General features: G+C 72.9%; 51 protein-coding genes, 2 pseudogenes and 1 riboswitch (1 of these 54 only partly in view). Of the genes and pseudogenes, 28 read left to right on the top strand and 25 right to left on the bottom strand.

Features of this window, described 5'->3' with window-relative positions:
* Nucleotides 1-156: pseudogene (locus tag H9623_RS14875) on the top strand (HAD family hydrolase) (its annotated part extends 315 nt beyond the left edge of the window); the annotation flags it as partial.
* 111 nt (nt 157-267) lie between these two features.
* The gene (locus tag H9623_RS14870) at nt 268-1,062 is read left to right on the top strand and encodes a MerR family transcriptional regulator (protein ID WP_193720811.1); all 795 of its coding nucleotides are present in this window, start codon (nt 268-270) and stop codon (nt 1,060-1,062) included.
* A gap of 58 nt (nt 1,063-1,120) precedes the next feature.
* On the opposite strand, the gene H9623_RS14865 is transcribed toward H9623_RS14870, so the two are convergent.
* From H9623_RS14865 to H9623_RS14840, 6 genes are all read right to left on the bottom strand, one after another.
* On the bottom strand, nt 1,121-2,065 hold the full coding sequence (locus H9623_RS14865) for an Abi family protein (protein ID WP_227748722.1): 945 nt from the start codon (nt 2,063-2,065) through the stop codon (nt 1,121-1,123).
* Nucleotides 2,066-2,293: 228 nt separating this feature from the next.
* Nucleotides 2,294-3,199 (bottom strand): heme ABC transporter ATP-binding protein, encoded by a 906-nt coding sequence (locus tag H9623_RS14860; protein ID WP_227748721.1) that lies wholly within the window; start codon nt 3,197-3,199, stop codon nt 2,294-2,296.
* Nucleotides 3,196-4,206: a FecCD family ABC transporter permease gene (locus H9623_RS14855; RefSeq protein WP_193720829.1), complete on the bottom strand. Its 1,011-nt coding sequence runs from the start codon at nt 4,204-4,206 to the stop codon at nt 3,196-3,198. Before H9623_RS14855 ends, H9623_RS14860 begins: the two co-directional genes overlap by 4 nt.
* A gap of 221 nt (nt 4,207-4,427) precedes the next feature.
* Nucleotides 4,428-5,681, bottom strand: a complete 1,254-nt coding sequence (locus H9623_RS14850) for a heme/hemin ABC transporter substrate-binding protein (RefSeq protein ID WP_193720809.1) — start codon at nt 5,679-5,681, stop codon at nt 4,428-4,430.
* Nucleotides 5,682-5,943: 262 nt separating this feature from the next.
* Nucleotides 5,944-6,618 (bottom strand): biliverdin-producing heme oxygenase, encoded by a 675-nt coding sequence (locus H9623_RS14845; RefSeq protein WP_321575468.1) that lies wholly within the window; start codon nt 6,616-6,618, stop codon nt 5,944-5,946.
* Nucleotides 6,619-6,779: 161 nt separating this feature from the next.
* Complete coding sequence (locus H9623_RS14840; protein WP_193720808.1) at nt 6,780-8,099, bottom strand: MFS transporter; 1,320 nt, start codon at nt 8,097-8,099, stop codon at nt 6,780-6,782.
* A gap of 246 nt (nt 8,100-8,345) precedes the next feature.
* Between H9623_RS14840 and H9623_RS14835 the strand changes: the two genes are divergently transcribed.
* Nucleotides 8,346-9,416: a protein kinase family protein gene (locus tag H9623_RS14835; RefSeq protein WP_193720807.1), complete on the top strand. Its 1,071-nt coding sequence runs from the start codon at nt 8,346-8,348 to the stop codon at nt 9,414-9,416.
* 42 nt (nt 9,417-9,458) lie between these two features.
* Here the strand turns inward: H9623_RS14835 and H9623_RS20065 are convergent, their stop codons facing one another.
* A complete protein-coding gene (locus H9623_RS20065; protein WP_193720806.1) occupies nt 9,459-10,268 on the bottom strand; it encodes a CPBP family intramembrane glutamic endopeptidase in 810 nt (269 codons plus the stop codon).
* A gap of 40 nt (nt 10,269-10,308) precedes the next feature.
* A complete protein-coding gene (locus tag H9623_RS14825) occupies nt 10,309-10,914 on the bottom strand; it encodes a TetR/AcrR family transcriptional regulator (protein WP_193720805.1) in 606 nt (201 codons plus the stop codon).
* 140 nt (nt 10,915-11,054) lie between these two features.
* Between H9623_RS14825 and H9623_RS14820 the strand changes: the two genes are divergently transcribed.
* The 8 genes from H9623_RS14820 to H9623_RS14785 all read left to right on the top strand — a co-directional run bounded on the left by H9623_RS14820 (nt 11,055) and on the right by H9623_RS14785 (nt 20,134).
* Entirely contained in the window at nt 11,055-12,449 is a 1,395-nt protein-coding gene (locus tag H9623_RS14820) for a GAF domain-containing protein (RefSeq protein ID WP_321575467.1), read from the top strand.
* A gap of 167 nt (nt 12,450-12,616) precedes the next feature.
* Nucleotides 12,617-14,140, top strand: a complete 1,524-nt coding sequence (gene adh / locus H9623_RS14815) for an aldehyde dehydrogenase (protein ID WP_193720804.1) — start codon at nt 12,617-12,619, stop codon at nt 14,138-14,140.
* Between the two features lie 151 nt (nt 14,141-14,291).
* Nucleotides 14,292-14,774, top strand: a complete 483-nt coding sequence (locus tag H9623_RS14810; RefSeq protein ID WP_321575472.1) for a DUF779 domain-containing protein — start codon at nt 14,292-14,294, stop codon at nt 14,772-14,774.
* Nucleotides 14,775-14,934: 160 nt separating this feature from the next.
* Nucleotides 14,935-16,371 (top strand): sugar porter family MFS transporter, encoded by a 1,437-nt coding sequence (locus H9623_RS14805; protein WP_193720802.1) that lies wholly within the window; start codon nt 14,935-14,937, stop codon nt 16,369-16,371.
* Between the two features lie 80 nt (nt 16,372-16,451).
* Nucleotides 16,452-16,754, top strand: a complete 303-nt coding sequence (locus tag H9623_RS14800) for an antibiotic biosynthesis monooxygenase (protein ID WP_193720801.1) — start codon at nt 16,452-16,454, stop codon at nt 16,752-16,754.
* 58 nt (nt 16,755-16,812) lie between these two features.
* Complete coding sequence (locus H9623_RS14795) at nt 16,813-17,373, top strand: DinB family protein (RefSeq protein WP_193720800.1); 561 nt, start codon at nt 16,813-16,815, stop codon at nt 17,371-17,373.
* Between the two features lie 71 nt (nt 17,374-17,444).
* Nucleotides 17,445-18,443 carry a hypothetical protein gene (locus H9623_RS14790; protein WP_193720799.1) on the top strand — a complete coding sequence of 333 codons (999 nt, stop codon included), beginning with the start codon at nt 17,445-17,447 and terminating at the stop codon, nt 18,441-18,443.
* 572 nt (nt 18,444-19,015) lie between these two features.
* Entirely contained in the window at nt 19,016-20,134 is a 1,119-nt protein-coding gene (locus H9623_RS14785; protein ID WP_193720798.1) for a pirin family protein, read from the top strand.
* Nucleotides 20,135-20,181: 47 nt separating this feature from the next.
* On the opposite strand, the gene H9623_RS14780 is transcribed toward H9623_RS14785, so the two are convergent.
* The 5 genes from H9623_RS14780 to H9623_RS14760 form a co-directional block, all read right to left on the bottom strand.
* Nucleotides 20,182-21,366 (bottom strand): ATP-binding protein, encoded by a 1,185-nt coding sequence (locus H9623_RS14780; RefSeq protein WP_193720797.1) that lies wholly within the window; start codon nt 21,364-21,366, stop codon nt 20,182-20,184.
* Between the two features lie 126 nt (nt 21,367-21,492).
* Nucleotides 21,493-22,254, bottom strand: coding sequence for a respiratory nitrate reductase subunit gamma (narI, locus tag H9623_RS14775; RefSeq protein ID WP_193720796.1), 762 nt, complete (start codon nt 22,252-22,254; stop codon nt 21,493-21,495).
* Nucleotides 22,251-23,000 carry a nitrate reductase molybdenum cofactor assembly chaperone gene (gene narJ, locus H9623_RS14770; protein ID WP_193720795.1) on the bottom strand — a complete coding sequence of 250 codons (750 nt, stop codon included), beginning with the start codon at nt 22,998-23,000 and terminating at the stop codon, nt 22,251-22,253. The genes narI and narJ overlap by 4 nt, the downstream gene beginning before the upstream one ends.
* Nucleotides 23,000-24,700 (bottom strand): nitrate reductase subunit beta, encoded by a 1,701-nt coding sequence (narH, locus tag H9623_RS14765; RefSeq protein ID WP_193720794.1) that lies wholly within the window; start codon nt 24,698-24,700, stop codon nt 23,000-23,002. The genes narJ and narH overlap by 1 nt, the downstream gene beginning before the upstream one ends.
* Nucleotides 24,700-28,629, bottom strand: coding sequence for a nitrate reductase subunit alpha (locus H9623_RS14760; protein ID WP_193720793.1), 3,930 nt, complete (start codon nt 28,627-28,629; stop codon nt 24,700-24,702). Before H9623_RS14760 ends, narH begins: the two co-directional genes overlap by 1 nt.
* A gap of 130 nt (nt 28,630-28,759) precedes the next feature.
* On the opposite strand from H9623_RS14760, the gene H9623_RS14755 reads away from it, so the two are divergent.
* On the top strand, nt 28,760-29,290 hold the full coding sequence (locus H9623_RS14755) for a MogA/MoaB family molybdenum cofactor biosynthesis protein (protein ID WP_193720792.1): 531 nt from the start codon (nt 28,760-28,762) through the stop codon (nt 29,288-29,290).
* A gap of 31 nt (nt 29,291-29,321) precedes the next feature.
* Here the strand turns inward: H9623_RS14755 and H9623_RS14750 are convergent, their stop codons facing one another.
* From H9623_RS14750 to H9623_RS14730, 5 genes are read right to left on the bottom strand one after another with little or no spacing between them, the layout of a single operon-like run.
* Nucleotides 29,322-29,558: a MoaD/ThiS family protein gene (locus H9623_RS14750; RefSeq protein WP_193720791.1), complete on the bottom strand. Its 237-nt coding sequence runs from the start codon at nt 29,556-29,558 to the stop codon at nt 29,322-29,324.
* A gap of 1 nt (nt 29,559) precedes the next feature.
* The gene (locus H9623_RS14745) at nt 29,560-29,895 is read right to left on the bottom strand and encodes a DUF6457 domain-containing protein (protein WP_193720790.1); all 336 of its coding nucleotides are present in this window, start codon (nt 29,893-29,895) and stop codon (nt 29,560-29,562) included.
* Nucleotides 29,892-30,554 (bottom strand): molybdenum cofactor guanylyltransferase, encoded by a 663-nt coding sequence (gene mobA / locus H9623_RS14740; protein ID WP_321575466.1) that lies wholly within the window; start codon nt 30,552-30,554, stop codon nt 29,892-29,894. Before mobA ends, H9623_RS14745 begins: the two co-directional genes overlap by 4 nt.
* Entirely contained in the window at nt 30,551-31,024 is a 474-nt protein-coding gene (gene moaC, locus H9623_RS14735) for a cyclic pyranopterin monophosphate synthase MoaC (protein ID WP_193720789.1), read from the bottom strand. Before moaC ends, mobA begins: the two co-directional genes overlap by 4 nt.
* The gene (locus H9623_RS14730; protein ID WP_193720788.1) at nt 31,021-32,451 is read right to left on the bottom strand and encodes a molybdopterin molybdotransferase MoeA; all 1,431 of its coding nucleotides are present in this window, start codon (nt 32,449-32,451) and stop codon (nt 31,021-31,023) included. The genes moaC and H9623_RS14730 overlap by 4 nt, the downstream gene beginning before the upstream one ends.
* 273 nt (nt 32,452-32,724) lie before the next feature.
* Here H9623_RS14730 and H9623_RS14725 point away from each other — a divergent pair, with 273 nt between their 5' ends.
* From H9623_RS14725 to H9623_RS14710, 4 genes are all read left to right on the top strand, one after another.
* Entirely contained in the window at nt 32,725-33,282 is a 558-nt protein-coding gene (locus H9623_RS14725; RefSeq protein WP_193720787.1) for an NADPH-dependent FMN reductase, read from the top strand.
* Nucleotides 33,283-33,404: 122 nt separating this feature from the next.
* Nucleotides 33,405-35,300 carry an ATP-binding cassette domain-containing protein gene (locus tag H9623_RS14720; protein ID WP_227748719.1) on the top strand — a complete coding sequence of 632 codons (1,896 nt, stop codon included), beginning with the start codon at nt 33,405-33,407 and terminating at the stop codon, nt 35,298-35,300.
* Nucleotides 35,297-37,081, top strand: coding sequence for an ABC transporter ATP-binding protein (locus H9623_RS14715; RefSeq protein WP_193720785.1), 1,785 nt, complete (start codon nt 35,297-35,299; stop codon nt 37,079-37,081). Before H9623_RS14720 ends, H9623_RS14715 begins: the two co-directional genes overlap by 4 nt.
* Nucleotides 37,082-37,094: 13 nt before the next feature.
* On the top strand, nt 37,095-38,159 hold the full coding sequence (locus H9623_RS14710; protein ID WP_193720784.1) for a LacI family DNA-binding transcriptional regulator: 1,065 nt from the start codon (nt 37,095-37,097) through the stop codon (nt 38,157-38,159).
* Between the two features lie 82 nt (nt 38,160-38,241).
* Here H9623_RS14710 and H9623_RS14705 read toward each other — a convergent pair whose 3' ends face one another.
* Both H9623_RS14705 and H9623_RS14700 read right to left on the bottom strand, forming a co-directional pair.
* Nucleotides 38,242-39,003 (bottom strand): methyltransferase domain-containing protein, encoded by a 762-nt coding sequence (locus H9623_RS14705; protein ID WP_193720783.1) that lies wholly within the window; start codon nt 39,001-39,003, stop codon nt 38,242-38,244.
* A 72-nt stretch (nt 39,004-39,075) separates the two neighbouring features.
* Nucleotides 39,076-40,299, bottom strand: coding sequence for an MFS transporter (locus H9623_RS14700; protein WP_321575465.1), 1,224 nt, complete (start codon nt 40,297-40,299; stop codon nt 39,076-39,078).
* Between the two features lie 238 nt (nt 40,300-40,537).
* Between H9623_RS14700 and H9623_RS14695 the strand changes: the two genes are divergently transcribed.
* Nucleotides 40,538-41,242: a DUF1361 domain-containing protein gene (locus tag H9623_RS14695; protein ID WP_193720782.1), complete on the top strand. Its 705-nt coding sequence runs from the start codon at nt 40,538-40,540 to the stop codon at nt 41,240-41,242.
* Between the two features lie 52 nt (nt 41,243-41,294).
* Here the strand turns inward: H9623_RS14695 and H9623_RS14690 are convergent, their stop codons facing one another.
* Together H9623_RS14690 and H9623_RS14685 are read right to left on the bottom strand one after the other, a co-directional pair.
* Nucleotides 41,295-41,597: a hypothetical protein gene (locus tag H9623_RS14690; protein WP_193720781.1), complete on the bottom strand. Its 303-nt coding sequence runs from the start codon at nt 41,595-41,597 to the stop codon at nt 41,295-41,297.
* 139 nt (nt 41,598-41,736) lie between these two features.
* Nucleotides 41,737-43,068, bottom strand: coding sequence for a LacI family DNA-binding transcriptional regulator (locus tag H9623_RS14685; protein WP_193720780.1), 1,332 nt, complete (start codon nt 43,066-43,068; stop codon nt 41,737-41,739).
* Between H9623_RS14685 and H9623_RS14680 the strand changes: the two genes are divergently transcribed.
* From H9623_RS14680 to H9623_RS14665, 4 genes are all read left to right on the top strand, one after another.
* Nucleotides 43,067-43,810, top strand: coding sequence for a glutamine amidotransferase (locus H9623_RS14680; RefSeq protein WP_193720779.1), 744 nt, complete (start codon nt 43,067-43,069; stop codon nt 43,808-43,810). The two genes, H9623_RS14685 and H9623_RS14680, sit on opposite strands and share 2 nt — an antisense overlap.
* Nucleotides 43,810-44,775, top strand: a complete 966-nt coding sequence (locus tag H9623_RS14675; RefSeq protein ID WP_193720778.1) for a ribokinase — start codon at nt 43,810-43,812, stop codon at nt 44,773-44,775. Before H9623_RS14680 ends, H9623_RS14675 begins: the two co-directional genes overlap by 1 nt.
* Before the next feature lie 152 nt (nt 44,776-44,927).
* Nucleotides 44,928-46,010, top strand: a complete 1,083-nt coding sequence (locus H9623_RS14670; RefSeq protein WP_193720777.1) for a DMT family transporter — start codon at nt 44,928-44,930, stop codon at nt 46,008-46,010.
* Entirely contained in the window at nt 46,007-47,056 is a 1,050-nt protein-coding gene (locus H9623_RS14665) for a phosphotriesterase family protein (RefSeq protein ID WP_193720776.1), read from the top strand. The genes H9623_RS14670 and H9623_RS14665 overlap by 4 nt, the downstream gene beginning before the upstream one ends.
* Before the next feature lie 89 nt (nt 47,057-47,145).
* Here H9623_RS14665 and H9623_RS14660 read toward each other — a convergent pair whose 3' ends face one another.
* Nucleotides 47,146-47,415, bottom strand: a complete 270-nt coding sequence (locus H9623_RS14660) for a DUF4235 domain-containing protein (protein ID WP_193720775.1) — start codon at nt 47,413-47,415, stop codon at nt 47,146-47,148.
* Between the two features lie 169 nt (nt 47,416-47,584).
* Nucleotides 47,585-47,711: riboswitch (TPP riboswitch) on the top strand.
* Between the two features lie 57 nt (nt 47,712-47,768).
* Here H9623_RS14660 and H9623_RS14655 point away from each other — a divergent pair.
* From H9623_RS14655 to H9623_RS14640, 4 genes are all read left to right on the top strand, one after another.
* Nucleotides 47,769-48,863 (top strand): thiamine ABC transporter substrate-binding protein, encoded by a 1,095-nt coding sequence (locus H9623_RS14655; protein ID WP_193720774.1) that lies wholly within the window; start codon nt 47,769-47,771, stop codon nt 48,861-48,863.
* Between the two features lie 11 nt (nt 48,864-48,874).
* Nucleotides 48,875-50,566: an ABC transporter permease gene (locus tag H9623_RS14650; RefSeq protein WP_321575471.1), complete on the top strand. Its 1,692-nt coding sequence runs from the start codon at nt 48,875-48,877 to the stop codon at nt 50,564-50,566.
* Nucleotides 50,566-51,759 carry an ABC transporter ATP-binding protein gene (locus H9623_RS14645; RefSeq protein WP_193720773.1) on the top strand — a complete coding sequence of 398 codons (1,194 nt, stop codon included), beginning with the start codon at nt 50,566-50,568 and terminating at the stop codon, nt 51,757-51,759. Before H9623_RS14650 ends, H9623_RS14645 begins: the two co-directional genes overlap by 1 nt.
* A gap of 104 nt (nt 51,760-51,863) precedes the next feature.
* Nucleotides 51,864-52,190 (top strand): DUF4235 domain-containing protein, encoded by a 327-nt coding sequence (locus tag H9623_RS14640; protein WP_193720772.1) that lies wholly within the window; start codon nt 51,864-51,866, stop codon nt 52,188-52,190.
* A gap of 77 nt (nt 52,191-52,267) precedes the next feature.
* Here H9623_RS14640 and H9623_RS20060 read toward each other — a convergent pair whose 3' ends face one another.
* Together H9623_RS20060 and H9623_RS20055 are read right to left on the bottom strand one after the other, a co-directional pair.
* A complete protein-coding gene (locus H9623_RS20060) occupies nt 52,268-52,795 on the bottom strand; it encodes an MmyB family transcriptional regulator (protein WP_321575464.1) in 528 nt (175 codons plus the stop codon).
* Nucleotides 52,796-52,916: 121 nt separating this feature from the next.
* Nucleotides 52,917-53,102: pseudogene (locus H9623_RS20055) on the bottom strand (helix-turn-helix domain-containing protein); the annotation flags it as partial.
* Nucleotides 53,103-53,224: 122 nt separating this feature from the next.
* Here H9623_RS20055 and H9623_RS14630 point away from each other — a divergent pair.
* The 3 genes from H9623_RS14630 (at nt 53,225) to H9623_RS14620 (ending at nt 55,628) form a co-directional block, all read left to right on the top strand.
* Complete coding sequence (locus H9623_RS14630; RefSeq protein ID WP_193720771.1) at nt 53,225-53,905, top strand: SDR family NAD(P)-dependent oxidoreductase; 681 nt, start codon at nt 53,225-53,227, stop codon at nt 53,903-53,905.
* A 207-nt stretch (nt 53,906-54,112) separates the two neighbouring features.
* Nucleotides 54,113-54,733: a dihydrofolate reductase family protein gene (locus H9623_RS14625; RefSeq protein WP_193720770.1), complete on the top strand. Its 621-nt coding sequence runs from the start codon at nt 54,113-54,115 to the stop codon at nt 54,731-54,733.
* Nucleotides 54,734-54,923: 190 nt separating this feature from the next.
* A complete protein-coding gene (locus H9623_RS14620) occupies nt 54,924-55,628 on the top strand; it encodes a DUF3558 family protein (protein ID WP_193720769.1) in 705 nt (234 codons plus the stop codon).
* Nucleotides 55,629-55,693 lie beyond the last annotated feature (65 nt).

Below are 55,693 nucleotides of genomic sequence, written 5' to 3'. Positions count from 1 at the left end.
GACCGGGAGCACGACGTGCTGGGGGCCGCCGCGCACGGCATCGGCTGCATCGGCGTCGCCTGGGGCTACGCGGTGCAGGGCGAGCTCGAGGCGGCGGGCGCCCTCCGGGTCGTGGCGACCACGGACGAGCTCGCGCGGGTGCTGCGCGGCGAGTGACGGCGTCGGGCCGGGGGAACCAGGGGTTGACCTTGACGTAACGTCAACTTCTAGGGTCGATCGTGCTGCCTCACCCGAGGCGACCAGGACCCCTGGGAAGGAGGAGAACGCATGACCGCACGCACCGAGCCCGCGACCGACTGGTCGATCCAGGAGATCGCCCGCCTCGCCGGGACCACGAGCCGCACGCTGCGTCACTACGACGACGTCGGGCTGCTCGCGCCCAGCAGGGTCGGGCACAACGGCTACCGGTACTACGACGGGCCCGCGCTCGTCCGGCTCCAGCGGATCCTCCTGCTGCGGGAGCTCGGCGTGGGCCTCCCGGCCATCGCCGAGATCCTCGGCCGGGAGGACGCCACGAGTGCCGCCGCGCAGGCGACGGCCCTGCGGACCCACCTGGACGCCCTGCGGGCCGAGCAGCAGCGGCTGGCGCGACAGATCGCGTCGGTCGAGCGCACGATCACGACCATGGAAGGAGATGGGCGACTCATGGCGGACGACATGTTCGACGGGTTCGACCACACGAAGCACGAGGCAGAGGTCACCGAGCGGTGGGGTGCCGACTCCTACCGGACGGGCGACACCTGGTGGCGCGGGCTGTCCCCGCAGGACAAGGCTGCGCACCAGGAGCAGACCCGGCGGCTCGCCGCGGACTGGGCGGCCGCCGCACAGGCCGGGCTCGCGCCCGACGGCGACGAGGCGCAGGCGCTCGCGCGGCGCCACGTCGAGTGGCTGAGCGGGATCCCGGGCACACCGGGGCACGGCTCGGCACCGGTCAAGGAGTACGTCGTCGGGCTCGGGGAGATGTACGTGGCCGACGAGCGGTTCGCCGCGAGCTACGGCGGCGTCGAGGGGGCGACGTTCGTGCGGGACGCGCTCGCGGTGTACGCGGACCGGCACCTGTAGCACACGGGTCCCCGGCCGCCCGGCCAGATCGGCTCCTGCTACTCCGCGTGGCTGCTGACTAGGACCGGCTGTCAAGGGAGATTGAGGAGCGCGCAGCCAACCGCTCGGACCAGAACGGGTCTGACCGCCAGTCAGGCGGTATGCCCATCCCCGCAAGGGGGACGTCGGGATGCTGGTCGAGGAGCGAGCTCAACCGGCGGGCCCACGATGATCGTGGCGACACCACGCACAGGACGCTCTGGAGAGACACGAGCACGGGGTAGAGACGCCTCAGACGGACAGAGGACGAGAGCGTGTCCGCATCGGCGAGCCAGTGCACGGACGGGGACGTCGGTATGGCGGGGTAGACGCCGAGCCCGACGTTCCACAAACGCCCGTGGTGCGCGCAGACGTTGCGCACCCGGACGTAGGTGCGCAACCAGGACAGCAGCAGGGGACCAGGGAGCCCCAGCGGTCGAGCCACTCGTGTCACGTCGGCCGCCCTGGCCAGGTTGGTGACGAGGTTCGATAGCTGACCCAAGGTCAGTGTCTCGACCATCAGCCATGACGGCGGGAGCTCTGGTTCTCCGTAGGTCGTTAAGTAGTGCTCGAGGGCAGACGCGTGTGCAAGGTCCCCCTCCGAGTGCTCCGGCGAGGACGCAAGCTGACCCTCGCAGGTTCGACGGAGCATGGTGAGAAACTGCCGGTGCTTGAAGTGATCGCGAAAGTGCGCGACGTCGACGTACCAGAACGGGTCGTCGTGCTGCACGGACATGTGGTCTGTAAGACTCGATCGCACGGATACCTCGATCCGTTCGATGGCGTCCATGAGCAAGAGGCGGAGCTTGCGGTCGAAGACGTAGAGATCGAGCACCTGGTCGAATGTTGTGCCGTCTCTCAGGCCCTCGGCGGTTCGGGCTGCCCGGAAGGGGATCAGGTAGGGCGATATTCGGTAGTAGCCCACGTGGCGGAGATAGCGAACTGTCCGGTCTGGATCCCGGACGACGAGGCCCCGCTCGATCATGCGGTCGACCAGGGCGTCGTGCGTCAGCGCAGGCTTGGAGTATGTGAGGACTCCCCGCGGGCGCTGCGGGCGTGCTGGCATCCTGGTCTGCCCCCTGAAATAGAAAAAATCCCCCGGTTTGCGCATCGTCGAGAGGCGTGGGGGATGTAGTGCTAGAAGGCTAGCGTTCGGACGTTGTGGAGGCAAGCCTGAAGGCAGGCGGTGGGGATACTTCTCGACGGCAGTCCTCTACCGCGACGCCAGGGAACGCGCCGGCAGGATGATCGGTGACCCGCCGCCCGGGTGCTCGACGACCTCGACCGGGTAGTCGTACACCTCGCTCAGCAGCTCGGCCGTCAGGACCTCACGGGGCGGACCGTCGGCCACGACGCGCCCGCCCGACAGCAGGGTCACCTGGTCCGCGTACGCCGACGCGAGCCCCAGGTCGTGCACGACGACGACCACGGCACCTCCGGCCTCCGCGTGCCGTCGCGCGATCTGCAGCACGAGCTCCTGGTGCTTGAGGTCGAGCGCGGCGGTCGGCTCGTCGAGCATCAGCAGACCTGTCCGCTGCGCCAGGACGCGCGCGAGCGCGACGCGCGCCTTCTCACCCCCGGACAGCGACGGGAAGTGCCGGCCCGCGAGGTGCGACACGTCGGTCGCGGCGAGGGACTCGGCCACGACCTGGTCGTCGGCCTCCTCGAGGGGCGTGCCGCGCCACGGAGCGCGGCCCATCTGCACGACGTCGAGCGACGTGAACGGGAAGCTGAGGTGGATCTGCTGCATGAGCACGGCCCGGCGCATCGCGAGCTCGGTCGGGCTCCAGGACCGCAGGGGGGCGTCGTCGACCAGGACCGACCCGCCGTCGAGCGGCAGGTCGCCCGTGAGCGCCCCGAGCAGCGACGACTTGCCCGCACCGTTGGGTCCGAGCAGCGCACGGACCTCACCTGCCCGGACCGTGACCGACACGTCGCGCAGCACGGGCGTCCCGTCGAGCGAGAGCACCGCACCGCGCGCCTCGGTCACGACGGTCCCCGGGGTGGGGACGGCGGGCAGCCGCGACGAGCGTCGCCGCCCCGTGACCGCGGTCCGCAGCGACGACCAGAAGCTGCTGCCCTCGTGCCGCGACTCGGGGTCCACCATGTCGCGGGTCATGCCCAGCCTCCCTGGCGAGAGCGCGTGCGGCGCAGCAGGTAGAAGAAGAAGGGGCCGCCCACGAGCGAGGTGATCATGCCGAGCGGCAGCTCGACGTTGGCGACGAGCGAGCGGGAGACCAGGTCTGCGAGGAGCAGCACCACGGCGCCGCCGAGCGTCGAGGCGGGGATGAGCCAGCGGTGGCTCGGCCCGCAGACCATGCGGACCAGGTGCGGCACCACGAGCCCGACGAACGCGATGATCCCCGTGAACGCGACGCCCGCGGAGACGAGCAGCGCGACGAGCACGATCACGATCTGGCGCAGCCGCTCGACGTCGACGCCCAGGTGGTGCGCGGCGCGCTCGCCCAGGGACAGCAGGTCCATCTGGCGGCGCAGCAGCATCGCGCCGGTCACGCCGACGATCGCGATGGGCGCGACGACCGCGACCGACCCCCACGTGGCGCCGCCGAGCGAGCCGAGCTGCCAGAACACGATCTGCTCGCGCGCGGCAGGGTCGGCGACGAACGTGAAGAACGCGAGCAGCCCGCCCGCGAACGCGTTGACCGCGATGCCCGTGAGGACGAGCGTCACGACCTCGGTGCGCCCGCCGGACCGCGAGAGCGCGTAGACGACGAACGTCGTGATCAGTCCGCCCAGGAAGGCCGCGGCGGCGACCCAGGTCCCCGAGACGAGCGAGCCCGCGGTGACGATGACCGCGCACGCCCCGACGGCCGCGCCCGCCGAGACGCCGATCACGCCGGGCTCGGCGAGCGGGTTGCCGAACACGCCCTGCATGAGCGCGCCCGAGCACGCGAGCGCGGCCCCGACGACGATCGCGAGGACGACGCGCGGGAAGCGCACGACCCACAGCGTGTTCTCGCCCTGCGGGTGCGAGGGCATGGGGCCGATGTCGAGGCCCATGTGGTGCATGAGCGAGCCGAGGACCTCGGCGGGCGACACGGGCACCTGCCCCGTCATCCCGGACAGCACGGTGAGCACGAGCAGCGCGACGCCGAGCCCGACCATGAGCCAGGTCGCGGCGCGGCGTCGGCCGCGCCCCACGGCGGGCAGCGCGTCGGGCGTCCGCGTGCGGCGGCCCTGGCCACCAGCAGGCCCGACGGCGCCGCTCACCGCGGTGCCCGGCCCGCCACGGTCGGTGGTCGTCCCGTCCGCGGTGCGCTGCTCGGAGGTGAGGGAGCCGGAGGTGGTGCGCGACGTCGTCGGGCCTGCGGGGCGGGAGGCAGGTGTCACGGGGCTGCGGTCCCGGCGGCGGCCGACGTGCCGGCAGCCCCGACCGTGCTCAGGTCCGGTGCGGGGACGCCGTAGAACGCCTCGACGAGCGACGCGATGGTCTCGCCCGTGCGGGGGCCGAACGTCAGGAGGCGGCTGCCGTCCATGTCGATCACGCGCCGGCTCTGGCCCGCGGGCGTCTGGGCGAGGCCAGGGATCGCGAGCATGGCGTCGAGCCCACCGCTCGACTCGAGGCCGTCGGTCATGACGAGGTAGGCGGCCGGGGCCGCGGAGATGATGGCCTCGCTCGTGACGGGTGCGTACTGCTGCGTGAGGCCGATCGTGGTCCCTGCGTCCTGGCCGCCGATCTCGCGGATCAGGTCGTCGGCCCCGGAGCCCGGCCCGAACAGCATCTTGATGTTGGAGCCGCGCAGGTAGAGGAACGCGACGAGGGGGTCTCCCGTGTTCGCGGGGACTCCCGCGAGCGCGGCGCAGACCTGCTGGTCGGTGCGCTCGACGAGCGCGGCGCCGGCCTCGGGGACGCCGAGCGTGGTCGCGACCGCGGTGATGCGGTCGTCGATCCCGTCGAGCGTGCGGGCCTCGTCGAAGTAGACGACGGGGATGCCCGAGGACTCGAGCTGCGAGCGGGCGGTGTCCGTGAGGAGCGTCGCGTCGGTCAGGATGACGCTCGGGTCCAGGCCGAGGATGGTCTCGATGCTGAGGGCGTGGCCCGCGCCGGTCACGACGGGGACGTCGGCGGCCTCGGGGAAGCCGGTGGGCAGGTCGCGGCCCACGACGTTCGCGCCCAGGCCCAGGCTGTAGACGATCTCGCCGAGCGTGCCGTACAGGTCCACCGCGATGATGCGCGAGGCATCGGTGACGGTGACCTCGCGGCCGTCGAACGACTGCACGGTCACGGGCAGCGTCGGGGTGGGGGCCGTGGCGATCGGGTCGATCACGTCGTCGGTGAACGTCGCGGTCGTCGGGCCGGTCGGGAACGTCGCGGGGTCCACGGTGGGACGCTCGCCCGTCTCGAGGGCCGTGCACGCGTCGAGCGTCGCGGTGGTGTCGGCCTCGGGGGCGGCCGGTGCGGCCTGGTCCGTGGTGGGTGCCGGTGTCTGGCTCGGCGGCTCGTACGGGAGCGGGGCGCAGCCGGTCACCAGCAGGACCGCGGCGAGCCCTGCGACGCCGACGGCGGACGAGCGTCGCAGGCGACGCGTCCGCGGACCGCGGCGCTGCTCGGTGGACGGTACGCGGGCAGGGTGCGACATCACAGGGGCTCCAGCAGGGGTCGGCCGCCCGCACGAGGGGCGGCTCCGGGTAAGTTGAGGCTAACCTACGTCCGCCCCCAGGAGGTGCACGGGTCCCAGGATCTTCTGTGATCTTGGAGACGTCGGGGGGGCTCGGGCCGACCCGTCGCCGGTGCCGAGCAGGCGGTCGCGGTGCGCACCGGGCCGTCGACGAACCTCGACCGCCCGCTCGACGAGCCGCAACCACCTGTTCGGCGCCGAGCCCGGCGCTCTCAGCGAGCCGTCAGCAGTGGACCGCGCCGAGCTCCGCGAACAGCGCGCTGTTGAGGCGGAACGCGCGCTTGGCCTCCGCGACGGTCTCGGCGAGCTGCTCGTCGGTGAGGTCCAGCGAGTCGAGGCGCTCGCGGTAGACGTCCTTGAAGGGCTTGGCCTTGGGGATCTCGTCGAACGTGTAGAACGCCAGGCCGTCGGGGCCGAGCCCGTAGTGGCGCTCCATCATGCGCTTGATGATCTGACCGCCCGACAGGTCGCCCAGGTAGCGCGTGTAGGCGTGCGCCGCGTAGGCGGGGAGCGACGTGCCGACCTCGAGCAGACGGGCCACGTAGGCCTCGGTCGCGGGCAGGATGCGGATCTCGGTGGCCCACTCGGGTCCGACGAGGAACGCGAGGTCCTTCTCGATCGAGGGCGTGCGGGTCAGCTCGTCGAACACGAGGGTCGCACCCTGTGCGTCGTCGCGGATCTGGGCGCTGGCCTGCTCGAGCGCACCGTAGATCGCGTACTGCTGCGCGGCGAGGTCGGTGTAGGCGGCGACGTCGAGCTCGCCTCCCATGAGCTTCTCGACGAAGCCCGTGGTCTCGGCCTGCTCGTGCTCGGGGCGAGTGCCCTCGCGCAGGCGGAGCGACAGCGACGCGGGTGCGGCGCCGGTGGGGAGGGTCTCAGCGGTCATTTCAGCGGTCACGAGGGGCTCCTGCGGTTCGTCGTGTCACGTGCACGACGTCGGCACGTGCGCCAGGAGGGTCGGCGCAGGATCCGCGGTGTGTCGTGACACATCGTCATGACGTCGCGTCAGGAACGATACAACAGTGAGGTGAGGTTTACCTATGCTCTGTGGGCGAGATCTCACGGACTGGGAAGCGCGTGCTCCGCGACGTCCTCGGGGTCGGGCAGCCCGTGCAGGAACCGGTAGCCCACCAGGGAGACCACGACGGTGAGCCCGCCCGCGACGATCAGGGGGGTCGTGAGGTCGATCCGGGCGAGCAGCCCGCCCAGCAGCGAGCCCAGCGGCATGGTTCCCCAGAGCAGCGTGCGCCACGTCCCGTGGACCCGGCCCAGCAGGTGGCCCGGGATGGCGGCCTGCCGCAGCGACATGACCAGGACGTTCCACACCGACGTCGAGCCGAACGACACCGCGAAGCACACGACCGCGACCGGGATCGTCGGGAAGAACCCCATGACGACGAGCGCGACCGGCCCGACGAAGTTGGCCGCGGCCATGACGGGACCGGCCCCGAACCGGTGCTTGAGCGGGCTCACGACCGCCGCTCCGAGGATCCCGCCGACCGCCCCCGAGAGCATGAACACCCCGAACCACTTCTCGGGGACCTCGAGCCGTTCGAGCACGAACAGCACGTCGGTCGCGATCGCCGCCGAGAAGAACAGGGCGATGAGGATGCTGAGGAACCACAGCGGGCGCAGCATGGGGTGGCTCATGATGAAGCGGTAGCCGTCGGTGAGCTGGCGGCGCAGCGTCGTGCGGACGGGCGGGAGCGCGGGGTGCGCCTGGTGCGCCTGGTGCGCGCGGTGGGCGCCGGCCGCCGCTGCGGGCAGGAAGAACGCGAGGACCCCTGCGACGGCGTAGGACAGCGCGCCGATCCCGAGCGGGATGACGACGGCCACGGCGAACAGCGCCGACGTCAGGGGGACCGCGAGGAAGTTCTGCACGACGAGCTCGCCCGCCTCGATGCGCGAGTTGGCGCGGGGCAGGTCGGCGCGGCGCACGATCGCGGGGACGACGGCCCGGATCGCGCCGTCGTACAGCGTCTCGAGCGCTCCGTACGCGAAGATCACGACGTACAGCCACCAGATGGTCAGGGTGCCGGTCGCGAAGAGGGTGATCAGCGCGACCGCGAGGAGCGTCCGGGTGCCGTTCGCGATCGTCATCGCGTGGCGCCGGTCGATCCGGTCGAGCAGCACGCCCGACGGGATCGCGAAGAACAGCCAGGGGAGCATCGCGACGGCGGCGATGCCCGCGACGAGGAGGGGGTCGTCGGTCAGGCGGGCTGCGAGGAGCGGTGCGGCGACGCGCGCGATCCCGTCGGCCAGGCTCGAGCTGATGTTGGCCGTGAAGACGTTGGCGAAGGACCGTCCGAGCCCGCGCCGGGCGGGTTCCTCGGGGTGCCCGGGCCGGGCTGGGGGACGTGGCGGTTCTGCGGGGGGCACCGGAGCACTCTAGGCGCGCGTCCCGCGAAACGGGTGCCCGGGGCACGGGCGTCGGGGGACGGCGACGACGACACCTGGCCCGCTCGGAGCGGTGGGCCGACCCGCGGGAGCCGCGCTCCGTCGTCGGGCCGGGAAGGCCACGGGCACCACGTGAGAGGCTGTCGGCGGCTCCCGCCGCGATGTCCGCCGACACGGCGTGCACGAGAAGCAGGTGCCCGGCTGGAGGCGGCGTTGAAGAGCCCTGACATGTCCCGTGCCTCTCGCCTGGCCGTCCACGGGGCCGTCTCCACGTCGCTCTCGCTGTGCAGCGACCGCAGGCTGCGGGAGCTGGTGGACGCGGGCACCCCGATCGGATCCGGCATCGGCGGGACGACGGTCCTGCTGGACGTCGACGGGGCCCCGGTCTTCGTCAAGCAGGTGCGTCTCACCGACCTCGAGCGGCAGCCGGAGAACCTCCGCTCCACGGCGAACCTGTTCGATCTGCCGAGCTTCTGCCACTTCGGTGTCGGCAGCATCGGCGGCCCGGGGTTCGGTGCATGGCGCGAGCTGGCCGTGCACGTGATGACGACGAGCTGGGTGATCACGGGGGACTACGAGGGGTTCCCCGTGATGCACCACTGGCGGGTGCTGCCGGACGCCGGTCGGCCGCTGCCCGAGGAGCTGGCGGACGTGGACCGGGCCGTCGCCTACTGGGGAGGCGGGCCGGAGGTGCGGCGCCGGATCGAGGCTCTCGCGCAGTCCTCGGCGAGCCTCGTGCTGTTCCTCGAGTACGTCCCGCAGACCCTGCACGCCTGGCTGGGTGACCAGGTCGGGGCGGGGGGAGAGGCCGCCGAGAAGGCCTGCGCCCTGGTCGACGACGAGCTGGAACGCGGTATCTCGTTCATGAGCTCCCAGGGGCTGCTGCACCTCGATGCTCATTTCGAGAACATCCTGACCGACGGTGAGCGGCTCTTCTTCGCCGACTACGGCCTCGCGATCTCCTCCCGGTTCGAGCTCACGCAGGGCGAGACCGACTTCTTCCGCGAGCACCGCGACTACGACCGCTGGTACAGCGCCACCTACCTCGTGAACTGGCTGGCCGTCGCCCTGTACGGCTACGGGCCGGAGGAACGCAGCGCGTTCGTGCGCTCGGTCGCCGAGGGAGCGCCCCCTGGTGCGGCTCCCGCGGGGGTCGCCGCCGCCCTGACCCGACACGCGCCGGTCGCAGCGGTGGTCGGGGACTTCCACCTGCGGTTCCGCCGGGAGAGCCGGGAGACGCCCTATCCCCTGGAGGCGATCCGCAGGGTCGGGCAGCGGACGGTCCCGCCGGGAGCATGACGGGACGTCGGGGTGGCGCGAGGCCCGCGCCGGGCGTGCGCCCTAGGCCGCGACGTCCTGCGTCCTGCGCGCCACGAGCGCGCTCTTGCCGCGCTTGCGCTGCGCTGCCGCGAACATCGCCATGAACACGGCCGTGGTCACGAGCGCGGCGATCGCGTTCGCGACGGTGCCGTCGGGCGTCGAGTGCCGGTCGCCGAGGGCGAGCAGCAGGGCGAGGTTCACGAGCCAGTGCACGAGCGTCGCGAGCGCGACGCGCTGCCACACGGTCCCGCGGCCGAAGTGGCCCACGAGCACCGAGAGCGCGACGGTCGCGAGCAGGAAGGCCACGACCACGACGGGGCCCGCGGTGAAGATCTGCACGTGCCACACGCCCCACACGAGGCCCGTCACGATGCTCGCGGCCAGGAGCGAGAACCGGTTCTCGAGCAACGGCTGGAGCATGCCGCGCCACCCGATCTCCTCGCCGGCCGCACCCACGAGGTACGTGAGCGTGAGCACGACGAACGGCACGCCCGCGACGCCGTGCGCGCCCTCGAGCGGTTCGCCCTGCACCAGCAGGACGGTGACGAGCACGCCCGCGTACAGCAGGCAGGCCGCGAGCGCCAGGACCAGGTGCGCGACGACCTGACGGCGGGGGACGGCGTCGGGCAGGAGGGGCGCGAGGCGCCCACGGAAGATCGCGAGCGTGATCCCGGCCCCGACCGCGGGGCCGAGCTGGACGAGCGCGAGCACCGCCGGGTCGATCCCCGAGGCGGGCTGGAGCTGGAGCAGCGCGCCCGATGCGACGAACGTCAGCAGGACGAACGTGAGGGTCGGGGCGAGGAAGGTGCGGGCCGGGGCGGTCGAGGTCACGCCGCAGGTTCGCAGCGCGCCGCGCGGGGTGTCAAACGGCTCAGCCCGCCACGAGCTCCTGCGTGCCGACGGCGCGCAGGACGAACGCCTCGGTCGCCTCGATCGCGCGCTCGCGTGCGGCGGGGTCCTCGGGGATGTGACGTCCCGAGAGGCACGCGTTGACGAGCTGGACCGTGGTGCCGAGGTCCTGGTCGGGGAACTCGCCGCACGCGATGCCTGCGGTGAGGATGCGGCGCAGGGTGTCCTCGACGATCACGGCGTGCTCGCGCAGGCGCTGCTGGGTGCCGCGCGAGAGCACGGTGCGCAGGTCCGGTCCGGGCGCGAGGTGGAAGACGCGCTTGAGCTGCGCCTGCTGGCGGATGTAGGTGCGCAGCTGCTCGACCGGGTCGTCGACCCCTTCGAGCGCGCGCTCCAGGGTGCCGACGTACTGCTCGGTCTCGTGGGTGATGAACCCGAGGAGCAGGGACTCCTTGTCGGGGAAGTGGTTGTACACCGCGGTGCGTCCCACGCCGGCCGCCGCGGCGATGTCCGCGAGGGAGATCGCGTCGAAGCCGCGGTCCATCATGAGGTTCGAGAGCGCCGCGAAGAGCTTCTGACGGGTCTGTGCGCGGTGCTCGTGGAGCGAACCGCCGATGATCTTCGGCATGCTGACATCATAGGCACTTCGTGTCAGATTGCTAATCCGCACGATTCCGGGCCTCCCGGACCCCAGGACGGCGCACGGCTCCCGACCTACACTGGCCCCAGGACCGGCAGGACTCGACGAGGGCGTCGAAGGGAGCGATCGTGACCGACCATCCCCAGCGCCCCGACGCCCACCCGTCCGACCCTCCGCCGGACAGCCCGCGCCCCACCGGGCCCGGCAGCAGGCCCGGCACCGTCGGCGTGCGCGCCGCGCACAGCGCGTTCCTGAGCACGGGAGCGCTCCCGTTGGGGGTTCGACCGCTCGTCGCGGCGTCGTGGCGCCGCAGCGCGCGCAGCGGGGTGGACCCCGACGTGGCCCACCCCGAGGTGTCGATGTCCGACCAGGACCTCACGTCCTACCGCGCACACCACCCGCTCGCCCGCGCCATGCCGATCGTGCGCGACCTCCTGGTCGAGGGGCTCGCAGGGGAGAGCGCGGTCGTCGCGATGACCGACGACGCCGGTCGCCTCCTGTGGGTCGAGGGCAGCGCGCGCGTGCGCGACGACGTGGCGCGCATCGGGTTCGTCGAGGGCGCGGTCTGGCGCGAGGAGCGCGTGGGGACCAACGCGCCCGGCACGGCCCTCGCGACCGGGAGCGCCGTCCAGGTCCTCGGCGCCGAGCACTTCACGCGTCCCGCCCAGTCCCTCAACTGCGCGGCCGCGCCCGTCCGCGACCTGCGCACGGGCCGCATCCTCGGCGTCCTCGACGTCACGGGCGGTCAGGTCGCGGCCTCGGGCGTCGTGCTCTCGCTCGTCCGGGCCTCGGTCGCGGCGGTCGAGCGCGAGCTCGCCGAGCACGGCACCGAGCACCGTCCGGGCGCCGACGCTGCCACGGGTGGCCACGGGTTCGCGCCGCGGCTCGACGTCCTGGGGGCGGCCAGCGGCGTGCTGCGCGCGGCGCCGGGAGCGGCCGCGGGCTGGCCCGGCCCGGGGACCTACGCGACCGTGCCCGACGGCGGGACGCACGCTGCGCCGTCGGGCCGACTGAGCCTTCGCCACAGCGAGATCCTGCTGCTGCTCGCCGCGGCCCCGCGCGGGCTCGCCGCCGACGAGCTGGCCGTGCTGCTGCACCCCCACGAGCTCTCCGACGTGACCGTGCGGGCCGAGGTGTCGCGGCTGCGGCGGGCGGTCGGACCGTTGCTGGGCGGGTCGCGACCCTACCGGCTGGGGGCGCCGCTGCGCACCGACCTCGACACCGTGCGGCACCTGCTCGGTGCCGGTGACGTGCACGCCGCGCTCACGGCGTACGCGGGGCCGGTCCTGCCGCGGTCGGTCGCGCCGGGGGTCGAGCGGCTGCGCGACGAGCTGTCGGCCGAGGTGCGCGGCGCGGTCCTCGCGTCGGGCGACCCCGGCGCGGTGGCGCGGTGGCTCGCGAGCGACGAGGGGGCCGAGGACCACGCGGCCTGGCACCGGCTCGCGGCGCTCGCCGCCCCCGGGAGCCCCACGGCCGCGCGGGCCCGGGCGCGGATCGCGCTGCTGGACCGCTCGCTGCGCTGAACGTTCTGACAGCGTGACTGCAACGCTCCTGCAACCCTGCCCCACGTAGCCTCCGGTGCACCCGGGCGCAACGGTGCGCCACGGGTCGTGGACCACGCGGGACGGCGGGCAGACGGGCGGCGGCGGTCCACGACAGGCAACAGAGCACTGCGAGGAGGCAGACGCACATGACCGTCTACGCTGCCCCGGGCACCCCCGGAGCGATCGCCGAGTACAAGTCCCGTTACGACCACTGGATCGGCGGCGAGTACGTCGCCCCGGCGAGCGGCCGGTACTTCGAGAACCCGAGCCCCGTCACGGGCCGCACCTTCACCGAGGTCGCGCGCGGCACGGCCGAGGACATCGACCGCGCCCTGGACGCCGCGCACGGCGCCGCCCGCACCTGGGGCCGGACCACGGCGACCGAGCGCGCCGTGATCCTCAACAAGATCGCCGACCGCATGGAGGCCAACCTCGAGAAGATCGCGGTCGCCGAGACGTGGGAGAACGGCAAGCCCGTGCGCGAGACGCTCGCCGCGGACATCCCGCTCGCGATCGACCACTTCCGCTACTTCGCGGGCGCGATCCGCGCGCAGGAGGGCTCGATCTCCGAGATCGACGAGGACACCATCGCGTACCACTTCCACGAGCCGCTGGGCGTGGTCGGGCAGATCATCCCGTGGAACTTCCCCATCCTCATGGCCGTGTGGAAGCTGGCGCCCGCGCTCGCGGCGGGCAACTGCGTGGTCCTCAAGCCCGCCGAGCAGACGCCCGCGTCGATCCTGTTCCTGATCGACATCATCGGGGACCTGCTGCCCCCGGGCGTCCTCAACGTGGTCAACGGGTTCGGGGTCGAGGCGGGCAAGCCGCTCGCGTCGAGCCCGCGCATCCGCAAGATCGCGTTCACGGGCGAGACCACGACGGGCCGGCTCATCATGCAGTACGCGAGCCAGAACATCATCCCGGTCACGCTCGAGCTGGGCGGCAAGTCGCCCAACCTGTTCTTCGAGGACGTGGCGCGCGAGAAGGACGACTTCTACGACAAGGCCCTCGAGGGGTTCACGATGTTCGCCCTCAACCAGGGCGAGGTGTGCACGTGCCCGTCGCGCGCGCTCATCCAGTCGTCGATCTACGACTCGTTCCTGGGCGACGCGATCGAGCGGACCAGGGCCGTCAAGCAGGGCAACCCCCTGGACACCGAGACCATGATCGGCGCGCAGGCGTCCAACGACCAGCTCGAGAAGATCCTCAGCTACATCGACATCGGCAAGGCCGAGGGGGCCAAGGTCCTCACGGGCGGCACGCGCGCCGAGATGAGCGGCGACCTCGCGGGCGGCTACTACGTGACGCCCACGATCTTCGAGGGCAAGAACTCGATGCGGATCTTCCAGGAGGAGATCTTCGGCCCCGTCGTCGCGGTCACGGACTTCGCCGACTTCGACGACGCGATCACGGTCGCGAACGACACCCTGTACGGCCTGGGCGCGGGCGTGTGGTCGCGCGAGGCCAACATCGCCTACCGGGCGGGCCGCGAGATCCAGGCGGGTCGCGTCTGGACGAACTGCTACCACGCGTACCCCGCGGCGGCGGCGTTCGGCGGGTACAAGGGCTCGGGCGTGGGCCGCGAGAACCACAAGATGATGCTCGACCACTACCAGCAGACCAAGAACCTCCTGGTCAGCTACTCGGCCACGAGGCTCGGCTTCTTCTAGGCCGTCGTGCCACGGCGGGCGGGGCCGGCGGGCCCCGCCCGCGCTCGTCCGTCCGTCCGTCCATCACGAGGGGAGAAGGATCATGCCCGACGACGTCACACCCGCCCCGCAGGTCACCGCGCCCGGGGTGGTGGGTTCCTCGCCCGGGGAGGTGCCGGCCGAGAGGGTCGCGCTGACCCCGGCCGCCGCCGAGCTGCTCGCCCGGCTGCGGGTCCAGTACGGCGAGCTCATGTTCCACCAGTCCGGGGGGTGCTGCGACGGCTCGTCGCCCATGTGCTACCCGCAGGGCGAGCTCATCACGTCGGAGGCCGACGTCCACCTGGGCGACCTGGTGGTGGCCGACCCGTTCTCCGAGCTCGCCGAGGCCGAGCTCGCGGACGTCGCGCTCACGGGCCCCTCGGGTCCGCTGGGTGTCGCGGGGGACGACCCGCCCGCCGGGGCGGCGCCCGGTGCGGACCTCGACGGGGCGACGTTCACGGTGCCGTTCTGGATGAGCCGCGGCCAGTTCGAGTACTGGAGCCACACGCACCTGACGGTCGACGTCGTGCCGGGACGTGGCTCGGGGTTCAGCGTCGAGGCACCGGAGGGCGTGCGGTTCATCATCCGGTCGCGGCTGTTCTCGGACGAGGAGTAGGCCGTGCTCGCGAGCCAGGTGCTGTGAGCCCGGCCGTCGGCCGACGCGCCAGGACCGGTGCGGCCTCGGGTGCGCACCGGCCCTGACACGCGCGGGCCGGGGCGCGGATCACCCCCCACCCGTCGTCCGCCGGGCACGCGCGCGTGGCAGTGTCGTACGCATGAGTCCTGAACCTGGTCCCGAGGAGCGCCCCCGCGTCCCCGGCCGTGTCCTCCTCGCGTGCCTCGCGGCGGCCCTCGGCGGGCTGCTGTTCGGGTTCGACACCTCGGTCGTGAACTCGGCGGTCGGCGCGCTCAGCGAGCACTTCGAGCTGGGCGCGAGCCTGCGGGGCGTGGTGGCGTCGCTGTCCCTCCTGGGGTGCGCGGTGGGGGCCTGGTTCGCGGGGTCGGTCTCGGAGCGCCTGGGGCGGGTGCGCGTCATGCTGCTCTCGGCGTCGTTGTTCGGGGTGTGCGCGGTGGCTGCCGCGTTCGCGCCGTCGGTCGTGGTGCTGCTGCCCGTGCGGTTCCTCGCGGGCGTCGGGATCGGCGCCGCGTCGGTCATGGCACCCGCGTACATCGCCGAGATCGCGCCGCCGCGCTCGCGCGGGCGACTGGGCGGGCTGCAGCAGCTCTTCATCACGATCGGGATCTTCGTGGCCCTCGCCGTGGGCCTCGCGATGTCCCGCGCGGCCGGAGGGGCGGCGAACGACCTGTGGGCGGGCATCCCCGCGTGGCGCTGGATATTCCTGGCCGAGCTGGTTCCCGCGGCCCTCTACGGCCTCGCGACGCTGCGACTGCCCGAGTCCCCGCGCTACCTCGTGGCCCAGGGGCGGGAGGTCGAGGCGCAGCGCGTCCTGCAGGGGTTCTCGGGGCTCGGGGACCACGAGGTCGACCAGGAGGTCGACCGCATCCGCACGTCGGTCGGGACGCACACGAGGAGCTCGCTCCGGGACCTGCGGGGCAGCGCCCTGGGGCTGCGGCCCATCGTGTGGATCGGCCTGGGCGTCGCGGCGCTCATCCAGCTCAGCGGCATCAACGCGGTGTTCGTCTACTCGACGTCGCTGTGGGAGTCGGTGGGGTTCACCGAGTCCGAGGCACTGACCATGTCCCTGGTGACGGCCGCGGTCAACATCGCGGTCACGGTCGTCGCGATCGGGCTCGCGGACCGGTTCGGGCGCCGTCCCATGCTCGCGGCAGGCTCGGTGGGCATGGCGGTGTCCCTCGCGGTGACGGCGTTCGCGTTCGGCCACGCGACGACGTCGGCCTCGGGCGAGCTGGTCTTCCCGCTGGCCTGGGCCATGACCGCCCTCGTCGCGGTCAACCTCATGGTGGTGTCGTTCGGCCTCACGTGGGGGCCGCTCGGGTGGGTGCTGCTCGGTGAGATGTTCCCGCCGGTGATGCGGGCGACGGCGCTCGCGGTCGCCACGGCCGTCCAGTGGTTCGTGAACTACGCGGTGACGCGGTCCTTCCCGGTGGTCAGCGAGGCCTGGGGGCTGCCTGCGACGTACGGGACGTTCGCCGCGATCTCGGCCTTCGCGGTGTTCTTCGTGCTCCGGTTCCTCCCGGAGACCAAGGGGCGTTCGCTCGACCAGATGGGCGACGGCGCCAGGGCGACCTGAGACATCACCCTGTCGTCCTCTTCCCAGGGGTCGGCACCGACTCGTAGCGTGGAGGCTGAACTGAGCCCTGGGGAGGACCGATGTTCACGCAGGTCGTCGTGCACCGTCCACGCCCCGAGCACCGCGGGGCGACGCTCGCGTACCTCCAGCAGGCCGTCCTGACGGCACGCTCGGTCGAGGGGATCATCCAGGCCGTCGCGTGGACGGAGGGTGACGGCGAGCGGCTCGTCCTCACCACGATCTGGGAGTCGGCCGAGGCGTTCACCACGGGCGAGGACGCGCTGTTCGACCTGTTCCAGGGCGTGCCGTTCGAGGAGTGGATGCTCGAGCCCCTCGACGTCCTCCTCCTCGACGAGATCCCGCAGCCCGGCCCGGAGGAGTGAGGTCCACGAACCGGTCGGGGGCTTTCGCGGTGCGCCGCGGGGTCCTAGCATCCGGTGCATGACGACACCCCCGCAGGTCCCGGCCGGTTCGTCCGGCATCACGCCCGACACCAAGGACTGGACCTGGGTCCTGGACCGTCCCTGCCCCGAGTGCGGCTTCGTGTCGGGCACGGTCGACCCGGACCAGGTGGGGCCGGCCGTGCGCGCGACGATCCCGCGCTGGCAGGAGGTCCTCGCGCGTCCGGACGTCGCGGTGCGTCCTGACGAGCACACGTGGTCCCCGCTCGAGTACGCGGCGCACGTGCGCGACGTGTTCGGCATCTTCGACGTGCGGCTGGCGTCGATGGTCGAGGGCGACGACCCGCTGTTCGCGAACTGGGACCAGGACGCGGCGGCGCTCGCGGGCGACTACGAGCACCAGGACCCGCAGGTCCTCGCACGGGAGGTCGCGATCGCGGGCGACCGGGTCGCGGGCCGGTTCGACGCCGTCGGGCCCGACGACTGGGAGCGACCCGGGCGCCGGTCCAACGGTTCGGTCTTCACGGTGCGCACGCTCGGCCGGTACTTCCTGCACGACGTCGTCCACCACCTGCACGACGTCGGCGCCCCCACCTCCTGACGCCCGCAGCCGACCCACGCCCGTAACCTCCCGGCATCCTGGGCGGTCCTCGCGGCGTCTAGCGTCACGTCATGACGCTTCCTGCGACGGGGTGGGTCCCCGACATGTACAGCAGCGACCACCTGCTCGCGCTGCCGCGCTCACGGGGCGTGGTGCGGCCGGGGATCGAGGCGCTCGCGCGGGCCTGGTTCCCGGAGGCGGGCTGGGTGAGCGAGCCGACGAGCGGTCCGGCCGAGCGCCCCATGGCGGGGGCCCGGTTCCGCGGCGTCGTGCCCGACGACGTCCGTCGCCCCGGGGTGCTCCGGCTCACGGAGGGCGTCGAGGTCGTCGGGCCGTTCGGGGTCCAGCCGCCCGGTGCGGCAGGCCTGGGCCTGGCGTCCGCGGTCGCCGAGGTGTGGGCGGTCCGGGTCGGGCACCGGTCGCGGGGGCCCGCCACGGGGCCTCTCGAGGACCGGGACGGGCTCGGTCGGGTCTTCGCGGCGGGCCTGCCCGACGACCTGGAGCTCCGGGCGGTGCGGTGGGCGGTCGCCGCCGCGCGCAAGGTCGGTGGCAGCGTGGTGGCCGACGGGGTCAGCGTGCTGACGCCCGACCCGGCGCAGGGGGTGGACCTGACGTTGTACAGCGCGCACGCGCTCGTGCCGGAGGCGGCCCTGGGGGTGCTGCGGACCTTCGTCCCGGGTGCGCAGGTGACCGAGGTCGAGGAGCGTGCGGACCACCTGGTCGACTTCGTGCTGGTCGGCCAGACGCCGTACGACGGCGCGGTCCAGGTCGTGGTGCAGAAGGTGCGCGAGGTGCCCGCGGCGCTCGCCGCGCTCGACTGGCGCGAGTACGGTCCGTTCGCCTACCGGCTCCGGTGGCTCCCGACCGATCCGTACGAGCTGGAGGTCGAGGAGCCGTCGGGGCTGCACCTCATGGCCCGGACCCGTGCGCGGGCTCTGCTGGCGCGGCTCGCGGCCGTGCTCCAGGGGCGGGTCCAGGGGGTCCTGGTGGACGACGGGAGCTTCGAGGTGTCGGCTGCGGAGGTCGAGGAACGCATCGCAGCGGAGAGCTCGGCGAGGTTCTGGGTGTGAACGACCCACAGAGTTATCCACAGATTCTGTGCACAAGCCTGTGGGTAAGCGCGGCAGTGCGGCGTTCCCGTTGTGGATGAACCTGTGGTGAACGCGCCCCGAGAAAAAGGGTCCGTCGACCTCTTGCCGGGGTGGCCCGTGCAGGACTAGAAACGTCACTATCGGCTTCGACGGGAACGGCGGCAGCAGCCCCCAACGACGCCCTCCCGCACGGGAGGACGGACCGGCAAGGACGCTGGAACCACACCTTGAGAGCCCCAGGCCGACCGGAGAACGGTGAGACGTCCCGCGGGTGGCAACACCCCGGGCTGCGGGTGACGACGCAGGTCTCGACCGGAACCGGAGAGCCGATCGTGAGAGGCGCCTTCCAGGAGAACAGGGCGAGCACCAGCTCGTCGTGGGGGAGGCGCCGAGCCGCGACGTCGACGCGGCGCCCGGTCGGACCGTTCCCGGTCCGGCCACCCAGGGCACACGGTCATCAGCGAGGCTCCCGGCCCCCGCCGGGAGCCTCGCCGAGTCTGCGGACCCCTCGGTGGCGGGCCTCCGGCCGCGGGCGAGCCTAGGCTCGTCCCATGAGCAACCTCGAGACCCGGCCCCGCGAAGAGGTGTGCGCCGCAGGGAGCCACGCGACGCCGTCGGGCGTGGACGGCGTCCCCGGTGACCGCACCCCCGTCGAGATCCTCGACCACCGCCAGGTCCCGCTCGGCGGGACCCGCGCCATGGACGTGCGCCGCACGCTCCCGCAGCGCGCCCGCTCGCTCGTGGGGGCCTGGTGCTTCCTGGACCACTACGGGCCCGACGACGTCTCGACCTCCGACGGCATGCAGGTGCCCCCGCACCCGCACACGGGCCTGCAGACGGTGAGCTGGCTGTTCGAGGGCGAGATCCTGCACCGCGACTCGGTCGGGTCGCTGCAGACGGTGCGGCCGGGCGAGCTGAACCTCATGACGGCCGGACGGGGCATCTCGCACTCGGAGGAGTCGCCCGCGGGCGTGCGGCCGCCCCTGCTGCACGGCGTGCAGCTCTGGGTCGCGCTGCCGGGGGACCGGCTCGGCGACGAGCCGTTCTTCGAGCACCACGGTGACCTGCCGGTGTGGGCCGGGCCGGGAGGCGAGCGGGTCCAGGTGCTCGTGGGGTCGCTGAGCGTGGGGGGCGCCGCGCTGCGGTCCGCAGCCACCGCGTTCACGCCCCTGGTCGGGGCGCAGGTGGACCTGCCTGCGGGCGCGTCGGTCGAGCTCGCGGTGGACCCGGGGTTCGAGCACGCACTGCTGGTCGACACGGGTGCCGCGTCGTTCGAGGGGGTGCCCGTGCCGGTCGCGTCGCTCGGGTACGTCGAGCCCGGGCGCTCGGTGCTGACGGTGTCGGCGGGGGCCTCGCCCGTGCGGGCCGTGCTGATCGGCGGCGAGCCGTTCGCCGAGGAGATCGTCATGTGGTGGAACTTCGTGGGGCGCTCGCACGACGACGTCGCGGCCGCCCGCGCGGACTGGATGGCGCAGGTCGAGGTCAGTGCGGCTGCCCAGGAGGACGAGGCGGCCGCTGCCCCGGTCCCCGTGCCCGGGGACGGCGGCACGCGCTACGCCCCGGGAGCGTCGGGCTGTCGGTTCGGGGAGGTCGTGGGGTACGACGGCGGCCCGCTGCCCGCACCGGTGCTGCCGGACGTGCGGCTCAAGCCGCGCAGACGGCCGGCCTAGCCATGGCGCCGAGGCGTGGCAGACGGCTCGAACGGGTGCCGGGGAAGTCAGACCTCGTCCGCGTGGCGCCGGATGAAGTCAGCCATGAGGGGGACGGTGAAGTCGAGGATGCCTCGGTCAGGTGAGTAGATCAGCCCCTTCTTGATGAGCTCGTCACGGAAGACGCTCAGGTCGGCGGGCTTCTTCTTGCCCATCCGGGATACCAGGTCGGGCAGTGCGCTGGGGCCCGGGTCTTCGGCCATGGCGGCCATGAGCTGCTTCTGCTTCGGCGTGGCACGCTCCCACCGTGAGGCGAAGAGGCTTCGGTCGAGCTCGCCGGTGCCCAAGGTGATCGCGACCTCGGCATCGATCAGCTGGATGGGGGATTCGGCCGCGCACTGCCAGACCTGATCTCCGTAGACCTGGAGGAAGTAGGGGTAGCCGCGAGCCGATTCGAGCAGCCGCGTGAGCGCCTCCGGTAGGAATGCGACATTGGCTGCCGCTGCAGGTCCGGACAGAGCCTCTTGTGCCTCTGCCGGGCTCAAGCGGTCGATGTTGCGGTAGTCGAACTGCCTCTCAGCATACGAGCGCGCCTCGGCCAGGACTGCGGGTACGACCGGAAGGCCCGCCCCGAAGACGTAGAACGGCCAGTCGTTCTGAGCAGCCCGGTGCTGGGCTGCCAGGAGGGCAGTGAGCGTCGCGGAGTCGAGGTCCTGAATCTCATCGACAAAGAGGGCCATCCCGATGTTCGCCTCGCGGAGGGCCGGGACGACGTCAGCCACCAGGTCCTCAAGATCCATCTCGATGTTCCCGGAGTCAGCACGTCCGAAAGCCCTGATGGTGAGGTCACCGCTGACCGGCCCGACGCCTGCCTTGATGGAGAAGGACTCGATCGTGCTCAGGGCTTCCTTGACCTTGTCGGTGGCCCTGGCGCGCCATGTGCGGACGCTACGAGCGCCTGCGGTGAGCTCGCGCGCGAGTCGGGCGCGCGACTGCTCTGCTCCCTGACGATCCTGCTTGGCCTCGATCATCGCGGTGAGCCAACCATGGCCTTCGGCCCGGCGTCGCATCTCGTTGAGCAGCACTGTCTTTCCGACGCCCCGAAGCCCATAGAGCATCAGACTGCGGCCTGTGAGACCGTTCTGCGTGCGACGCATCAGAAGGTCTGCGGCATCGAGCTCGGAAGTCCTCCCCACCAAGGCAGGCGGAGTACGACCCGCACCTGGAGTGTAGGGATTGCTGGAAGCGTCCATGTCTCAGAGTGTCTCACGGTCTATAAGGAGTTTCCTTAGATGGCCTGATAGTTCCTGAGAATGAGTCGGGGCTCGTCACGTCCGGCCCAGGTGTCCTCGGTCACGCAGGGCCGACGCCGCAGCCCCCTACCGCTTCGACCCCGGCCTCTCCGACGGGTCCCACCCCGGCCGCGGCTCGCGGGACGCGACGGACGCGTCGCGTGACCGGTACACGATGTAGGGCCGGAAGATGTACGGCACGGGCGCCGAGAACGCGTGCACGAGCCGCGTGAAGGGCCACAGGATGAACAGCAGGTTGGCCGCGACGATGTGCAGCTGGAACGCGGCGGGCACGCCTTCCATGAGTGCCGGCTGCGGCTGGAAGTACCAGAGGGAACGGAACCAGGGCGAGATGGTCTCGCGGTAGTTGTAGCCGTGGTTCTCGGCGAGGAGCTGGGTGTCGACCGTGGCCCACGCCCCCAGCAGGATCGACGCGGCGAGGAACACGTACATGACCTTGTCCATGCGCGTCGTCGCGAGGAACACGGGACCGGTCTTGCGCCGCCGGTAGATGAGGATGAGCAGCCCGGCGACGAGCGCGACGGCAGCGAGCGAGCCCATGTACGTCGCGACGAAGTGGTACGCGTTCTCGTCGATGCCCACGGCCTGCGTCCAGGTCTCGGGGATCACGAGCCCCAGGACGTGCCCCAGGATGACGAACAGCAGCCCGAAGTGGAACAGGGGCGACCCGAACCGGAGCAGGTTCTTCTCGTAGAGCTCGCTCGACCGGGTGGTCCAGCCGAACTTGTCGTAGCGGTACCGCCACACGGACCCGACGACGAACACGGCGAACGTCACGTAGGGGAAGACGACCCACAGCAGGATGTCTCCCGTGCTCGCTCCGGTCATCGGCGCACCTCCTCAGGCGGCGCCCCGGCGGGCGCGAACGGTTCGAGCGGGCCCATCGCGGTGAGCCCGACCATCTCGGTCGGCGGACCGGACGTCACGAGCTCGAGGTAGCGGCGCTCGGTCTCGGCGTCGAGCGGGGGCAGGGTCAGGCACACGGCCTCGACGACGAGCGCGTACGGGCTCGGCAGCGCGGCGAGCGCCGAGCGCAGGACCTCGATGCCCTGGCGGTGCGAGCCGAGCAAGCCTGCGGCGATCCGTTCCTCGTCGCGCGTGGTCGCGCGCGCGGAGAACTCGAGGGCCATGGGCAGGTAGTCGGGCAGCTCCTCGCCGTCGACCTCCCAGCCGGCGGCCCGGTAGGCCTGCACGAACCGCACGAGCGCCATGCCGCGCTTCCGGGTGTCGCCGGCGGCGTAGTACGACAGGTACATCGAGCACTTGCGCTTGAGGTCGAACGTCGCGACGTAGCGCGCCTCGAGCGCGGCGGGCTCACCGGCCTCGAGGTCGTCGAGGAACGCCTCGAGCCGCGTCTGCACGGCGTCGGGAAGCTGCCCGACGACGCCGCGCACCTCGCGCGCCGCGGCGAGCGTCGCGGCGTCGGGGTAGTCGAGCAGGAGCGAGGCGGCCATGTGCGTGGTGCGTCGTTGCGCGGGCGTGGCCCGGACCGGGGCGAGGGGCTCCAGGCGGGGCGAGCGCGCCGTCGGGCGGGGCAGGAACGTCGTCGTCGAGGACGTGCGGAACAGGCCCATCAGCCCACCGCCGGGGCGTCGTCGTCGGAGGGACCTCCGGCGGGGTCGTCCGGTGAGCCCGGCGGGAACAGGCCCGCGGGCCGCCCGTTGCCGTCCCAGTTGAGGAGGTTGACGCGCCCGGACGTCGACGGCCCGTTGGGCGAGTCGGCCGTCTGGCGGGCCTGGAGCACGTGGAAGTTCTCGACAGCGACCGGGGTGGGCGTCCCGCTCGACGAGCCGAACGGCCCCGCGCCGCCCATGCCGCCCATGCCGGGGCCGCCGTCGAAGTCGAGCGAGCAGCTGATCTCCTCGAGCTCGCGCGCGATCTCCTGGTGCGCGGTCGGGATGACGTAGCGGTCCTCGTACTTGGCGATCGCGAGCAGCCGGTACATCTCCTGGATCTCGGTGCCCGTCATGCCGACCGCGCGCGCGACGGCCTCGTTGGGCTCGTCGCCCAGGTTGATGTCCCGCATGTAGGTGCGCATCGCGGCCAGGCGGCGCAGGGTGCGCTCGACCGGGACGGTGTCCCCGGCGGTGAACAGCCCCGCGAGGTACTCGAGCGGGATGCGGAGCTTGGAGATCGCCGCGAACAGGGTCCGCGGGTCCTCGCCGTCGTTGCCCGACGAGCCGACCACGTCGACCACGGGGGACAGCGGCGGGATGTACCAGACCATGGGCATGGTGCGGTACTCGGGGTGCAGGGGCAGGGCCACACGGTACTTCTGGATGAGCGCCCAGATGGGCGACGCCTGTGCGGCCGTGATCCAGTCCTCGGGGATGCCCTCGGCGCGGGCGCCCTCGATGACCGCGGGGTCGTGCGGGTCGAGGAACACCGAGCGCTGCGACTCGAGGAGCTCGTGCTCGTCCTCCACGGCGGCCGCCTCGGTCACGCGGTCGGCGTCGTACAGGACCAGGCCCAGGTAGCGCAGGCGGCCCACGCACGTCTCGGAGCAGACCGTGGGCAGGCCGACCTCGAGCCGCGGGTAGCACAGCGTGCACTTCTCGGCCTTGCCGGTCTTGTGGTTGAAGTAGACCTTCTTGTACGGGCAGCCCGTGACGCACATGCGCCAGCCGCGGCACTGGTCCTGGTCCACCAGGACGATCCCGTCCTCGGCCCGCTTGTACATGGCCCCCGACGGGCACGACGCGACGCACGCCGGGTTGAGGCAGTGCTCGCAGATGCGCGGCAGGTAGAACATGAACGTCTGCTCGAACTCCGAGGCCACGTGCTCGCTCATGTGCTGCAGGATCGGGTCGTCCTGCATGGTCTCCTTGGACCCGCCCAGGTCGTCGTCCCAGTTGGCCGACCACTCGATCTTCATGTCCTCGCCCGTGAGCAAGGACTTGGGCTTGGCGACCGGGGTGTGCGGGCCCTGCGGGGCCGAGAGCAGCATGTCGTACTCGTACGTCCACGGCTCGTAGTACTCGTGGATCGAGGGGAGCTTGGGGTTGGAGAAGATCGTCGCGAGCTTCTTGGCCCGCCCGCCCGCGCGCAGCTTGAGCTTGCCCCGCTTGGTGCGGACCCAGCCGCCCTGCCACTTCTCCTGGTCCTGGTAGGTGCGCGGGTACCCGAGCCCGGGCCGTGTCTCGACGTTGTTGAACCACACGTACTCGACGCCCGTACGGTTCGTCCACGCCTGCTTGCACGTCACCGAGCACGTGTGGCACCCGATGCACTTGTCGAGGTTCATGACCATCGACATCTGAGCCATCACGCGCATCAGTACGTCACCTCCTGCGAACGACGACGGATCGTGGTGACCTCGTCGCGCTGGTTGCCCGTGGGGCCCAGGTAGTTGAACGCGAAGGCGAGCTGCGCGTAGCCCCCGACGAGGTGGCTCGGTTTGAGCAGCACCCGGGTCAACGAGTTGTGGATGCCGCCGCGCAGCCCGGACGTCTCGGCGAGCGGGACGTCGATCGTGCGGTCGGTCGCGTGGTGCATGTAGACCGTGCCCTCGGGCATGCGGTGCGAGACCACGGCCCGGGCCACGACGACGCCGTTGCGGTTGTACGCCTCGATCCACTCGTTGTCGCGCACCCCGATCTTGTCGGCGTCGCGCGGGGACATCCACACGTTCGGGCCGCCGCGCGACAGCGACAGCATGAACAGGTTGTCCTGGTACTCGGAGTGGATGGACCACTTGGAGTGCGGGGTCAGGTAGCGCACCGCGACCTCGGCCTGGCCCTGCGAGCCGGGGTAGCCGCTCGGGGAGCGGTCGCCCAGCGGCGGCGAGTCGGGGAAGAGCCGGTGCATGTCGAGCGGCGGCCGGAAGACCGGCATCTGCTCGCCGAGCTCGGCCATCCAGTCGTGGTCCAGGAAGAAGTGCTGGCGCCCCGTCAGGGTGTGCCACGGCTTGAGCCGCTCGACGTTGATCGCGAAGGCCGTGTAGCGGCGGCCCCCGTGCTCCGAGCCGGACCACTCGGGAGAGGTGATGACCGTCGTCGGGCGGGACTGGACGTCGGGGAAGGTGACGCGCTTGCCCTGCTCGTCGCGCGCGAGGTCCGCGAGCTCGACCCCCGTGCGCTTCTCGACGTGCTCGAAGCCCTGGACCGCGAGGCGGCCGTTCGTGGTGCCGGACAGCGCGAGGATCATCTCGCACGCGTGCGTGTCCTTGTCGAGCCGCGGGCGGCCCGCCGCGGGGCCGGACGGCACGAGCCCGTTCTTCTGCCCCAGGACCCGCACCTCCTCGCCCGGCGAGAACTGCACGCCCTTGGTGACCATGCCGAGCTTCTCGGTGAGGGGGCCGAGCGAGGCCATGCGGTCGGCGAACGCCGGGTAGTCGCGCTCGACCACGACCAGCTTGGGCATGGTCACGCCCGGGACCAGGGGCCGCGACGCGGACCCGGCTCCCGAGTCGACGATCGTGCCGTGCGGCACCGACATCGCGTCGGGGGTGTCGTGCAGCAGGGGCGCGGCCACGAGGTCCTTGCGCACGCCCAGGTGCTCGACCGAGTACTCGCTGATCCTGCGCGCGATCGTGTGGAAGATGTCGAAGTCCGTGCGGGTCTGCCAGGGCGGGCTGATCGCGGGGTTGAACGAGTGCACGAACGGGTGCATGTCCGTCGAGGACAGGTCGTGCTTCTCGTACCAGGTGGCCGCGGGCAGCACGACGTCCGAGAACAGCGTGGTGCTCGTCATGCGGAAGTCGAGCGTCGTGAGCAGGTCGAGCTTGCCGCGCGGGGCCTCCTCGGGCCACTCGATCGAGCGCGGCCTGCGCGCGGGGGCCGACTCGTCCGCGAGCACCGCGGCGTCCGTCCCCAGCAGGTGCTTGAGGAAGTACTCGTTCCCCTTGCCGGAGGACCCCAGGATGTTGGCCCGCCACACCGTGACGCAGCGCGGGAAGTTCTCGGGGGCGTCGGGGGCCTCGACCGCGAACCGCAGGGCGCCGCTGCGCAGCTCGTCGACCACGTAGTCCGCGGGGGCGACCCCGGCCGCCTCGGCCTGGTCCACGAGGTCGAGCGGGTTGCGGTCGAACGTCGGGTAGCTGGGCATCCAGCCGCGCTGCGCGGACTCGACCAGGCAGTCGGCCGTGGTCCGACCCGCGAACATGCCCGAGCCCAACGGGGTCGCGAGCGCGTCGGCCGGGAGCCCGTCGTAGCGCCACTGGTCCGTGGCGACGTACCAGAACGCCGTGCCGATCATCTGCCGCGGGGGCCGCGACCAGTCCAGGCCGCCCGCGTACTGGGCCCATCCCGTGATCGGGCGGCACTTCTCCTGCCCGACGTAGTGCGCCCACCCGCCGCCGTTGACGCCCTGGCAGCCCGTCATGGTCGTCAGCGCCAGCATGGCCCGGTAGATCGTGTCGGCGTGGAACCAGTGGTTGGCCCCCGCGCCCATGATGATCATCGAGCGTCCGCCGGACTTCTCGGCGTTGTCCGCGAACTCGCGCCCGATCCGCGCCGCCGCAGCTGCGGGGACGCCCGTGAACTGCTCCTGCCACGCGGGGGTCCCGGGGGAGTCGGCGTCGTCGTAGCCCGTGGGCCAGTCGCCGGGCAGGTCCAGGTCCTCACGGTTGACGCCGTAGCGTGCGAGCAGCAGGTCGAACACCGTCGTGACCAGGTGCCCGCCGACACGCCGGACGGGCACGCCGCGCGTGACCGAGCCCGCGCCACCGGTGTGCCGGCCCGTCTCGCCCTGCTCGGGGTCGGGCGAGAGGTCGAAGCGCGGCAGGTCCACGCGCGCGGTCTCGACCCCGGCGCCCCGGCCCGACGGCGCAGCCCCCGTCAACGGGTCGGGCCCCGCGCCCGCCGGCCCGTCCGCGGTCGACAGCAGCGGCACCACGCCCTCCAGGTCGAGGTTCCACTTCCCCTCGTCGGCCTCGCCGAACCGGTGGCCCAGGGTGCCGTTCGGGATCACGGGGGAGCCGTCGGCGTCGAGCAGGACGGGCTTGAAGGCCGCGTTCGCGGCGCCCGCGGCCCCCGGCAGGACGTCGTCGGCGAGGTCCGCCGCGGTGAGGAACTTGCCCGGGACGTAGGTGACGTCCTCCGTGAGGTGCGCCCCGGCGTCGGTCCCCGGCAGAGCCGACGCCGGGCTCGGCGTGAGCGTCACGAGGAACGGCGAGTCCGTGTACTTCCTCAGGTAGTCCACGAAGGGCGCGGTGCGACGTTCCACGTGAAACTCCCGGAGGATCACGTGCCCCATCGCGAGCGCGAGCGCCCCGTCCGTGCCGGGGTGCACCGCGAGCCACTCGTCGGCGAACTTGGTGTTGTCCGCGTAGTCGGGCGAGACCACGATCACCTTCTGGCCGCGGTAGCGCGCCTCGGCCATGAAGTGCGCGTCGGGCGTGCGGGTCACGGGGATGTTCGAGCCCCACATGATGCAGTACGAGGAGTTCCACCAGTCCGCGGACTCGGGCACGTCGGTCTGGTCGCCGAACACCTGCGGGGACGCGACCGGGAGGTCCGCGTACCAGTCGTAGAACGACAGCATCGCGCCGCCCAGCATCGAGATGAACCGGGCCCCGACCCCGTGCGAGACCATCGACATGGCCGGGATGGGCGAGAATCCCGCGATGCGGTCCGGGCCGTACGTCTTGATCGTGTGCACGTGGGCCGCCGCGACGATCTCCGCGGCCTCCTCCCACGACGCCCGCACCAGGCCGCCCTTGCCCCGCGCCTGCTTGTACGCGCGCGCCGTCTCCGGGTCGCCCGTGACCTCGGCCCACGCCAGCACCGGGTCGCCCGTGCGGGCCTTCGCGTCGCGGTACGCCCGCAGCAGCACTCCCCGCACGTACGGGTAGCGGACCCGCGTCGGGGAGTACGTGTACCAGCTGAACGCCGCCCCGCGCGGACAGCCTCGCGGCTCGTACTCGGGGGAGTCCGGGCCGACCGACGGGTAGTCCGTCTGCTGCGTCTCCCACGTGATGATGCCGTCCTTGACGTACACCTTCCACGAGCACGACCCCGTGCAGTTCACGCCGTGCGTCGAGCGCACCACCTTGTCGTGCGACCACCGGTCCCGGTAGAAGACGTCCCCGTCGCGGCCCCCCTGCAGGAAGAGCTGGCGCAGGTCCGGCGAGACCTCCCCGCGTCGCAGGTGCTTGCCGAGCCGCAGGAGGGCGTCCTCACCCCCGCCGCCGGGGGACTCAGGGTGTGGGGCGCCCTCGGCGCGGGCGTCGGTGCCCGGGCCTGGGACGGTGGACTGCGACATGTGACCTCCTGGGGCGAGCAGGACCGTGCGTGATCGTTCGTCTGTCTCGCAGTATGCCCACGTCCCGGGAGGTTCTGCCTGGCGAGGAGGCCACGTCGCCCGGTGCGCCGCGATTGTCTACGGTGCTCCCATGACCTCGTTCGACGGCCCCCACGCGGGCTTCCCCCTCGCCCAGCTCCCGGTCACGGTCGTCACGGTCTCCGACCGCGGCTCGCGCGGCGAGTCGACCGACCGGTCGGGCCCGCTCCTGGTCTCCTTCCTGGAGACCGCCGGGTTCGAGCGCATCACGGCGCGTCTGGTGCCCGACGGCGTCGACTCCGTCCGCGACGCCCTCACCTCCGCGCTGGGGGACGGGGCACGGCTCGTCCTCACGACGGGCGGCACGGGCATCGGCCCGCGCGACCTCACGCCCGAGGGCACTGCCGAGGTCGTGGACCAGGAGCTGCCGGGCGTCGCGGAGGCGATCCGGCGACGGGGCGCGACCGTGGTGCCGAGCGCAGTGCTCTCCCGGGGCGTCGTGGGGACGGCCCCGGCAGCACGGGGGCAGCGGGCGTTCGTGGTCAACCTGCCGGGTTCGCCCGGTGGGGTGCGGGACGGCTGGGCCGTGCTCGAGCCGCTGCTGCCGCACGTGTTCTCGCAGCTCGCGGGCGGGGACCACTGAGCCCTCGCGGGGCCCCGGAGAGCGGGGGCCGTCAGCCGCCCGCGAAGGGGGGCAGCACGTCGACCTGCTGGTCGTCCGCGAGCGCTACCCCGTGGTCCGCGGTCCGCACGCCGCCCACGAGCACCGAGCAGCGCGGCAGCACGTCGGCGAGCGCGGGGTGGCGTGCGGTCATGGCCGCGAAGAGCTCCCCGACCGAGGCCCCCGGGAGGGACTCGGCCTCGAGGCCGGCGGCCTCGGCGGCACCGGCGAAGTAGCGGACCTGCGGCACGTCACGCCCTCTCGGGGGTCGCGAGCCCCGTCGCGCCGGTCGCGTCCGGGCCCGGGGCATCCTCGCTGGCGACCTCGTCGAGCGTCGGCTCGACGTCCCACGCGAGCGCGAGCTCGGTGGCCCGCTCCATGGCGTCGAGGCCCGGGTGGTCGGCGCCCTCTCCGGCGGACAGCCCGGCGACGTAGCCTGCGATGAACGTGGTCAGGGGTGCGGCGGGCCGTTCGACGCGGTGCGCCGCGTCCCGCGCGAGGTCGAGGATCGCTCCGATGTCGACCGCCTCACGGTCCAGGTCGAACTCGTCGACGAGGGCGTCCACCCAGCGCTCGAGGTTGCTCATGCCGTGCCTCCCGATGATCCGTGCGGGTCCAGGGACCCGGTGCCGAGCCGTGCGCGACCGTGCGCGTACTGCTCCGCATCCTGCCACGTGTCCACGTCGGTGCTCAGGCCGTCCACGTCCGCGACGCGGGTGAGTCGCAACCCTGAGACGAGGCGGCGCACGGGGGCGCCGTGCAGGCCGCCGTCCGCGGGGTCGGCGGAGAGCCGGTCGAGCGCCGCGTCGAGGGCGTCGCGGCGGTACAGCCCGACGAGCCACTGGTCCCGTCCGTCGTGCGCGAGGTGCACGCCGTCGGCCTCGCCCGTCGGGCCGACCGCGGTGCCGGAGGCGGCGGCGACGAGCAGCGGCACGGCCTCCGCGGCCCGGGGGACGTCGCAGGCGAGGAGCAGGACCCAGGGGGCTGCGCCGTCGGGCAGGGCGGCGAGGCCCGCCGCGGTCCCCGCGACCGGACCGCCGAACGGCGGGTCCTCGCGCGTGAGGACGTACGCCTCGGACGCGAGGTCGTCGGGCCCGACGACGACCGTCGCCCGGGCGTCGCGCGTCGCGGTGAGCACGTGGTCGAGCAGGCGTGCGCCCGCGACCACGAGCTGCGGCTTGGACGTCCCGAGCCGCTGCGCGCGCCCGCCGGCGAGCACGACCGCGTCGAACACGAGCCCGCTCACACCGGGCGCACCCACTCGCCCGACTTGCCGCCCGTCTTGGACTGCAGGCGGACGTCGCTCAGCTCGACCGACTTGTCGAGCCCCTTGACCATGTCCACGACCGCGAGGCCGGCGACCGCGACCGCCGTGAGCGCCTCCATCTCGACCCCCGTGCGGTCCGCGGTGCGCACGGTCGCGCTGATCTCGACGCCGTGGTCCTGGACATCGAGGTCCACGGACGCGCCGTGCACCCCGATGATGTGCGCGAGCGGCAGCAGCTCGGCCGTCTTCTTGGCCCCCTGGATGCCCGCGATGCGCGCGACCGCGAGCACGTCGCCCTTGGGGACCTCCCCGGACCGCAGGGCCGCGACGACGAGCGGGCCGCAGCGGACCACGCCCGTCGCGGTCGCGGAACGGACGGTCGGCTGCTTGAGGGTGACGTCGACCATGCGGGCGTGGCCGCGCTCGTCGAGGTGGGTGAACTCGCTCATGCGATCACCATGACACGCACCGTGTCGCCCGTCCCAACCGCCTCGACCTCGGGCGGGACGACCGCGATCGCGTCCGCCCGGGTCAGCGCGGACACGTGGTGCGCGCCGGGACCGACGGGGGCGACGCCGTCGGCCCCCACGAAGCGCACCGGGAGGAACTGCTGGCGTCCCGCGGGGGAGCGCCAGCCCTCGGCCGCGACACGCTCCACGAGGGGCTCGACCGCATGGGGGTGGCCCGCGAGGCGCCGGACCGCCGGGCGCACGAACGCCCGGAAGGACACGTACGCGCTCACGGGGTTGCCCGGCACGCCCAGCATCGGGGTACCGCGCCAGCGCGCGGCGGCCTGCGGCTTGCCGGGCTGCATGCCGACCGCGACCAGCCGGACGTCGGACGGGCCGTCGCCCCCCGGGCCCTGCGGGCAGGTCAGGACCTCCTTGACGACGTCGAACGCGCCCGCGCTGACCCCGCCCGAGGTGACGATCAGGTCCACGTGGGGGGCGGTGTCGTCGAGCACCGCACGCAGCGCGCCGGCCGTGTCCGGGACCGCGCCCACCCGCACCGGGGTGCCGCCCGCGTCCCGCACGCACGCCGCGAGCAGGAGCGAGTTGGAGTCGGGGATCTGGCCCGGGCCGGGCGCGGTCCCGACCGGGACCAGCTCGCTGCCCGTCGACAGCACCGCGACGCGCGGGACCCGGTGCACCGGGAGGGTCGCGTGCCCCGCGGAGGCCGCGGCCGAGACGAGGCGTGCGGTCGTCGGGGCGCCCGCCGCGGCGACGAGGTCGCCCACCGCGACGTCCTCGGCGCGGCGCCGGATGTTGGGGCGCGACGGCTCGTACACCTCGATCCGCGCATCGAGGGGGGCGCCGGGCACGAAGCGCCGCGTCGAGGTCCGCTCCACGGGCACGACGACGTCGCACCCGCCCGGCACGGGGGCGCCCGTCATGATGCGGACGGCCTCGCCGGGGGCGACGCCCGGTCCGTTCGACGGTGCGATCGACGGTGCGATCGACGGTGCGGCAGGTGCGGCCGCGCCGGGCGACGAGCCGGCCAGGTGCTCGGCGAGCGGCGCCGCCGCGATGTCGCCGACGACGCGCAGCGTGACGGGGGACGCGGCGCTCGCGGTCGCGAGGTCTGCGCCGTGGGACGCGTAGCCGTCCATGGCCGAGGCGTCGAAGCGCGGGACGTCCAGGAGGGACCGGACGTCGTCAGCGAGGATGCGGCGCGCGGGGGCGGCGGTCGCGAGCGCGGCGAGGTCGACGTGCTCGACGCGGAGCGGCGAGACCAGGTCGAGGACGTGGTGGCGGTACTCCTCGACCGTCCACCGGTCCGACGAGGGGCCGCCGGGCGGTGCGGCACGGTCGTCAGTACGTGGCCGGGCCGGTTCCGGGTGCACTTCTGACACCTGGTCCGTGGGGTGGGGGTCCATGGGGACACCGTAGGCCGCGGTCCGGGCCGATGGCCGGGTGGCCGGGCCGGACGGACGCGGACCGTCCGAGGTGCGGGCGGAGGACGGCCCGCGACCGCACGCTCGGACGGGTTCGCCTCGGGCCGGGGCCGCTGGCGTCCCTTGACGGTGTCCGAGTGCTCTGACATCATCCACTAGAACGATCTACTAGAACGTTCTAGTAGCGTCTCCCGACCTGTTCCAGTGGCGCCGTCGCGACCTCCGCGCGGCCCGTACCGTGCCGAAGGGGCCACCATGCATCCCACGTCCGACCGTCTCCGCCTCGAGGTGATCGTCGCCAGCGTCCGGCCGGACCGGTTCGGCGGCGTCGTCGCCGACTGGGCAAGAGCCCGCCTCGACGAGCACGCCGGGTTCGACGTGTCCGTCCTGGATCTCACCGACCTCGACCTCCCGCCAGGACTCGACGGCACCGGCGACACCGAGCGTCTGCGGGAGCGGGTCGCTGCGGCCGACGCCTTCGTGCTCGTGACCCCGGAGTACAACCACGGGTACCCCGGCTACCTCAAGATCGCGATCGACACGCTCCTCGAGGAGTGGCACGTCAAGCCCCTGGGCTTCGTCTCGTACGGCGGGAGCGGCGGCGGCGCTCGCTCGGTCGAGCAGCTCCGCCCCGTCTTCAGCGAGCTCCAGGTCGTGGCGATCCGCGAGCAGGTGGTCCTGGCGCGGGTCTGGGACCTCTTCGACGGGCCGGTCCTGAGGGATCCCGACGGACCCCAGAGCGCGCTCAAGTCCATGCTCGACCAGCTGCTCTGGTGGGGGAAGACCCTCCGAGCCGCCAGGGTCGGCGACTGATGCCCACGACGACGAGGGAGCCCAGCGCGCCGCCCGCCCCGGCCCCGCGCGCCCCGGCCCCGCGCCCAGCGACATGGGGGGCCCTGGCGCGGCGAGCGGGGCCCTGGCTGCGAGGATGGGCGTTGCTGCGGCACGCAGGTGCGGGGCTCGTGGCGGGGACGTCCGTGCTCTGCCTGGCCCTGTCGTTGCTGCCCCTGGCCACGATCGTCCTCCTGGGGCGGGTCCTGTACCTCGTCCCGCACTCGTTCGGGCGGGAGGCCGTCGCCGGTGCGTGGGAGCAGCTGCTGCTCGTGCTGACCCTGGCGATCGGTGCGCTCGTGGCCCAGCAGGTCGTCGCGCCCCTCCAGGCCGGCCTGCTCGAGACGATCGGACGCCGGGTGGACCGGCACTGCGTCGGCCGGGTCCTGCGGGCCACCACGTCGCACGCCCCGCTCTCGCTGCTGGAGGACCCGGACGTCCTGGGGATCCTCGCCGACGCACGGGCCGCGTTCGACCGGCAGTCGCGCAGTCCCGGCGAGGCCGCCGCCGCGATGCTCCCGCTCGTCGGGCGGTACGCCCAGGTCGTCGGTGCATCGATCCTGGTCGCCGTCGTGGTGAGTCCCGTCGCGGGGGTGCTGCTCCTCGGGACCGCCCTGGCGCTCCGGGCCGGGGTGCGCGGCGGGATGAGCAGGTTCGGGGCGATCTGGGACGGGCTCACGGCGCAGCGTCGCCGCACGGGCTACGTCCGGCAGCTCGCGATCACACCGGACATCACCAAGGAAGTCAGGGTCCTCGGTCTGCTCCCGTGGCTGCGCGAGCGGTTGCGGACCGAGAGCCTCGCGCAGCTCCGACCGGAATGGGCCGGGCGCCGGCGGGTGTTCTTCCTGCCCTTCGTCGGATACGGCCTCCTCGGGCTGGTCGGCGGGAGCGCCGTGCTCGCCGTCGTCGTGCTCGACGCGCAGGACCTGGACCTCTTCGCGCTCGGCGTCGCGCTGCAGGCGATGATGGTGCCGATGCGCTTCGGCGTGCACTTCCCGGAGTCCGACCTCCAGACCCAGTACGGGCTCCAGTCGCTGGAGTCGCTGCGCCGGTTGGAGGCGCATCTCGTCCCCGGTGCGCCCGGCACCGGCGAGCCTGCTGGCACGGGTGGGCCGGGCACGTCGGAGGCGCTCGCGCACGCGCCGACGGGCGTCGTCCGTTTCGAGGACGTGTGGTTCCGCTACTCCGCGAGCTCGCCGTGGGTTCTGCAGGGGCTCGACCTCACGCTCGAGCCGGGGACGTCGACGGCGATCGTGGGGCTGAACGGCGCCGGCAAGACGACCACGATCAAGCTTCTGGCCCGGCTGTACACGCCGACGCGCGGTCGCATCACCGTCGGTGGTGTCGACCTCCGGACTCTCCCCGCGGACCGGTGGCAACGCTGCCTCAGCCTCATCTTCCAGGACTACGCCCGGTTCGAGCTCTCGGTGGCGGACAACGTCACCCTGGCCCCGACGAGCCAGGACGACCAGGGCGCGCTCGATGCCGCGCTCCGGGCTGCCGGGGCTCACCTCGTCGTGGACGGCCTCGACGACGGTCCCTCGACCGTCCTGTCCGGTGGCTACGCGAAGGGGCGTGACCTTTCCGGCGGGCAGTGGCAGCGCGTCGCGCTCGCCCGCGCGCTCTTCCAGATCGCTCGTGGCGCGCAGATCCTCGTCCTCGACGAGCCGACCGCACAGCTCGACGTCACGGCGGAGGCCGAGTTCTTCGAGAGGTTCCTCGCCCCGGGGGCCGTCGACGCGGTCGCGGACGGTCGGCCGATCACGTCGGTCGTCATCTCCCACCGCTTCTCGACCGTGCGCCCGGCCGACCACATCGTCGTCGTCGAGCACGGGCGGGTCGTCGAGGAGGGGAACCACGACGAGCTCCTGGCGGTGGGGGGCCGGTACGCCGAGCTCTTCGTCCTCCAGGCTCGCCGCTTCCGCGCGGACGGCGACCCGCCGGCCGACGCCCCGGTCGTCGGCATTCCCGATGTCATCGATGCAGGAGGGTTCTCATGAGGGCGGTCGTCGCGGCGGTCCGGTTCATGCTCACGCACGCCTGGGCGACGGACAGGCGCCGCCTGGTCGTGGCCTCGGCCCTCATGACGGTCGGGTACCTGTCGTCACCCCTCGTCGGGGTCGCGCTCGGCGCCCTCACGGACGCGGTGATCTCGACGGACACCAGGGTCGCGCTCCTCCTCGCGGCCGTGCTCGCGCTGCTGCTCGTGTCCGAGATGCTGATGGGCCACTTCGGGCACCTGTCGGTCGTGGAGCTGAGCGACATGCAACAGCTCCACCTCACCGACGAGGTCACCCGCCTCACGCACGGATCGACGAGTCTCGCGGACCTGGAGAACCCCGCCCGCGTCCGCCTGCTGACGTCCGTGACGGAGGGGCTCCAGAGGGTGCGGGTCGCGCTGGAGGCGAGCCTCCAGCTCGGCGGGGCGATGCTCCAGATCCTCGTCACCACGGTGATCATGGGCATGGTCGACCCGTGGCTCCTGCTCCTGCCCGCCGCCGCGCTGCCGCCGGTGTGGTTCGCGGACCGGGCGCAGCGGGTCCTCGACCGTGCACGCGACGCCTCGGCCGACGACATCCGCCTGGCGCGTCACCTGCTGAGCATGGGTACCAGCGCTGCCACGGCCAAGGAGGTCCGGTTGTTCGCCGCGCAGGACCTCCTGGTCGACCGGCACGGAGGAGCGTGGGACCGGACGACGGCATCGCTGTGGTCCGCGCACCGGCGTTCCGCGCTGCTGCGTGCGTGCGGCCAGGTGTGGTTCGCGCTCGCCTACGGCGGCGCGCTCTTCGTGGTGGTGCGCGGGGCCGCTGCCGGGGGCGTGGCGATCGGGCAGGTCGTCCTCGTGGTGACCCTCGCGATCCAGATCAGCTCGCAGGTGGCCGGGGCTCTCGGGCTGTTCGGTGCGCTCCAGGGGGCAGGCCGTACGGTCGAGCAGATCGACGAGCTGCGCGCGAGCGTGCCGCACGAGCAACCGGCGGGCGGTGCCGCGTCCGCACCTGCCGGGCTCACGCGTGGCCTGCGTGTCCGGGACCTGGCCTTCACGTACGGGGGCTCGACGCGGCCGGTCCTGGACGGCGTGGACCTCGATCTGCCCGCCGGGAGGACCGTTGCCCTCGTGGGCGGGAACGGGGCGGGGAAGTCCACCCTGGTGAAGCTGTTGTGCGGCTTGTACCGGCCGAGCGCAGGGTCGGTCCAGGTGGACGGAGTCGACCTGTCGACGATCTCCCGCGACGACTGGCACACGAGGGTCGCGACGCTCTTCCAGGACTTCGCGCGCCTCGAGCTGACGCTCCGGGAGAACGTCGGGATCGGGCACCTGCCCGCGACGGACGACGATGCCGAGCTCGGGCGCGCGCTCGACGAGGCGCGGGCGCGGCATCTGGTCGAGCGATCGCCGCAGGGCCTCGACCAGGTTCTCGGCACCTCGTACGACGACGGCCGTCAGCTCTCCGGCGGGCAGTGGCAGTCCCTGGGGCTTGCGCGAACGGTCCTGCGGCCGGACCCGTTGCTGGTCGTGCTGGACGAGCCCGCGTCGGCGTTGGACGCGGCCGCGGAGCACGCCCTGTTCGAGCGGTTCTCCGCGACGGCGCGGCGTACGGCCTCGCTCACGGGAGCTGTCACCGTGTACGTCTCGCACCGTTTCTCGACGGTCCGGGACGCGGACCTCATCGTCGTCCTCGACGGTGGCAAGGTCGTGGAGACTGGTACCCATGACGAACTCGTGGAGATCGACGGCGCGTACGCCGCGATGTACGGCCTCCAGGCGCGTGCGTACCGATGAGGGGTTCTAGCCGATGGCCAAGAAGCCGAGCCTGAAGTCCGTGGCGCTGGCAGCCGGCGTCTCGCCGTCCACGGTCTCCAACGCGTACAACCGACCTGAACAGATGTCGGCCCAGGTGCGCGAGCACGTGCTGGACGTGGCAGCGCGGCTCGGGTATCCCGGTCCGGACGCCAGCGCCAGCTCGCTCCGCAGCGGGCACACCGGGTCGGTCGGGGTGCTCTTCGCCCAGGACCTGACGTACGCCTTCTCGGACCCGTATCTCCTCGAGCTCCTCACGGGCATCGCGGAGGTCGCCACGAAGACGTCGACGAACGTGCTCCTCATGCCCGTCGGTCCCCACTCGGCGTCGGGCGCGTACTCCCGGCAGGAGGAGCTCGACCTGGTCCAGAACGTGCGCCGGGCCGTGCTCGACGGCGCGATCGCGGACGGCGTCGACCCCACGCATCCGGTCCTGCGCGTGCTGGCAGCACGGGGGGTGCCGGTCGTGAGCACCATGGCGGGCGTCGGGGACCGGTGCGTGCTGGTCGACGACCACGCTGCCGCCGTGGAGGTCGGCGTGCACCTGGCCGGGCTCGGGCATCACCGCGTGGCCGTCGTGGCCGTCGTGGCCGACAGCCTGGACGACGGTGAGCCGAGGATCGTGCCCGACGACGCGCCCCACCTCTTCCCGTACGCGCGCCTGCGCATCGCGGGGTTCCGGGAGGGCCTGGGCCCTGGGTGCGAGCTGACCACCGTCTCGGCGGGTCAGAACACGCTCGACTCGGGGAGCCGGGCGACCGAGACGATCCTGGCGTCAGGACGCAGGCCGACCGCGATCCTCGCGACGTCCGACGTCCTCGCGCTCGGGGTGATCGACACCCTGCGGAGCCGGGGCGTGACGATCGGTCGAGAGGTGTCCGTCACGGGGTTCGACGACATCCCGCAGGCACGGGACGCCGGGCTGACGACGGTGCGACAACCCGTCCGGGAGAAGGGCCGTCTCATGGTCGAGATGCTGCGCGACCCTGCCGCTGGCGGAACCACCGCGACCCTGGGCACCGAGCTCGTCGTGCGTGCGAGCACCGGCCCGGCCGTCTAGCGGCGTCCGGAGGGCGCGGGGGCGTGGGCTCGGTCCACGGGGCCGTGCGACGGGTCTGCGCTGCCGTGCGACGGGTCTGCGCTCAGACGCGCGTCGCCACCGCGAACACCCGGCGGAACGCGAGCGGCGTCCCGTAGGGGCGGGCGGGGTAGGCGGCTCGCAGCGCCTCCTGGAGGTCGGTGGTGAAGTCGTCCCGGAGCGGGGCGGGCAGGGCGTCGAGCACGGGGCGTGCGCCCGTCGCCGCGATCCACGTGAAGACCGGGTCCTCGCCCTGGAGCACATGGAGGTAGGTCGTCTCCCAGGCGTCGACCGACCAGCCGGGGTGAGCCAGGTCGTCGAGGTACTGCTCGGGGTCGAAGGCGCTGGGCCGGGCGACGGACGTGGTCAGGTCGCGGTAGGGCTCCCGGGCGGCCACCTCGCGCAGGATCGTGTGGCTCGGTGCGTCGTGGTTGCCGGGGACCGAGAACGCGAACGAACCGCCGGGGGCGACCATCGAGGTCAGTCGGGGTAGGAGGGTGCGGTGCTCGGGGACCCACTGGAGGGTCGCGTTGCTGAGGACGAGATCGAGGGGGGCGGGCGGCTCGAACCCTCGGAGGTCCGCGAGCTGGTAGGTGCCGTCCGGGTCGTCGCGCCGGGCGCGGTCGATCATCGCGGGGGAGGAGTCGACGCCGACCACCTCGGCCCCGGGCCATCGGTGGCGCAGGAGCCGGGTCAGGTGGCCGGGGCCGCAGCCGAGGTCGATGATCGTGCGCGGGCTCCCGGGCACGCGGGCCAGGAGGTCGGCGAACGGGCGCGACCTCTCGTCGGCGTGACGCAGGTAGTTCTCGGGGTTCCAGTCGGCCATGACACGCTCCCTCTTGATGTCAACTATCTTGACATCAAGATACAGGGGGCCGACCAAAGGTCGTGGCGCTGGTCAGCCGCGCGTCCCGCGCCGGACCGGGCCCAGCGTGAACAGCAGCGTCAGCAGCGCCGTGAGCGACAGGGCCGCGAAGCCCAGGCCGTACGTGCCGTTGGCCTGGTAGACCGCGCCCATGATGAGCGGCGGGATGAACCCGCCCAGGCCGCCCGCAGCCCCCACGAGCCCCGTCACGGCACCGACCTTGTCCTGCGGCGCGACCTTGGCCACGAGCTCGAACGTCGCACCCGACGACGCCCCGAGCCCCACGGCGAGGCCCAGGAACGCGATGGTCCCGAGCGGTACGAGGTCCGGCTGGAACGCGACCACCGCCGCCAGGACCGTGACGATCGCGAAGCACGCGACCGACACCGGGATCCCGCCGAACCGGTCGGAGAGCGTCCCGCCGATCGGCCGGCACGCGACCGCGAGGACGACGAACCCGGCCGTGCGCGCCGCGGCATCGGCAGCCGTGAGGTCGTACGCGTTGACCAGGAACGTCGGCAGGTACACGCTGAACGCCACGAACCCGCCGAAGCCCACCGCGTACAGCCACGAGAGCTGCAGCGTCGCGGGCAGCTTGAACGTGGCCCAGGTGCGCGCCAGGAAGTTCCCGTGCGCGGCGGGCTTGCGGTTCGGCGAGTCGCGCACGAGCAACCACGACACGACCGCGTACACCGCCAGGACGCCCGCCACGAGGAGGAAGGGCGCCTCCTGTCCGTACGCGTCCGTGATCCGCACGGTCGTGAACGCCGAGATCGCCGTACCGCCCATCCCGATCCCGAAGATCCCGAGCGCCGTCCCCCGCCGCGCAGGCGGGTACCAGGCGTTGACGAACGGGACCCCGACCGCGAACGCCGTACCGCCCAGCCCCAGGAAGAACCCGCCCAGGATGAGCAGCGGATAGCTGTCCGCGACGAACCCGATGAACAGCACCGGGACGATCGTCGCCGCGCTGACCAGCGGGAACATGATCCTGGCCCCGAACCGGTCCGTGAGCGCCCCGACCGGGATCCTCCCCAGCGAACCCACGACCACCGGGACCGCGACGAGCACCGACTGCTGCACGGCCGTCAGCCCGAGGGCCGCGCTGTACGCACCACCGAGCGGGCTGATGAGCGCCCACGCCCAGAAGTTCACCGCGAACCCGATCGTCGCGAGGACCAGCATCAGCGTGGCGGACCCGCCGGCCGGGGCGCTCGCGGGCCCGGGGGTCGCGCCTCGTGCGGTTCCCGAGGACACCGGAGGCGTGGCTGCTTCGTCAGGATGCGTCACTGTGACTCCCGGGGGTCGGTCGCCCGTCGTCGGACGAATCGGTGGAGCTCGAGATTCCCGCCTGACCCACGCTAGCCGCGAGGGTGGCGTGTCGCGCGGGCTGGCGCGGACGCCGTCGGGCCCTAGCGTGGTCCTTCCGGACCCGTCGGCACCCCGCGGACCGGACGCCACGACCCCGCGCACCCCGAACCACGAAGGCCCCACCATGACCCTGCTGTTCCTCGGCGTGATCCTCGTCAACGTCTTCGCGTTCACGCTGATCCTGCTGCGCGCACCCCTGTACCGCACCGAGGTCTACCGCCCCATGCTGCTCAACGTCGGGCTGTCGGTGCTGCCCGTCCTGGTCCTGACGGTCCTGATCGTCGTGGACCTCGTGCTCGCCGCGGCCGGGGCGCCGGCCTGGCTGATCGCGGCCCTCGCGGTCGCGGGCCTCGCGATCTGGCTCCTGCTGCTGCCCAACGCCGGCTACCTGGTGACCGAGCTCAACTTCAGCCACCGCAAGGACGGCGAGGGCGTGCCGCTCTGGTACGACATCGTCGCGGTCCTGACCCTCGCCATGTCCGGGGTGCTCAACACCGTCGTCAACATCTTCCTCGTCCAGATGTTCTACGCCGTCCTGCGCTACCCCGACGACCTGCGGCCCTTCGAGCGCCCGGCGTCCTGGCTCGTGGTGGGCGTGATCCTCGTGCTCGTGTCGTTCGGGATCTACCTGGGTCGCTACATCCGGTTCAACAGCTGGGACCTCGTGCACCCCGTGGGGTTCCTCCGCAAGCTCACGGGGTACTTCCGCGAACCCGGCAAGGTCCGTGACGCCCTGCTGTTCAGCGGCCTGTACACGGTGTTCTTCGCCCTGATCTACCTGGTCGTGATCGGGTCGCTCCTGGAGACGATCACGGCGGCGGCGCGCTGACGACGCGTCGGTGGCCGGTCGGCGGCCGTCCCGCGGCCGGTGCTGTCGCCCCTCAGCGTGGCGGCTCGTTGCCCGGCTTGGCCGGCGAGTAGGGCGCCGGGCCCGTGTAGCGGTCGTTCGTGTCGCGGCCCAGCGCGCGCACCGTGAAGGCCGCCGCGACCAGACCGGCACCCACGACGTGGGCCACCGACACGAGCGCCGAGACCAGACCGACGACGGACTGCACGAACGCGAACCCGGTCGCGTAGCCGAGCCGGGAGAAGAGGTGCGGCAGGACGAGGGTGCCCACGACCCCCGCGACGATCAGCCCCGCGCCCCACCAGAAGAGTGCGGTCGCGCTGAGCTTCGGGGGCATGGCGGGTCCTCTCGAGGTACCGGACCGGGCGACGTCGTCCCGGCTGGACGCCGGGACCGCGGCACTCGACGTCGAGGTGCGGCCACCGGTCCCGCGACACTACCGGACCGCGCGGGCCCGCCGCGGCAGGACGCGGGCCTCAGGCCGACGGCGGCGCGACCGACCCGCGGATGACCAGGTGGAGCGGGAGGACCGTGCGCGCGGGCTCGAAGCCGGCGTCGACGGACCCCTCGACGGCGGGCGCCTCCCGGCGGGACATGGCTCGCTCGAGGGCGTCGACCGCGGCGAGCGCGAGCGCCGCGACGGGCTGCTCGAGCGTCGTGAGCTGGGGGCGCAACCACTGGCCGATGCGGATGCCGTCGCACCCGACGACCGACAGGTCCTCGGGGATGCGGATGCCGTGGAGCTCGGCGGCGCCGAGCATCCCCACGGCCACGATGTCGCTCCCGACGAACACCGCGGTGGGGGCGTTCCCGGGGCGGGTGAGGTACGGGAACGTCGAGGCGCCGAACTGCTCGGTGTACGGGCCGTGGCGGATCAGGTCGGGGTCGGCCGTCAGGCCCGCGTCGGCGAGCGCGTCGAGGAAGCCGCGCTTGCGCTCCTGGGTCGTGGAGAGCTCGGGCGGGCCGGCGACGTGCGCGATCCGGCGGTGCCCCTGCTGGATGAGGTATCTCGTGGCCTGGTAGGCGCCGCCGTAGTTGTCGACCGTGACCGTGTCGACCGCGAGGTCGAGGTCGATCTCCTCGTCGATCACGACGACGGGCAGCCCGCCCTCGACGGCGCGGGCGAGGCGTTCGTCGGTGCGGCTCATGCCGAGGTAGATCAGCCCGCCCAGCACGTCGGTGCCGCCGATCAGCGGGCTGAGCCCGCCGTCGCGTTCGCCGTGCTTGCCGGACACGGCGACGACCAGCGGGATCTGCCGGGAGGCCGCGAGCTCGGCGCACTCCTCGGCGAGCGTCGTGAAGAACGGGTTGGTGAAGTCGGGCACGACGAGGGCGAGCACGCCGGGCGTCGTCGTCGCGCGTGCGGGCGCTCCTGCGGAGGCGCCTCGCTGCCGGCGGGCCCCGGTCCCGCGGTACCCGAGCGCGGCGACGGCGGCCTCGATGCGGGCCGCGGTCTCGGGCTGGACGTTGAGCTGACCTCGGAGGTATCGGGAGGCGGTGGACGTCGAGACGCCCGCGTGTTGCGCAACTTGCGTCAGCGTCATCGTCGCCGCCTCTCTGCTCGTGCCTCCGGCCGTCGGATGCTCCCCGAGCCTATCGCTGTGCTGGTCGCGAGAGGTGCGGGGGGCCGTGGAACCGCGGGATCGGGCCGTTCCGACGCGCGGCCTGCGGGCGGCGCGAGGGGGTGCGGCGGCCCTCGGTTGACACCAGCCTGACGCACACCTAGGTTGTTGCGCAACAGCAACACAACATTGCGCAACGTCGCCGATGTGGCGGCGGAGCCCGAACCGTCCTGAGGAGAACCGCATGAGCCGCGTGCTGCTAGCCGGAGAGTCGTGGATCAATGCCGCGACGGACTACAAGGGCTACGACGCCTTCCCGCACGCCCAGCTGGAGATCGGCTGCGCCGCCCTGCTCGAGGCGCTCGCCGCCGAGGGGCACGAGGTCACGCACCTGCCGTCGCACCTGGTCGCGACCGACTTCCCCTCCACGCTCGAGGAGCTCGACGCCTACGACGTCGTCCTCCTGTCCGACATCGGGGCCAACACCCTGCTGCTCCCGCCCGTCGTGTTCTCCCAGGGACGCCCCTTCCCGAACCGCATCAAGCTCCTCGCCGAGTGGGTGCGTCGCGGCGGCGGCCTCATGATGGCCGGCGGCTACCTCAGCTTCCAGGGCTTCCAGGCCAAGGCGAACTACCACGGCACCGCCGTCGAGGCCGTCCTGCCCGTCGACATCCTCCCGTACGACGACCGCGAGGAGACCCCCGAGGGCATCGGTGGCGTCCTGACCGACGTCGAGCACCCCGTGACCGCAGGCCTCGACGCCGAGTGGCCCATCCTGCTCGGGTACCAGAAGCTCACGGCCAAGGCCGACGCGACCGTCCTCGCCACGATCGAGGGCCGCCCGCTCGTCGCCGTCCGCACCGAGGGCGAGGGGCGCACGCTGGCCTTCGCGTCCGACATCTCCCCGCACTGGGCCCCCCGTGAGTTCATGGAGTGGTCCGGTTACGGCAAGCTCTTCGGCCAGGCCGTCACCTGGCTCGCGGGCTGATGAGCGCCCACCCCGGGGCCGGGGGCACCTCCGCCCCCGCCCCCGAGATCACGGTCGTCGGCAGCCTGAACATGGACATCCGGCTGACCGTCGACCGGATCCCCCGCTCGGGCGAGACGATCAGCGCGACCGGGCTCAAGCGCTCGCCCGGCGGCAAGGGGGCCAACCAGGCCGTCGCCGCCGCGCGCCTGGGCCGTCGGGTCGCGATGGTCGGAGCCGTCGGGGACGACGACGCGGGCCGTGAGATCACGGCCCGGCTCGTGGCCGAGGGGCTCGACGTCTCGTCGGTCGACGTGTCCGGGCACCCCACCGGCACCGCCGTGATCCTGTGGGAGCAGCCCGAGTCCACGATCGTCATCGAGGCGGGCGCCAACGGCGACGTCGACGAGGAGTTCGTCGACTCGCGCGACGCCGCGGTCCGGGCCGTCGCCGACGCGCAGGTCGTCCTGTGCCAGTGCGAGACGCCGCTCGGCTCGCTCGCCGCGGTCGCGCGCCTCGCGACCGGCACCACGATCCTCAACCCGGCCCCCGCGGTCCCGGTCCCCGCCGAGATCCGCGACCGGTTCGACGTCCTGGTCCCCAACCGGTTCGAGCTCGCGACCCTCGCAGGCGCGACCGAGGCCCCCGAGGCCCTCGCCGACGTCGTGGCCATGGTGCGCGGGCTCGCCTTCCCGGGCGACGTCGTCGTGACCCTCGGGTCCGACGGCTCGGTCGTGGTGCCCCGCGACGGCGGCCCGACCGCGGTCCCGGCCGTGCGCGTCGACGCGATCGACACCACGGCAGCCGGCGACAGCTTCTGCGCAGCGCTCGCCGACGGCCTGCTGCGCGGCGAGGACCTCGTCGGGGCCGCCCGCTGGGCGTCCCGCGTCGCGGCCCTCACGACCACTCGCGACGGGGCCATCGAGTCCCTGCCGCTCGCCGACGAGGTCCCTGCCCTCCCGCAGGGCCCGACGCCGGAGCACTAGCCCTCCAGACCTTCTCTCCCCGCACGACCCCCACCCAGCACGACCCGCACGACCCCCACCCAGCCCGACCGCTCACCGTCGATCCAGGGCTGGTCGTTCGATCGGTCCTCCGATCCGACGTACCGTCGAAAGATGAAAGGCACGGCCAAGCAATGAAGCACACCACGCCGGGGTCCGTCTCCCGCCCGGGAGGCGCCCAGACGACCAGCCCGTCGGCCCAGCGCAGCAAGGTCAAGAGCACCGCGACCGCCCTGCTCGTCCTCGCGACCGTCCTCGCCGGGGCCCTCGGGCCCATGCAGGCCGCGGTCAACGGTCAGCTCGGCAAGTCGATCGGCGACGGCCACGCGGCCGCCCTCATCTCGTTCGGCACGGGCCTGGTCCTCATGTTCGTCATCGTGTTCGCACGGCCCGTGACGCGCCGCGAGGCGCTCGCGATCCCGAGCCTCATCAAGGGCCGCACCATCCCGTGGTGGAACTTCCTCGCAGGTCTGTGCGGCGCGGTCATCGTCCTCTCGGAGGGTGTGACGGTCGGTGTCCTGGGCGTCGCGACGTTCCAGATCTCCCTGATCTCGGGTCTGGTCATCTCGGGCGTCGTGTGCGACCGCCTGGGGGTCACGGCCTCGGTCAAGCAGCCGCTCACGGTCTTCCGCCTCGCCGGCGCGGTCCTCGCGATCGTCGCGACGGTCATCGTCATCTCGCCGAACTTCTCGGCCCCGCACACCATCGCCCTCGCGATCATGCCGTTCGTCGGCGGTCTCCTCGCCGGCTGGCAGCCCGCGGGCAACGCGGCCGTCGCCGACGCCACGGGCTCGATGCTCGTCTCGATCGGCTGGAACTTCCTGGTCGGCTTCACGGCCCTCGGCATCGCCTACGCGATCCGCGCCATGACCTCGGGCGTCGACTTCCAGCTCCCCGGCTCGTGGTGGATGTACCTGGGCGGCCCGCTCGGCCTCCTCTCGATCGCCCTCATGGCTCTCCTGGTCCGCGGGCTGGGGCTGCTGCTCCTGGGGCTCGCGTCCACCGCGGGTCAGCTCGTCGGCTCGCTCCTCATCGACGCTGCGATCCCGTCGCTCGGCCACACGATCTACGCCGCCACGATCATCGGCACCGTGATCGCGCTGATCGCCGCGGTGATCGGCATGATCCCGTCGGGGAAGTCGCCGGAGGCGACAGCCGACACCGCAGTGGCCGCCGCCGTCGGCGGTGGTGAAGCAGGAGAGGTGAGCCCGCGATGAACGTCACGCCTGCCGGGTTCGTCCAGACGGTCACCGGACGGGTCGCCGTCCAGGACCTCGGCCTGACCCTGCCCCACGAGCACCTGTTCAACGACCTCTCCGGTGTGCTCGACGAGCCGAGCTACGAGTTCTCGCGGGCCGTGGTCCGCGAGCCGGTGTCCGCGTCGGTCGCGTGGGCCCTGCGCCAGGACCCGTACTGCTGCGCCGACAACATCGCGGACAAGCCGGTCGCGGCCGTCGAGGCGGAGATCCGCAGCTTCGCGGCCCTCGGCGGACGGACCGTCGTGGACGCGACGTCGAGCGAGGCGATCGGGCGCAACCCCGAGCGCCTGCTGGACGTGGCGCGTCGCACGGGCCTCAACGTCGTCATGGGCGCGGGGGCCTACCTCGAGAAGTTCGAGGGCGAGCGCATCACGGCGCAGGCCGTGGACGCGCAGGCCGCGGCGATCTCGCGCGAGCTGTCCGAGGGCGTCCGGGACACGGGCATCCGTCCGGGCGTGATCGGGGAGATCGGCGTCTCGCCGGACTTCACGGCGGGCGAGCGGGCGTCGCTGCGGGCCTCGGCCCTGGCTCAGCTCGAGCACCCGCAGGTCGCGATGCAGATCCACCTGCCGGGCTGGCAGCGTTGGGCGCACGAGATCCTCGATCTCGTGGTCGACGAGGTGGGCGTGCGGCCGGAGAAGGTCGTGCTGTGCCACATGGACCCCTCGGCCGAGGACCCCGACTACCAGCGGGCCGTCGCGGAGCGCGGGGTGTGGCTCGAGTTCGACATGGTCGGCATGGACATCACGTACCCCAAGGAGGGTGTCTCGCCGGACCCGCACACGACCGCGGGTGCGGTGCACCGGCTGGTCGAGGCGGGGTTCGCGGGCCAGGTGCTCATGAGCCACGACGTGTTCCTCAAGCAGATGTGGGTGCAGAACGGCGGCAACGGGTTCGCGTACGTGCCGACGGTCTTCACCGAGATGCTGGCCCGGCGGGGCGTCGAGCGTGACGTGCTGCGCCGTCTGACGCACGAGAACCCGGCGGCGATGCTCACGGCGTGACGCGTCCCGCGCCGGCAGAGAGGCGAACGGTCGAGGTGGAGGGTCCTAGCCCTCTCCCTCGACCGTTCGCCTCTGTCCCGTGCCGGGTGTCAGTGCGCGCGCGCGACGAACCGCTTCACGACGCGCTTGGCCTCGCGCCCCGCGAACCGGCGAGCGAACACGCTCGCGGCCGCGGCGGCCGCGGCGAACGTGACCGCGCTGATGATCCCGACCTCCGGGTCGTCCAGGTCCTTGGGGGCGTCGTGCCCCGTGGCCTTGGCCCACGCGTAGCTCACGGCCTTCTGCGCGACCCAGCCTGCGGCCAGCGTCAGCGCGACGGTCGTGACCTTCTCGGCGAGGGTCTGATCGTTGTCGGCCATGTGTTCCTCCAGGGTGCGGGGCGGGGCGGGGCGGTGCCGCCGGCGTACCCGCAGGCCCGACGGCGAAGCTCACCTCCCACCGTAGTCGTCGCCCCGGGGGCGGCGCGCCCCGGGCGACGCCGTACGCCGGACGGCTGCCCACGCCGTCGGGCCCCGGTGTAAAGTCGCAGGTGAACGACAGGGGAGCGCCGACCGCCCCGGGAACACCGGGCGACGGGCGCTGAGAGTGCGGACCACCGCAGACCCTCGAACCTGATCCGGTTAGCACCGGTGGAGGAAGTCGGGCTTCTCTAGCCTCGCGCACGGGACCTCCCGTGCGCGAGGTCCCCCTCCTGTGAGTCCGAGGAGGACACGTGAACACCATCAGTACCCGCCGCAGCACCCCCCGCAGGCTCGGCCTCGGGCTCGTCGGCGGGATCAGCGCCCTGGCCCTGACGGCGTGCGCCGGCGCAGCCGACAGCGGCTCGGGCGACAGCACCGCCACGGACACCGTCACGCTCGTCACCCACGACTCGTTCGCCGTGAGCGACGAGGTCCTCGCCGCGTTCGAGGAGGAGTCCGGGCTGACCGTGAAGCAGGTCGCGCCGGGCGACGGCGGGGCGCTCGTCAACCAGCTCGTCCTGACCAAGGACGCGCCGCTGGGCGACGTCGTGTTCGGGATCGACAACACGTTCGCGACCCGCGCGATCGACGAGGGCGTGCTCGACCCGTACACGCCCGCCGGTCTCGCCGCGTCCGCGGCGCAGTACGCGGTGGGCGACGGCGAGCTCACGCCGGTCGATGTGGGCGACGTCTGCGTCAACGTCGACCACGCCTGGTTCAGCGCCCAGGGAGTCCCCGAGCCCGCGACCCTCGACGACCTGACGAAGCCCGAGTACAAGGACCTGCTCGTCGTGACCAACCCCGCGACGTCCTCCCCGGGGCTCTCGTTCCTGCTCGCGACCGTCGGCGCCTACGGCACGTCCGACTCGGGTGACGGCTGGGAGGGCTACTGGAGCAGGCTCAAGGACAACGGCGTCAAGGTCGTCGACGGCTGGTCCGACGCCTACTCGGTCGACTTCTCCGGGGGCGAGGGCAAGGGGCAGCGTCCCCTCGCCCTGTCGTACTCGACGTCGCCCGCGTTCACCGTGTCGGAGGACGGGACGTCGACGACCACGGGCGCGCTGCTCGACACCTGCTTCCGCCAGGTCGAGTACGCGGGCGTGCTCGCCGGCGCCAAGAACCCCGAGGGGGCCCAGCAGCTCGTCGACTTCCTCGTGAGCGACGCGTTCCAGGCGGACGTCGCCGACAACATGTACATGTACCCCGCGAACGCGGACATCGCGCTGCCCGAGGGCTGGGCCGAGTTCGCGCCCCTGTCCCCGGAGCCCTACGAGGTCTCTCCGGCCGACATCACGGCCCACCGCGACGAGTGGATCAAGACGTGGACGTCGACCGTGATCGGCTGAGCACGATCCGCGTGCCCCCGGGGTTGCAGCGCGGCGGGCGGGTCCTCCTGTGGGGGCTCGCCGCCGGGCTGCCGCTGCTGTTCCTCGGGGTGTTCTTCGCCTGGCCCGTCGCGACGCTCGTCGCACGCGGGTTCGTCACCCACGACGCAGCCGGTGCCTCCCTCGACCTCTCCGGCTTCGCCGAGGTGTTCTCCGAGCCGCGGACCTGGCGCATCATCGGCCTGACGCTGTGGCAAGGCGTGCTCGGGACCGTGATCTCGGTGCTGCTCGGCGTGCCCGGCGCGTACGTGCTGTACCGGTGCAGGTTCCGGGGGCGCACGTTCCTGCGGGCGTTCGTGACCGTGCCGTTCGTGCTGCCGACCGTCGTGGTCGGCGTCGCGTTCCGGTCCCTGCTGGTCGAGGGCGGCCTCCTGGGGTTCCTGCGGCTCGACGGCACGTTCGGGGCGATCGTCCTGGCGCTCGTGTTCTTCAACTACTCGGTCGTGGTGCGGACCGTCGGTGGGCTCTGGGAGCACCTCGACCCGCGCGCCGAGGAGGCCGCCCGCGCGCTGGGCGCCTCGCCGTGGCGCGCGTTCCGGTCCGTGACGCTGCCGTCGCTGGCCCCGGCCATCGCGTCCGCCGCGTCGATCGTGTTCCTGTTCTGCGCCACGGCGTTCGGCGTCGTCCTCGTCCTGGGCGGCATCCAGTACGGGACCATCGAGACCGAGATCTGGATCCAGACGACCCAGTTCCTCGACCTGCGCACGGCCGCGGTGCTGTCGGTCGTGCAGCTCGTCGTCGTCGTGGTCGCGCTGAGCGTCGCGAGCCGGACCCGCTCCCGGCGCGAGAGGGCGCTCAACCTGTCCGCCGCGACCTCCGCTGCCCGCCCGTTGCGCCTGCGGGCCGACGCCGCCCCGCTCGCGGTGACCGCCGTCGTCGTGCTGGGCCTGATCGCGCTGCCGCTCGTCAACCTCCTCGTACGCTCGTTCCAGACCCCCGCGGGCTGGAGCCTGCAGAACTACGCGAACCTCGGCACGACCGGCGGCCGCAACGCCCTGAGCGTCACGGTGTGGGAGGCGACCGCGAACTCCCTGCGGACCGCCGCGGTCGCGACGCTGCTCGCGGTCGTGATCGGCGGGCTCGTGGCGCTCGTCGTCTCCCGGCGCCCCCGCTCGCGCACGGGGCGGCGGGCGATCAGCGCGCTCGACTCGGTCTTCATGCTCCCGCTCGGGGTCTCGGCCGTGACGGTCGGGTTCGGCTTCCTCATCACGCTCGACAAGCCCCTCGGTCTCGACGTCGACCTGCGGACCTCCGGGCTGCTCGTCCCGATCGCGCAGGCGGTCGTCGCGATCCCGCTCGTGGTCCGGACCGTGCTGCCCGTGCTGCGCGCGATCGACCCGCGCCTGCGCGAGGCCGCCGCGACCCTCGGGGCGTCTCCCGCGCGCGTGTTCGCCGCGGTCGACGGGCCCATCGCCGCCCGGTCCCTGGGCCTGGCGATCGGGTTCGCGTTCGCGGTGTCGCTCGGGGAGTTCGGTGCGACGTCGTTCCTCGCCCGGCCCGACACCGCGACGCTCCCCGTGGTCATCTTCCGGCTCATCGGCAGGCCCGGCGCGGAGAACTACGGCATGGCACTGGCCGCGAGCGTCGTGCTCGCGGTCCTCACGGCAACGGTGATGATGGTGGCGGAGCGCCTGCGCGGCGACCGCTCGGCAGGAGAGTTCTGATGGACGGAGCCACGGTGGTGGATCGGAGCGAAGGCCTCGACGGCTCGGCTGTGCCGCACGTGCCGCACGACCCGGCCAGGGGCGTGGCGGGCCGGGGGCTCGCGGTGCGCGACGTCGTCGTGCACTACCCGGACCCCGCGTCCGGCAAGGGTCCCGGGACGACGGCCGTGCGGGGCGTGAGCCTCGACCTCGCCCCGGGCGAGGTGCTCGCGCTGCTGGGCCCGAGCGGGTGCGGCAAGTCGAGCCTGCTGCGCGCGGTCGCGGGGCTCGAGCCCGTCGCGGGCGGGAGCATCGCGTGGGACGGGCGAGACCTCGCGGGGGTGCCCGTGCACCGGCGCGGGTTCGGGCTCATGTTCCAGGAGGGGCAGCTCTTCCCGCACCGGGACGTCGCGGGGAACGTGGCGTTCGGGCTGCGGATGGCGGGGGCCCGCCGGGCCGCGGCGAGCGGCCGCGTGGCCGAGCTGCTCGACCTCGTGGGGCTCGCGGGCTACGGGCCGCGGCCCGTGACGACCCTGAGCGGCGGGGAGCGGCAGCGCGTCGCGCTCGCGCGCGCCCTGGCGCCCGAGCCGCAGCTCCTGCTGCTCGACGAGCCGCTGTCGGCGCTCGACCGCGGGCTGCGCGACCGGCTCGCCGGAGACCTGCGCGCAGCCCTCGTCGCGACCGGGACCACCGCGCTGTTCGTGACGCACGACCACGACGAGGCCTTCACCGTGGCCGACCGCGTCGCCGTCATGGACGCCGGGCGCCTGCTCCAGCTCGCGGCCCCCGAGGACCTGTGGCGCGCGCCCGCCTCACGGCGGGGCGCGCAGTTCCTGGGCTACCAGGCGTTCGTGCCGCTGCCTGCCGCCGGAGAGGCGCTGGCGATCGGCCCGACGGGGCTCGTGCTGTCCGACGAGCCGTCCGTCCGGGAGGGTGGCCCGGGTGGCCCGCGTGGCCCGGAGGAGTGGTCCGGCACCGTCGTCCGCAGCGCGTTCCGGCGCGGGCGCACCGAGGTCACGGTCGACGTGGACCTCGGGGCGGGGACCCGGCGCGTGGTCGCGCTCGGGGAGCCCGCCGGTGCGCCCGGACGGGGCGTGCCCCCGGTGCCGGGGCCCGACGGCGCCGCGCAGCACCCGCTCGCGCCCGCGCCGGGGGAGCGGGTCCGGGTCGTGCTCGACCGCGCGGGGTGCGCGGTGATACCGGCGGACTCGTGATCCGCCGGTCCGCGGGCGGCTCCCCGGGCAGGCGGACCGCTGACCGCACCGGCGGCAGCGCCGCCCGTCCTGCGACCCGACGCGCGCCGCGTTAGCGTCGAACGATGACGAGCACCACGAACGACCACGTGTCCGACCGCACCGAGGAGCACGGCGGCAAGGCCGCGAAGATCCTGTACCGCCCGTTCGGGCTGGTCAGCTCGATCATCGGCGGCCTGATCGCCGGCCAGGTGTTCAAGCAGGTCTACAAGCGCGTCTCGCCGGGTCACCGCAAGGACGCACCCACGCCGTTGCAGTCCGAGTACCCGCTGCGCGAGATCCTCGTCGCGTCGCTCATCCAGGGAGCGGTGTTCTCCGGCGTCAAGGCGCTGATCGATCGTGGCGGGGCGCGCGCCTTCCAGAAGTGGACGGGGGAGTGGCCGGGCGACTGAGCCTGGCGCGTCGCCGTCGGGCGGTGTCCGCCGGGGGAGCCCGGGCGGTGCCCGCTGCCCGCGGGCGGACCGCCGTCTCAGCCCACGAGGTCCTGCGAGCCCACGACCCGCAGCAGCTCGAGCTTCTCGGCGTCGGCGGTCCCCGGGGCGGCCGTGTAGACGACGAGGCGGAGGTCACCGGCCCCCGGGACGCTGAGCACGTCGCAGTCGACCGTGATGTCGCCCAGGGTGGGCGTCAGGACGGTCTTGCGGCCCGAGCGGTGCCGCGCGACGTGGGCCAGCGCCCAGCGCTCCGCGAACTCGGGTGACGCGGCGAGGAGTCGGTCGACGAGGCTCCGCAGCGACGGGTCACCGGGGTAGCGCCCGACGGCGGACCGCAGGTCCGCCACGAGGTTCGCCCGGAACTCGTCCTCCTCGTGCAGGGTGTGCCGGATCGGCAGGTCTCCCTCGACGAAGACGTGCCAGACGAGGTTACGTCCGAGGCCCGTGCGGGGCGAGGGGTCGCCCAGGAGGGCGGCCCAGAGGGCGTTCCACAGCAGGAGGTCGTGGGCCGCGCTGTAGACGGCCACCGGGAGGTCGCCCAGCCGGTCGACGATGCGCTGCACCCCCGGCCCGACATGGCGGGGCAGGACGCTCGGCCAGGGAACGGCGGCCCCGGCGACGCGGTAGATGGTCGCGCTCCGCGTCGGACAGCCGCAGCGCCCGGGCCAGGGCGCCCAGGAGCTGGGGCGAGGGGTTGGCAGCCCGGCCCTGCTCGAGCCGGACGACGTAGTCGACGCTCACGCCGGCGAGCATCGCGAGCTCCTCGCGACGCAGCCCTGGTGTCCGGCGCCCCGTGCCCGGGGGAAGCCCGACGTGCTGGGGTTGGACCCGGTCCCGCCAGGCACGCAGGACGTGCGCGAACTCTTCCACGTCCCCATCCTGCCTCCCGCGTCCCGGTCCGGGGGCCGGCGAGGTGGTCCCTGGGTGGTACTGCCGGTCCCACTGTCGAGCCGTGCCTGGATCGCCCGCCGGCCTCCGGCGAGGGTGGAGCCATGACCACAACACTCATCACAGGTGCCAACCGCAGCCTCGGTCTCGAGACCGCACGACGACTGATCGAGGCCGGCCACACGGTCTACGCAGGGATGCGCGACCTCGGTTCGGCCGCCCGGGCCGCGAGCCTGGGCGCCGTACCGGTGCAGGTCGACGTGACCGACGCCGGGAGCGTCGCAGCGGCGATCGACAGCCTCCCGGAGCTCGACGTCCTGGTGAACAACGCAGGCGTCCTCGGGTCGTCGCTCTCTCTCGACGACCTGGACGCCGACGCCGTGCGGGACGTGCTGGAGACCAACGTCGTCGGCCTCGTCCGCGTGACCCAGGCCGCCCTCCCCCTGCTGCGTCGCTCGGCCAACCCGGTGATCGTCAACGTCGCCTCCGGCGCAGGGTTCGCCCGCTCGTTGGCTACTCCCGGCACCGACGAGCACGGTGTGCTGGCCGTCCCGTACGCGAGCTCCAAGGCCGCCGTGATCGCCCTCACGGTCCAGTACGCGAAGAACCTGCCGGGCTTCCGGGTGAACGCGAGCGACCCCGGCTACACGAGCACGGCCTTCAACGGGTACAGCGGGCACCAGACGGTGAGCGAGGGGACCGACGCCACCGTGGCGCTCGCCCAGCTCGGCACCGACGGGCCCACGGGCCAGTTCTTCGACCGGTCCGGGCTCGTCGCGTACTGACGACGGCCCGACGGCGCGGCGCGGCCCGAGAGCGCGGCGGTGCGGCGCGGCCTGCGGGGGCCGGTCCGGGCGGCGGACCGGCCGCCGGTCGTGTCCTCGCGTCCCGTGCCGTCTCCCTCGTCCCGTGCCACGGTAGGAGGACCGATGAGTTCGATCCGCGGTCGCGGTCACTACGTACCTACCGGCAGACCTCCGAAGGGCACCACCATGGCGAAGCTCGTCTCGACCCTGTTCATCTCGCTCGACGGCGTCGCCGAGATCGACCCGGACTGGCACTTCCCGTACTTCGACGACCACATGAGCGCTGCGGTCGACGAGGACTACTCGGGCGTCGACGTCCTCCTGCTGGGGCGCAGCACCTACGACAGCTTCGCGAGCGCCTGGCCCGGCCGTGAGCAGGCCGGGGAGGAGGACGCGGAGTTCGCGAAGCGGCTCGGCGACCTGCGCAAGGTCGTCGCGACCCGTCAGGACACGGACCTCGGCTGGCGCAACGTCGAGAGGCTCGACGGCGACCTGGTCGAGGCGGTGACGACGCTCAAGGAGACCCCGGGGCTCGGGAAGGTGCTGGTGCCGGGCTCGCTCTCGGTGGTCCGGCAGCTCCTCGCGGCGGGGCTCGTGGACGAGCTCAGCCTGCTGGTCCACCCGGTCGCCGCCCGCAAGGGGGAGCGGCTCTTCGACGAGGGGGCACCGATCTACCCCCTGCGGCTGCTGCGTTCGGAGGTCTTCCCGACCGGCGTGGTGCACCTCGTGTACGCGCCTGCCGAGCTGCCCGGGAGCCAGGGGTACGACGACGTGAAGGACAAGGTGCCGGGCGGCGGCGAGGGCTGAGCGCGGCGTCGCCGCACGTGGCCGGGCCGAGGGGCCCGGCGAGCGGCTGGGGCCGGGGCGCGAGGGGCGGGGGTCGTGCGCGGCGCGCCCCTGCGGCGCGCCCCTCCGTCGCGTCCCGTCGTGGCGCCACGACCTGGCGCACCCGCCGCGCTTCACGGGGACAACCCCGACCATATGGTTGGATTCGTCGGTGAACTCGTTGCCGAGGCTGGTCCTCTCCGTCGTCCTTCCCGGTGTGCTCGGCACGATGCTCCTTGCGGGATGCTCGTCGTCCGCCGGGGGTGACGTACCGGCCGCGGTCGACGCGCCCACCCCCACGGCAGCGGTCAGCGAGCCGGCAGTCGAGTCCCCGACGCAGGCCGGGGAAGCGGCGTGCGCGCTGGTCGACGCCGACCAGGTGACCGCCCTGGCCGGCCAGGCCCTGGACGGTCCGTACGAGACGAACGTCGCGGGCAACGAGGGGTTCCCGGCCTGCGTCTGGGGCGACCCCGCCGGCACGACGGTCCAGGTGTCGCGCGTCCCGGCCGAGGACTGGGCCGCCCGGCTGCCCGAGATGCTGCAGCAGCTCGAGGCGAGCGGCATGGTCGACGACGCCGAGAACACCCGGAAGATCCGGGAGGCGTCCGAGCTGGTCGGCAGCGGCGAGCAGCTCGAGGCCGCCCAGGCGTGCGACGTCTTCTCGACGATGGTCGAGATCGCGGGAGGCGCACCCGGTCAGACCGAGACGGTGAACATCGTCCCGACGCTCGAGGACCCGCAGGCGCTCACGGGGCAGGCGTGCGCCGACGGGTTCTTCTCCTCGGTGCTCGTGATGCGCTCCGGGATCACGGGGGCCGCCGAGGAGATCGCCGTCGTCCAGCAGGCGCTCGCGTCCGTGGCGGCTGCCGCCCACTAGCCGCCCCGCTCCGTGTCGCCGGAGCGCGAGAACGGGGTCGAGGTCGTCCCGGCACGGATGACCTC

The sequence above is a fragment of the Oerskovia douganii genome (assembly GCF_015142735.1).
In the GTDB taxonomy this organism is placed as follows: domain Bacteria; phylum Actinomycetota; class Actinomycetes; order Actinomycetales; family Cellulomonadaceae; genus Oerskovia; species Oerskovia douganii.
The sequence above is the reverse complement of the archived record's forward strand: the minus strand, read 5'-3'. Positions and strand labels throughout refer to the sequence as shown.

What these genes read in the sequence shown, in the direction of transcription:
- H9623_RS14870 (WP_193720811.1), top strand. Translation starts at nt 268, where the DNA reads ATGACCGCACGCACCGAGCCCGCGACCGACTGGTCGATCCAGGAGATC.
- H9623_RS14865 (WP_227748722.1), bottom strand. Translation starts at nt 2,065, where the DNA reads ATGATCGAGCGGGGCCTCGTCGTCCGGGATCCAGACCGGACAGTTCGC.
- H9623_RS14860 (WP_227748721.1), bottom strand. Translation starts at nt 3,199, where the DNA reads ATGACCCGCGACATGGTGGACCCCGAGTCGCGGCACGAGGGCAGCAGC.
- H9623_RS14855 (WP_193720829.1), bottom strand. Translation starts at nt 4,206, where the DNA reads ATGGTCGGGCTCGGCGTCGCGCTGCTCGTGCTCACCGTGCTGTCCGGG.
- H9623_RS14850 (WP_193720809.1), bottom strand. Translation starts at nt 5,681, where the DNA reads ATGTCGCACCCTGCCCGCGTACCGTCCACCGAGCAGCGCCGCGGTCCG.
- H9623_RS14835 (WP_193720807.1), top strand. Translation starts at nt 8,346, where the DNA reads ATGTCCCGTGCCTCTCGCCTGGCCGTCCACGGGGCCGTCTCCACGTCG.
- H9623_RS14825 (WP_193720805.1), bottom strand. Translation starts at nt 10,914, where the DNA reads ATGCCGAAGATCATCGGCGGTTCGCTCCACGAGCACCGCGCACAGACC.
- adh (WP_193720804.1), top strand. Translation starts at nt 12,617, where the DNA reads ATGACCGTCTACGCTGCCCCGGGCACCCCCGGAGCGATCGCCGAGTAC.
- H9623_RS14805 (WP_193720802.1), top strand. Translation starts at nt 14,935, where the DNA reads ATGAGTCCTGAACCTGGTCCCGAGGAGCGCCCCCGCGTCCCCGGCCGT.
- H9623_RS14800 (WP_193720801.1), top strand. Translation starts at nt 16,452, where the DNA reads ATGTTCACGCAGGTCGTCGTGCACCGTCCACGCCCCGAGCACCGCGGG.
- H9623_RS14795 (WP_193720800.1), top strand. Translation starts at nt 16,813, where the DNA reads ATGACGACACCCCCGCAGGTCCCGGCCGGTTCGTCCGGCATCACGCCC.
- H9623_RS14790 (WP_193720799.1), top strand. Translation starts at nt 17,445, where the DNA reads ATGACGCTTCCTGCGACGGGGTGGGTCCCCGACATGTACAGCAGCGAC.
- H9623_RS14785 (WP_193720798.1), top strand. Translation starts at nt 19,016, where the DNA reads ATGAGCAACCTCGAGACCCGGCCCCGCGAAGAGGTGTGCGCCGCAGGG.
- H9623_RS14780 (WP_193720797.1), bottom strand. Translation starts at nt 21,366, where the DNA reads ATGGACGCTTCCAGCAATCCCTACACTCCAGGTGCGGGTCGTACTCCG.
- narI (WP_193720796.1), bottom strand. Translation starts at nt 22,254, where the DNA reads ATGACCGGAGCGAGCACGGGAGACATCCTGCTGTGGGTCGTCTTCCCC.
- narJ (WP_193720795.1), bottom strand. Translation starts at nt 23,000, where the DNA reads ATGGGCCTGTTCCGCACGTCCTCGACGACGACGTTCCTGCCCCGCCCG.
- narH (WP_193720794.1), bottom strand. Translation starts at nt 24,700, where the DNA reads ATGCGCGTGATGGCTCAGATGTCGATGGTCATGAACCTCGACAAGTGC.
- H9623_RS14760 (WP_193720793.1), bottom strand. Translation starts at nt 28,629, where the DNA reads ATGTCGCAGTCCACCGTCCCAGGCCCGGGCACCGACGCCCGCGCCGAG.
- H9623_RS14755 (WP_193720792.1), top strand. Translation starts at nt 28,760, where the DNA reads ATGACCTCGTTCGACGGCCCCCACGCGGGCTTCCCCCTCGCCCAGCTC.
- H9623_RS14745 (WP_193720790.1), bottom strand. Translation starts at nt 29,895, where the DNA reads ATGAGCAACCTCGAGCGCTGGGTGGACGCCCTCGTCGACGAGTTCGAC.
- moaC (WP_193720789.1), bottom strand. Translation starts at nt 31,024, where the DNA reads ATGAGCGAGTTCACCCACCTCGACGAGCGCGGCCACGCCCGCATGGTC.
- H9623_RS14730 (WP_193720788.1), bottom strand. Translation starts at nt 32,451, where the DNA reads ATGGACCCCCACCCCACGGACCAGGTGTCAGAAGTGCACCCGGAACCG.
- H9623_RS14725 (WP_193720787.1), top strand. Translation starts at nt 32,725, where the DNA reads ATGCATCCCACGTCCGACCGTCTCCGCCTCGAGGTGATCGTCGCCAGC.
- H9623_RS14715 (WP_193720785.1), top strand. Translation starts at nt 35,297, where the DNA reads ATGAGGGCGGTCGTCGCGGCGGTCCGGTTCATGCTCACGCACGCCTGG.
- H9623_RS14710 (WP_193720784.1), top strand. Translation starts at nt 37,095, where the DNA reads ATGGCCAAGAAGCCGAGCCTGAAGTCCGTGGCGCTGGCAGCCGGCGTC.
- H9623_RS14705 (WP_193720783.1), bottom strand. Translation starts at nt 39,003, where the DNA reads ATGGCCGACTGGAACCCCGAGAACTACCTGCGTCACGCCGACGAGAGG.
- H9623_RS14695 (WP_193720782.1), top strand. Translation starts at nt 40,538, where the DNA reads ATGACCCTGCTGTTCCTCGGCGTGATCCTCGTCAACGTCTTCGCGTTC.
- H9623_RS14690 (WP_193720781.1), bottom strand. Translation starts at nt 41,597, where the DNA reads ATGCCCCCGAAGCTCAGCGCGACCGCACTCTTCTGGTGGGGCGCGGGG.
- H9623_RS14680 (WP_193720779.1), top strand. Translation starts at nt 43,067, where the DNA reads ATGAGCCGCGTGCTGCTAGCCGGAGAGTCGTGGATCAATGCCGCGACG.
- H9623_RS14685 (WP_193720780.1), bottom strand. Translation starts at nt 43,068, where the DNA reads ATGCGGTTCTCCTCAGGACGGTTCGGGCTCCGCCGCCACATCGGCGAC.
- H9623_RS14675 (WP_193720778.1), top strand. Translation starts at nt 43,810, where the DNA reads ATGAGCGCCCACCCCGGGGCCGGGGGCACCTCCGCCCCCGCCCCCGAG.
- H9623_RS14670 (WP_193720777.1), top strand. Translation starts at nt 44,928, where the DNA reads ATGAAGCACACCACGCCGGGGTCCGTCTCCCGCCCGGGAGGCGCCCAG.
- H9623_RS14665 (WP_193720776.1), top strand. Translation starts at nt 46,007, where the DNA reads ATGAACGTCACGCCTGCCGGGTTCGTCCAGACGGTCACCGGACGGGTC.
- H9623_RS14660 (WP_193720775.1), bottom strand. Translation starts at nt 47,415, where the DNA reads ATGGCCGACAACGATCAGACCCTCGCCGAGAAGGTCACGACCGTCGCG.
- H9623_RS14645 (WP_193720773.1), top strand. Translation starts at nt 50,566, where the DNA reads ATGGACGGAGCCACGGTGGTGGATCGGAGCGAAGGCCTCGACGGCTCG.
- H9623_RS14640 (WP_193720772.1), top strand. Translation starts at nt 51,864, where the DNA reads ATGACGAGCACCACGAACGACCACGTGTCCGACCGCACCGAGGAGCAC.
- H9623_RS14630 (WP_193720771.1), top strand. Translation starts at nt 53,225, where the DNA reads ATGACCACAACACTCATCACAGGTGCCAACCGCAGCCTCGGTCTCGAG.
- H9623_RS14625 (WP_193720770.1), top strand. Translation starts at nt 54,113, where the DNA reads ATGGCGAAGCTCGTCTCGACCCTGTTCATCTCGCTCGACGGCGTCGCC.